We start from the raw sequence: 55,375 nt of genomic DNA, 5'->3' as shown, positions 1-55,375 counted from the left end.
AGCTGGGAGGCGAGCTGCCGGTGGTTCTTCACGTAGATCTTGTCGGTGAACGCCACGGTTGCGCCGGAATACGCCGGCTGGCAGTAAAAGGGCCGTGGTCGTCGGTCCGCCGCCCCGTCACCGATTCGGGCCGATCGCGGACGGCACCGCCTCGCACGGCCGTCCGGGAGTCGTAACGGTTATTTATCAAAGCGGGATAGATATCGACGCGTGTCCGGGTTAGGGTAGTGGACTATCCTTCAGCCTTGTGGAGGCTGAGACGCGGGTTCGATTCTCGCACCCGGACCTTGACATTTCTAACCCCGTAGCCGTGGTTCGGTTTTGGCTGGTTCTATAATAAGAGTGAAACAATGAACCAGGTCAAAGAGGCGGGGTTCGACGGTGGTAGAATAGTCCCCAAACCAACAGAATCGGAGCTTTCAGACCGTCAGCTCGAAGATTATACCGAACACCGTGTGCGGCAAATCTCTTGGATGCAGGACATAGGGAAGAATCCGGAGCAAGGCGAAGGCTACGCGCAAGATACGGTGAACGGCCGAGTGTACCGTTTAGACCAGTTCTATCGCTTCGTTTGGGAATACGAAGACCGGTACACGACTCAGATAACTCACGACCACGCCGACGCGTGGATGCGTGAACTTGCTGCGGGTGACACCTCACAAGAGAACAAGGCCAGCCATCTGAAAGCCATCAAGATGCTGTTCCGCTGGCGAGCGTGGGCGTTCAATGGTGAGGAGTGGGACCCGGAGATCAGCTTCAGTACCAATACCGGCCAGACCAACCCGAAAGACTTCCTCACCGAGGAGGAACGCCGGAAAGTCAGAGACGCCGCGCTTGAACACGGAAGCGTTCCGAACTACGGCAACATCACGCCTGAAGAACGAGACCGCTGGAAAGCCCATCTCGCTCAACGGTTCGAGAAGCCAAAACAGGAGGTGGGCCCGAGCGACTTCGAACGGGCCAACTCATGGAAGATTCCCAGTCTCATATGGACCGCTTTGGATGCCGGTCTACGTCCCGTCGAAGTGAAGCGAGCAACGGTCTACTGGGTCGACACTTCCAATATGTTACTCCGCATCCCGAAAGAGGACTCGTCGAAGAATCAGGATAACTGGGCGGTGTCGGTCACCGAACGGACATCCAACGCACTCGAACGCTGGCTTGCCGAACGCGAACAGTACGACAAGTACGACGAGAGCGATAGATTGTGGCTCAATCGTGCGGGAACGCCCTACCAGTCGTATTCGTTGAACCGCATCTTCAGAAACGTCTGTGAAACCGCTGAGATTCCCTCAGAAGGGAGAACGTTCTATGCGATCCGACACAGCTTGGGAACGTACATGACGCGCGAGGAGGGGCTGGGTGCGACACAGGCGCAGATGAGGCACAAGAGTCACACGTCGACGATGCGCTACGACCAAGCTCCAGTTGAAGACCGGCGTGACGCGCTGGACAGAATGGGGTAAGCGGAGACAGATTGACGAGAGGAGCCCGACTTCTCTCCTCTCGGTTCGGCGTCTCAGTTATCTTCATACCACGAACGGGTAGTGAATGGTTCTATCGAAGAACGGTCCGGAAGCGGTTCCAAGTTAGATTGCGGAACGGTATGGCTGGGGTCTGATTCGTGAGTCATTACTTCGGCATCAAGGACCTGCTGTTTTGCCGCCCAACCGAGAAGGTCAACGATGACAGTATCATTGAGTGAACCGGCTTGTTTGGTGATCTCACCGCCGCCGTCTGACAATCTTCCCGTGACAATCTCGTTGGGAGACACTTGGTACTCTTCCTCAGCACAATCAATCAAATACTCATCCAGATTCACCCGAGTGTGGATGTAATAGTCCGCTGTGACGCCATCCTCTTTTACGAGTAAACGTGGTTGCCGATGCGTGTATCCCTTCACATCAACCCCTGCTCGATGCCCGTTGAACCGTACTAAGAAATCGTAGCCAGAGTCTGGGCCTGATGTATCAGTATTAAGCGTCAAGTCGTAGTATTTGGCCGCAGCCAACTCAGCTAATGCTCCGATAAAATCACGCTCGATTGTGGAAGGGCCGCTGTAGCTCTCAGGGTCGGCGACTTCGCTATCTCGCTTTCCTCTGGTCCGGCCACACGCTATCCGAACCGCTTGCCGAACCTCACGGGGCACAAGCCTAACCGACTCCATAGATACACAAGCAACGCCTCCTGTTAAAAAATCAGAAGGTTTCTCTATGGTGTGGTCTCCTAACTCAAAACAAGGACGTAAGGCCGACAAATCGTTTGACTCTCGTTCGGAACAGCAGAGACTCACTGGGTGGTGTTTTGACCAGGCCATTGCGGCGTTCTCGTTTGTAGCTGTTGGCATTGTCGCGATGAATCATAATCCAGCCTCAATCTCCGTATCGTCGCATACAACGTACTCAGAAATATCAAAAAGTTGTCTTTACAATCGTTCAAAACAAATATCCATATGGGTATAACCCTATGGCTAAGGAGAACGACGAGGAGCGACAGCAACGGAAACAGATAGACATCCACGGCAACCCGGTAGACGACGGGGATGGCAAGGACGACGAGACGGTGCTTAACGAGAAGGGCGAGGAGATGCCGTGGTACGAGTGTAAGTCGGGAGCGAATAGATTTGAGTTGGTCTCATTATATCAAAAATCTATCAGAAGAAACGACGAAGAGGTAGCGGCGTATTGCGGCTGGGAACTCGTCCGCTCCGGGCACGCAGAGAAGTTCTGGGAAAGCACGATACTGTTCATCGTGGAGGACCTTAGGGCCAACTCGGAAGAAGCTCTCCTCCTCGACTACTACCACCGCCTGGCGAAGGAACGCTGGGACCCAGAGTCGTGGGAGGGACGGATCACAGCCATCCACGCGGCCCTGACAGCCGCAAGAGCCCCACCGAGCCGCGAGAGCACGCACGCCAACGATTGGTTCTCGAAGGTTAGTGACGAGCGTGAGGCGGCTTTCGAGGAAGGGCGAGAACCAGAAGCCGAGTTCCCGGTGACGGAGCAGCAGTTAGAACTGGGCGGTATGTACGATGTCGCTCTCGACAAACACACGTATTCCGGCCAGAATCGGGGACGTGACTGGCATCACTTCTTCGTCAGGGCCAGCCGGGTATCAGAACCCGGAGAACCCGAGCTATCCCGCAAGTGGCAACGTCGACGCCTGGAGATTGATCCCAAGCGGTCGTTCAGCGAGGAGGAGATCGAACACGCCCTCAAACCGGTTGACCCGGAGAACCGCTGGGAGGAGGACATCGTCAATCCGAACGAAGACCTCGACGACTTCGACGAGGAGGCGTGACTACCGATGGCCACCAGTGACGACGTCGAGACAGGCCAGCTCGGAGTCGACCAGAAACGTATCCTTGAAGAGCTCATCTTCAGCCAAGCCGAGTCTCTCGTCGACGGCGTCCGCGAACTTATCCAGAACGGCGTAGACGCGCCCGGCTCGGAGACGGTCACCGTGTCGATCACTCCGGAACGCACCGTAGTTGAGGACGACGGCGAGGGGATGGACCTCAGCGAAACGCAAATCCGCGAGTTCCTCACCCTACTCGGCAAATCAACGAAGCGGGACGACCCGACCGCAATCGGGATGTTCGGTATCGGATTCGGCCAAGCCCTCGCCAAAGGACGCGTTACCGCTCAGAGCGGGACGACTGTGGTCGAGTTCGACGCCAAGGAGTGGTTCCGCGAATACCGCCTCTACGACGTCGACGACGCGGTCGATGGCTTCCGTGTCGAGATTGACCACTACGACGACGAGGTTCCCGACTCCGACTCGACAACGTGGGACGACTACGTCGACGACCTCGGGGAACGCTTCCAGTTCATGGAGTTGGTTCACGACGCCGAAGTTATCGTCAACGGGGAACGCGTGAGCGACCGGGTTCCCGAGGATGAGATGTACGACGTCGACTACGTGTACGAGGATGACCTGGCCTACATCGCGCTCCGGGAGAAGGGCATCAGCGACTGGGTCAAGGTGTATTCGGCGGGGCTGAAAGTCAAGAGGGTCGACGGTCACGGCATCTCCGGATACGTAGTCACGAAGCAGAACCTCGACCTGAATACCGCTCGCAACGAGATACGCTCCGGCTGTGAAACCTGGGCCGCCGTTCGTGACACCCTCGACGACGCACGGGCCGTGGTGTATCGTGAGTACGAGCCCTCAGAGCTGACCGATGCGGGCCGCGCGGGAGTTGCGCGGCTAATCGGCAAAGGGTACGACGAGTTCGAGGATGCGCCTGTGCTCAAGGACGGTGATGGAGACTACGTCAGCTACGCGAACGTCCGCGACAGCGACGAGATGATCTGGTCGACCAAGGACAGCCCGTGGGCGGGCAAGCTCGCCACTCGCGGCGAGACAGTCATCCTTGAAGACGACCCAGCGGGCCGGGAAATCCAGAAAGCCGCCGACCGCTCCGAGGAGATCAAACTCCCGGACAGCAAGGACGAGAAGGCGACAGCCCGTGCTCTTGGGGTGTTCCGAGGGTATGAGCAACTCGACGACGATGAGGGTCAAGAGAAGGTGTCGACACAGAAGATGGCGATAGCCCGCGTCCTCGCGCACAAGATGGGATTGAATCGAGAGATACGTTACGGATTAGATGACCAGTGCCGGGCCTGGACGGACGGAGAAGACGCCATATGGCTCACAGACAGTGCTTGGAGCAAGTCCTACTGGGAAGGATGGGTGTTTCAGCTTTGGCGTGTGCTCGCCCACGAGGCCGCTCACAACGAGTCGAGTGAAGGCCAGCCCGACCACGGAGAGCAGTTCTGTCGAAACCTACGCGAGCGGATGGACAAGCACGAGCCTGCGTATTTAGAGCTGATTGAGGAGATCCGCGACGAGGGTGTCAACGCGACCGTGAGACAGTACTGTCACGTCCACGGGCTCGATGTATAACCCCCACCGTCGGCCGCCCCTAACAAGGGCTGTCCGATGCCTTTGGCGCTTCCCGTGCTACTTTCACTTGGGGACAGTTTCACAACTCGACGTATTTCGTCCCGAAGTAGCTGTTGGCACAGTCCGCTCCTGTCTGGGACCAGATTCAGTTCAGTTACGAATCGTCGGAAGACGACGAGTCAGAATCGTCGTCGTACCCTTTCTGAGATTCCGCATCAGGAGCGTCTTCAAGGGGGGAACCATCGAAGGCATCTCCTGACGAAGAATCACCAGTTGAATCGCTCTCGTCACTCATACGACATGCTTTGACCCTGTCCCATATAAAGTTCAGGCAAAGCTCGCGATAAGGATTCATTTGCTGAACTGGAGGTCTGACCTACGAATCAGAGGAAGAACCGGAGTCCGATTTGTCGGCATTTGCTGATACTGCGTCTCCGGCATCTTCAAACGGAGAGCCATCGAACTCGTCACCGTCCGGATTTGCTTCTGAATCATCATTATCGCTCATACGAAACTCATATGGGCAAGTAGAATCCCTGAGAGTAATAAAATAACGCCGAGAAGTGAGAGGATCATCGCACTGTACACTTCTTTTGAACGGCAATCAGTTACATCCGCAGCGTTGGCCCTCCAGCGGTCATATTTTCGCGCATAGACTGCGATATACTCTACTTCTGGATGGTCTCCGCTCCGAACCAGATCAACCGCTTTTTTTGATGGGCCAACGGTTAGATGAGCGTTTCGCTGTGTATAGAACCCCAGTCCAGTTGACGCAAAGAGAGCAAGACTACCCAGGCCAAGCAGGAGAACAGTCACGAGCTGAGGCTGAGATGGTATGTCTGTTCGCGTTAACACAGCGATGATAATCGTCCCGACAATACCGTTGAACTGAATCGCACGCCACCCCTTCTCCTTCTTGTCCTCAAACGATTCCAGTTCATGTTGATGGGCGGAGCGTACATCTTCCAGAACCCGACGGAAAGCTCCAACGTCGTAGTCGTTGGGATCGATCGAAGGTTCAGAATCCTCAGACTCAGTATCCGTTTTCTCTGGCTCTTCTGTTGAATCCATTTTAATAGATGCCTATGAGAACCTGTCACTAAACGGTATATGGTACGCTGACATTGGCTACTCGTTGCGGTCGGTCGGTTCTCTTGATTATAGGAGGACAGAATCCACAGATACGGTACTGTATATCTCCTATTGATAGGCCTGAAGGGCATCTAACCGCCCGAGTATGTCGTTACCTTTGTCTGTCGGTTATTATTGAAAGTCTGCTTAAGTTCACACTTTTATGGATTGAGTACGTAGGTTACGTACAGCCACATGCCGACTAAGGATGTTCGTCTTCGCGAGGACCACCACCGGTTCGTTCAAGATGAGGCTCTGTCTCTGAGCGGATTAGTCCAGAATGGGATTGACGAGGTGAAAAGCGGCGACCGTGAGCTTCCGACAGAAGCCGACCGCGAAACCGAGGGGCACGACCTTATCCGCACCTCGGTGAGTCTAACCGATGAGCACGACGATTTTGTCGGTTCGCGGGAGTTCGTATTCTCTGTATTCGTCCATCAGCTGATCGAGGAGCGAATCAAGCGAGAGCAACTGCTTCAACACATCCAGGACGGCGACATCTAATGATTCAGCAGAAAAATCCGTGCCGTTCCAGCGGCACGAATCACCGCACCCGATTGGTTACGGTAGATGGGTACGAGGGCTCCGTTCCACGGGTCTTTGCCCGTTTTGGACTTCGTGATCAGACAGTATGAAAGTTGTTATGCCACAAGTCCAATCCGGTCGCTCGTCCCCGTTGTTCCTCCCTTAGACGGTAAGCTAAGACAACGAAAGTATTGATGAGTGACCCAGAGACTCAGCATCAGCCCCAGAGTCAGTCGCCCCGCGCTACTGTAACTGGAGGCAACCTTAGGGAAAAAAGAGCGGTCAGCCCCAGAGAGCTACAGCGCACCGTCACAACAGAGGCTGAAGAGCTGTGGAAGCAGAATGAGCAGCTATTGTATTGGGCGCTTGAACAGAGACAGAATACGCTTGTACAGACGGTTCCTGGCGGCGGAAAGTCCCACTTCAAGGAGGTTATTGTTCCACAGCTGGCCGCAGGAACGGAGAATCGATTTGTACTCGCCACGACGGAGTATCGAAACCGTCAGGAGACATGTCGGCAAGTGCTTGAAACACTTGTCGACCAAGATCTGGTTGACGATGTTAATGTAGTCTATATCCCGGCACCGCGGGAGTGCTATGGGAATATACCTCAGCTCCAACCGTCTCAAGACGGGGGATGGAAAGTCACTACTCCTGATGATGATGAGACCGTATGTCAAACGTTCACGAAGAGAAATGGTGAGTATGTCGAGCCCGTTGCGGGAGAGATAGACGAAATCGTCCAGCGTGGCACGACAACGGGTGCGGTTCACAAGGCGGCTTCCAGCGATTGGGAACAGGTGTTTACTCTGCGCAACCCCAACTACGAAGACTCGCCACTCGTCTGTCAGCGACGGGGGATGGAGAAAGGGTACGACCCTGCTGACCCTCGTAGCGAACCAGCCTGTCGTCATCGTCGAATAATGAAACGGCGTTTACAAGAGATCGAAAATGGCGATGCCGATATTGTCATTTGCGGTGCTTCGCTTCTATACCAAGAAGATGTTGTCAGAGATGCAATCGTAATCGCAGACGAAGATGTCTCAAGTGAACTGGTTCGGAAGTATCCAGAAAGCTACCTTGAAAACGCCGTCGAGAACTATCTCACAGGTATCGAGCCAGGACCAAACACGTATCGTAGCTCTGTTCGCGCAGATGAGGAAGACCGTCAGAAGACGATTTCGTACATCTGCGAGAACCACGGACATCAATTTGACATCGATGACGAGGACGACCGAGAACCATTAGTGAACCGCCAGGCCCCCGTGAAATCGGAGATGTATCACTATGAGCGTGCAGAAGCACCACTACTAACTCTCGGATGGTTGGCTGGGGAGGAGACCGACGAAACAGAGCATCTTGTCTACGAATCAGAGAATCATCCATATACGGTCACCTTCGACCTGGAGCGCAACGACACCAATAACAACCACAAGATGGTTGCGATGACGAATCCGCCGTCAGCCCTCCAATACGCGAAGCAGGTTATCGCACTCGACGCGACCGGTTCCGAAGTATGGTGGGAACGCCTTACCGGAGTTGAGTTCGAATCGGTGAGTCCAAATCCGAGGGACGAGCGTGGCAAGGTTGTTTCCGAGGCGTTCAACATCGAGTTCCGCTCGCTGACTGAGAAGATGGTAGCACTCAGCCGACCTAACAACCTGTCAGCGCGTCAGTTTCTCGCTATCCTCCAAGCTATCGTGAATCATCATGACGCCGATGAGGTGAGTGTTGTCACCTCAAAAGCGATGCGACGCAAGGTCAAAAACAGCGAGTACGTCGACGACATCATGGAGTTAGCCTATGCTGATGAACTCCTGTATTTCGGCGGCTTACGGAGTGAGAGAACTTTCGAGGACAGCCGTCTTCACGTCGTAATCGGAGCTCCCCACCCCGGTGACGACGCGGTTCGACAGCGGATGGCTCTTCTCGACTACGATGATAGAATCGTCCAGAACAACTACTCGGTACGTGGCGAAGACCGGTACAAGGGTAATGCCCGCACTGTCTTGAACGACATCGTCCACAGTGAAGTGTACCAAGCCGCTCGGCGTGCAGCACGGAGCAACGCCCATGATGACACTGCGTACGTGTATCTCTACACGCGAATGTTCGATGAAGCTTTCATAAACGCGGATGACTCGTATCGCATCGACATCCTCGGTCAGGGTGAGCATCGGGACGGTGGAACTGAGGCGATCTTCACCGCACTGGATTCCGCCGATAAGCCCCTTGAAATGGCTGAAGTCGTCAGTCGTGTAAATCGCCGACTGAAAGACGGCGAGTCGTTGAGTAAGAACCGGATTCGAGAGAAGCTACAGGAGATGACTGAACTGTATAATGTCGAGGAACAAGAGTGGATTGGCCGGCGCAAGAGGTGGTGGTTAGAGACCGCGCCACGGCACGGTACGTTAGTCGCGAGAGAAAAACGTGAGAGGTCATAAGTGTTTCAGCAAACACGATAACGCCATATAGATATATTATGGAGAAGTCGTGTTCACCAAAGATATTATATAGTAGTTTTTGAGCAGATAGAAACTTCACCGCGATCATGCCAACAGCTGCGGTTAGAGAGCTTCTATGACCTTTTTACCGTTAGTTTCTGCTGCTAAAGTTGTAACTTTATCTATTCATCCCCTACTATTACTCAAGGGAATCCTATCTGAGGAGCCACGGCTTCGGGCAACGATTCCGGAGTAAAGGCCCGGTGTAGGAGCACCGGACTCGGTAGGCTTCCTGATGGAGCAAGAAGCCAATGTCGAATACGGACTCAAGAGTGGAAACGCTGTCGAACAGACACCCGGATGCGGAACAGGTTGGCCCGCATCTGGTGATTGACAAAACGGACTGGGTACCGGGTCAGCATCCCGACCCACATCGAGGACATCCAGAGCAGACGGGGTACCTTGAACACTTCTACCGGTGTACGCTGTGCGGCATAGAAGTCCTCCAGAAACGTGACCTTCCGGAGACGTGTGAGGAGGTGAGCCGGTAATGCGGATTCTGGATTGTAATGTGGATTGGATGGAAGACGTTGGCAACGACCCTCGACTACAGGTTGTCGTCGACGATATCCCGTCCCGAGACGAACTACGGTTCGAGCACGAGGACAGTATCTACTGCGGCATCAAGGACGGTTTCGCGTCCTACTACGCGTGGAGCGGAGACGGCAACGACGGCGGATTTTCGGGCCGGTGCTTCGAGATTACGACCATCGACGACGAGCAGGTGACGCTCAAGGGGCCGTGGAGTTCGCGGGCCGGGTGCGTCAACCAGCGGTCATTCGGTCCCGTCGTCGACGTCCGAATCGCGACGGATTCCTCGGCACTGGAGCGTGGCTACACGTTCAGGACGGGGTCGTTGACTCTCGAAGCTGCGAAACAGGCCATCGACCTCGTGGACGAGCCGTGTCACTTGGAGCGACAGCTCAAGTACTCGAACGACGAACCGGTATGGGTCCCTGTCCTTGACAAAGGGGGTAAGGCGTGATGACGAATTGTCGGGAACTCGGGTGTAACCGGGAGGCCACCCACACCGTCATCGTCAACGCGCCGGTTCGGGGATATGCCGAAGACCCCGCGTGTCAGGAGCACGCCGAGAAAGCGCGTGGTCGGGTTTACGTTCGAGACGTGCGCCAGCGGGGGGGTGAGGCCTGATGTCCTCGGTTCAGCCTGACATCGAACCACGCACCATTCGGGCCGCGACAGAGCACATGACTGTCATTGAGGAAGCCCAGTCGCTGTTCTCGGTCACGACGCAGAGTGGTTCCGAGTATACCGTTGACCTCCGCGAGCCAGCCTGTACGTGCCCCGATTTTGAACACCGTAGCGAGCAACTGGGCGAGCAGGGATGTAAGCACATACGTCGCGTCCGCATTGAGGTCGGACAAGTTGACGTCGACGCACTCGAAGAATCGCTCAGCGAGCAGGCCGACGACATCCAGCGGGATGCCGAGGAACTGAAGCAGGTCGCCGATGAGTTAGGTGAGACAGCCACTGAACTCGAAGACGCCGTGGCCCGGCTTCGGGAGGTAGCGGAACGATGAGTCAAGGGGTTGACCCCCAGGGTTCGAGTGGAGAAGACACCCCTCCGCAACCCGATGAGACGGAGGAAACGGTATACAGGGCACATCGTGACCCTACAGCCCCGGTGGGGAATCAGATTGAGGTCGCTGTCGACGGCGAGCCGATGGACTACCGATACGACCTACTCTCGGCCAGCCCGTCAGGATTCGAGTGGGGATACGGTGGGTCAGGGCCAGCACAGCTCTCCGTCGCACTCCTTGCGCACGCTCTCAACGACGAGGTGGCTGTCACCTACTACCAGCAGTTCAAGCGAGAGGTCGTTTCGCAACTCCCAGAACGAGGGTGGGAACTGACTGCTGACGACGTCCGGCGCTGGCACGCAGAGGTGACGGGTAATGCTCGGTAAGTACTTCGCCCTGATGCGCTGGTGGGTTCGGAAATGGTATCCCGTGTTCCGGTGGTTCGGGCGAGTTACTGACCAAGAAGAGTATGTCGAGCGAGCTATCGCCGTGACTGAGGATAACTTCGAGCGGATCCTGGAAGGTGATGACGAATGAGCCGTCCTGGCCCGGCGGCCGCGCTCAATGGTGTCGGTACAGGACATATCTGTGACCGCTGTAACAAGCGGATTCAGGATGGGGACCGCGCAGGTCTCTACGCCACGTGGTACGACGAAGGTGGATGGACGCCCAGGAGGACGTGGTGTCTCGACTGCTGTCCCGAAGAGGTCGACCCCACCACCGACGATGCTGACGAGGTGATACTACTCGGGGTATTCTTCGCGCACCGATTGGTGTCGATGACGGTTCAAGACCGGAGTCGCCCCGCCCCGCAGTAGTCCCTCTCCGTTATTCGCCGAGCGCGTCAAGCAACTGCTCACCATTCTCAGTCAGACAGTAGTACTTCGTATCGTCCTCAACCCGATCAACCTCAATCATACCGGCCTCGCGAAGTTCCTTGAGATGGACATAGACAGTTCCGCGATTAAGTCCCAGTTCATCTTGGAGCTCATACCCGTAACTGGGGGACTCGCGGAGGGTTAGGAGGATGTCGAGTTTCGCATCTCCAATCAGACTCACAGACGAAGGTGCGGAATCGTAGCGTATCAACGCCGTATTGGTAGAATCCAAGACACTTGGAAAAATCCAATACAGTCGGATACATCGCAGTCGATATGCGCGTCTTCGATTTCGCCTCCGATACTGAGCCTCCTGATACAGCAGAGCTGGAACGTCGTTCTGTTGAGAGCGAGTGGCAACTCGAATCATGGTTACTCGCCAATCCCGAGGTGATCCTTGACGAGCGGCTCCTCATCTTTGGGCGACAGTACGGTCTCGACTCTGGATTCCCAGACCTGCTTGCGCTTGACCGGTGGGGGAACGTCGTTGTCATCGAAATCAAGAAGGGACAGAGTGGAACCGGAAGCGCCAGTGAGGGGAGTATTCTCTCCCAACCGCAGGAGTACGCGCAGTCCCTCAGCGGCTACGGGTACAACAAGTTAGACGCTATCTACGACGAGCTAAAGACGAAAGTTTGGGACGGGGAATGGAACCTTGGTGATGCGGGCGTCATCGAGGAATCACTCGCGAAGGCCCACAAGACAGCGTTCGGGATCGAGGTCGACGAGTCCGCGTATAATCAACACCAGCGGATGGTAATCCTCGCGGAACAGATCACGCGACAGACCGAGTCGAACGCTCGTTATCTTCTCGAACAAGGGCTCAACGTACAGTGTGTAGCCGTCCAGTGGTTCGCCCAATCGGGAGGCGATGACCGTTCACTCGCCGAGGACTACGCCGTGTTAGGGTCATCCACCGTCGTCGACTACCCGCGGTCACGGGTACAGCCCGAGGACGACACCGTCGATTACTCCGACTTGCTCGTTCGTGTCCGTGACCACGCGTATCCTCAGCTGAAGGACGAGCTACGGTTGGAAGACCGCACGGACATCGCCAGCCGTTCGACGAAGCGGACGATTTTCTTCGGGTCGAATCACCCTGATCACCCGAAGCCGCTAAAGTACACGATGGACCCGCAAATCGAGGAAGAGGGGTTCGTCCACTACAAACTGGATCTCTGGCAACCGGACTCCGAGCAAGACACTGTACTTCGGGAGTTCTTACGAGACCAGACTGAGCAGTTAGAGGGCTACTCACTGACCGCGAACCACGCGACGGGGATGTCCGTCGTGGAGAGAAAACTCGAAGTCGGTGTCGGTGATGTCGAGATAGTCTCGCTGGCCCAAGAGCTGGTAGACCTGGTGAGTATCGTTCACTCCGCGGCGGTCGATGAGTTCCACGACCACGAAGCGTTCTGAGTTGCGGACGGCGACGACGGCCGACCCGAGAGGGTGAACCGGTCGGGGTGGTTGGTTGGGCTGTAGGACGGGTAGAAAGACACTGGGCGGCATCACGCCGTCACGGTGCGCTCCAGGTGGGATTGCGCACGGTCGGGCTGTCCGGCGTCAGGGCAACCGCGTCAGTCGGATCAGAGGTCGTGCGCCGGCCATCGGTTGGCCGTAACCGCCTTTTTCAGGACGTGTATGTACGTGCGCGCCCATATGTACGTGCGAACCTTCGGGGCTCAGAACCGGGTTACTATTTCGTCGCGACAATGCCAACAGAAACGGTAGACTCGATAACGGCCGGTACGGGTAACGACTTTCATACTCGCCTTTGTAGGTGGCACTATGGCAACGTTCGAGGGACCAGATTTTCAGGAACTTCAGCCCCAGGATGTAAGGGAATACTGGGAACACGAGGCTCACGAGTTCACTCCGTGGTTAGCTGATCAGGTACGAGCCGAGGATGCCTCTCACTTAGAGGACGTACTGGGCCTCGATCTGGAGGTTATTGAGACGGAGAAGAGCGTCGGGAAGTACAGTGTCGACATCTTAGCTGAAGTCGTTGAGGATGGACGTCGAGTCGTCATCGAGAATCAACTGAATCCATCTGATCACGATCACCTCGGGAAGTGTATCGCGTATGCCGCCGGGATCGACGCAGACATCATCGTTTGGCTGTCACCGCAGTTTAACGACGAACACAAGGACGCGTTCAACTGGCTGAATAAGAATAGTCGAGAGGGTATCGACCTCTTCGCCATCCGGTTAGAGGTTTGGAAGATTGGTGAATCACCACCAGCAGTTCGACTAAACCCGGTTGAGGATCCTTCCGAGTGGAAGGCGAAGGCGAAGCGTTCCGAGAGCGAAATATCCGACACGAGGAAGCTACAGGAGGAGTATTGGACGCAGTTTCGAGACCTAATCACTGAGCGTGATACTCCACTACGGGCGCGGAAGCCAAAACCACAACACTGGTACAATAATCCCATCGGCCGGTCTGGGTTTAATCTCCAGTTCACCGTAAACACCGTCGAAAACAACCTCTACTGTCAGCTCATCATTAAGGACGATTCAGAGGCGTACCAGGCGTTAGAAGAACAGCGTGACGAGATTGAAGTAGAAATGGCTGACGAGATCATCTGGAGCCCACCCGAAGAAGCCCAGCGCGATAGCAACCGCGCAAAGATCACGCTCCGCCGACCAGGCACACTTTCGCGTCAAGAGGAATGGGACGAGTACCACGAGTGGATGATCGACCGAGGAGAACGGTTCCACGATGTCTTCTACGATCGGATCCAACAGCTGTGAACTAACCTCTAAATCTCACTACAACGGAGTCCATGTGCCGATCGTCGGGACGTTGGTATTATTATGTACGGAGCCAACCCCTGAGTTATGGCTGAAAACGACCAGGCAACGCTACCTGGTACGGAACCGGATCTACTCACACTTCCTACCCTCGAAAAACATCTGTGGGCGGCGGCGGACAAACTTCGGGGAAGCATCGACTCGGCGGACTACAAGAACTACATCTTCGGGCTGCTGTTCCTCAAGCGGGCGAACGATCGCTTCGAGGAGGAGACTGAAGAGGTCGCTGAGGAGCTCGGAATCCCGATTGAGACCGCCAGAGACGACCGGGACCTCCATGAGGAGTTCTGGATCCCAGAACGCGCTCGATGGGATCACATCAAGGCTCAAGAGACAGACGTCGGCGCGGCGTTGAACAAGGCGCTTGCAGCGGTCGAAGACGAGAACGACCCTATCGCCGATCGCGTGCTCACCACAGTCGACTTCAACGACAAAGAGCGATTACCCGACTCACTGCTCTCCGATCTCGTCTCGCACTTCTCGAAGCACCGCTACCGGAACGAGGATCTCAAAGACCCCGACATCTTTGGCCGAGCCTACGAGTACCTGATTCGTGAGTTCGCAGACGACGCCGGCAAGAAGGGCGGTGAGTTCTATACACCCCGAGAGGTCGTTCGCCTCATCGTCAAGTGCGTGAATCCGGAGCCGGGTCACCGAGTTTACGATCCCTGTTGTGGCTCCGGTGGGATGCTCATCTACTCCGCCGAACACATCCGTGAGCAGGGCGGCGACATGACGGACATCTCGCTGTACGGCCAAGAGAAGAACCTGAACACATGGGCGATCGGCCAGATGAACGTCCTGCTCCACGAGCTGTACGACGCCAAGATCGAGAAGGGCGATACCATCACTGAGCCTAAGCGCGTCACGAAACACGACGAGCTGGAGGTGTTCGATCGAGTCATCGCGAACCCGATGTGGAACCAGAAGGAGTGGAACAAGGACTGGGTTGAGGACAACGAACCGTACAACCGCTTCCCGTACGGTCTTCCGCCGTCGAACCGTGGCGACTGGGCGTGGATTCAGCTTATGATTGCCTCGCTCAACGAGACCGGAAAGGCGGGCGTTGTGATGGACAACGGCGTGCTGTTCCGTTCGCGATCTGAGAAGAAGATCCGCAAGCCGATCCTGGAAGACGATCTCGTCGAGGCCGTGATTGCGCTCCCGGAGAACCTGTTCTACAACACCTCATCACCGGGCTGTATACTCATTCTGAACAAGGACAAGCCCGAGGAACGCGAGGGCAAGGTTCAGTTCATCTATGCCGAGGATCAGACGCTTCGAGAGTCGGGCGTGCAGATGTTTGAAGAGCTTTCGAACCAAAACCAGTTGACCGACGAGGGCGTCGAGTACCTTGCCGAGACGTTCCTGACTGGACGCGAGGAGGATCACCACAGTCGGTTGGTCGATCTGGAGGAGATCGAGGAGAACGACTGGAATCTGAACGTACCACGATACGTCGACACGACCGAACCCGAGGAACCGATCGACGTGAGTGCGAAGTTAGAGGAGTTGGACCGGCTGACCGAGGAACGCCAGAAGAGTGGTGAGGAACTACAGCAGTACATGGAGGAGTTAGAGTACCGATGAGCGAGGCGATTGAGCGTCCCGAACATAGAGAGGGATACAAAGAGGTCCAAATCGGTCCAAAAACACAGCACATCCCCGAAGATTGGGAGGTAATCCGTCTCGACAACGATGAATATGTCCAGAGAACTATGGGTGGTACTCCGGACACCAGCGTCGACGAATACTGGGGCGGAGATATTCCTTGGATGCGTTCCGGTGACATCCATCAACGGTACATCACCGATGTCGAGGGGCGAATCACTGAAGAGGGAAAAAGTGCATCGCGAGCAGAAGTTATACCAGAACATTCAGTCCTCATCGGACTAAATGGACAGGGAAAAACGAAGGGAACCGTCGCAACAAACGAAATCCAACTTACTGCGAACCAGTCTGTAGGTGCATACATAGTTAATCATGAGCAGCTCGACTACCGCTATCTATACTTCTCTCTGGACGCGAAATATCCCCGCCTTCGCGCTCTTGCAGGAGGAGGACGCTCAGGACTAAACCTAACTCTACTTGGACAGGTCAAAATACCCTATCCGCCGCTTCCCGAACAGCGCCGCATAGCCGACATCCTCTCGACGGTTGACGAGCAGATTCAGCAGACAGACGAGATTATCGAGATGACAAAAGACCTAAAACACGGCCTCCGACAAGACCTTGTTTTTGGTAAGGGCTTTGCAGATGATTACAAATCCGTTCGATTGGGGGCAAGAAATGTCGAAATACCGTCCGGCTGGGAGGTAGAAACCTTCTCTGACGTCGCTGCAGTCGAAAAAGGAAATACTCCAAAGACGAGCAATCCCGACTACTACGGTGGGGACAACGTGTGGGTAACACCAGACGATCTGTCAAATATGTATGACCGAGGAGAAAAGTACATTTCAGATTCAAGGAGGAAGATCACGGACGCTGGCCTTCAGAGCACATCAGTGAATATCGTGCCCTCACCGTCCGTAATGTTCACCAGCAGGTCCTATGGTATTGGGAAAACCGCGATTTGTACAGTCCCCGCAGCAACAAATCAGGGGATTATCGCCTTCCATCCAAGTGAACAGATTGGCGTTGAATATCTCTACTACTACCTCAATCAAATAATGGATTATATCATTGCTATTAGTGGTGTCAGCAACTTTCCGGAAGTAAGTCTAACTGACATACGGAATCTCCACGTACCGGTGCCATCGAAAGACGACCAGGAGCGCATCGAGTCCGTCCTGCAGTTGGTTGACGAAAGATTGGTGAAAGAACAAGATACCAAACGACGCCTTCAAGAGCTGAAACGCGGCCTCATGCAGGACCTGCTCACTGGAAAAGTTCGCGTCAACGCAGACTGACCCATGCCCAACGAGTACGCCGAGTCCGAAAGACCCGCTCTCGACGCACTCCAGCAACTCGGGTGGGAGATCGTTGATCAGCAACGATCCACCTGGATCGATCCCCGGGAGACGGAGTCCTCGGCTGTACTCGAACCCCGCCTGCGCAACGCAGTCGAGCGACTGAATCCCTGGCTTAACGAGAACAATCTGAACAAGGCTGTCCGCGAAATAACACAGGTAGCAGGGACGAGCACGATGGACGAAAACGAGCAGATCCACGAAAAGCTCGTCCGACACATCTCCGTCAAGCAAGACCGCGGCCACGGCAAGCAGCACCATACAGTCCAGTACATCGACTACGAGAACCCAGAGAACAACGACTTCTTCGCGCTCAACCAGTTCCGGGTCGCGGGGCCGGTCGAGGTCGTCAAGCCCGACGTGGTGCTGTTCGTCAACGGCATCCCGCTGGGCGTCGTCGAGTGCAAGAGCCCGCAGATACCCGAGCCGCGTTCGGAGGCGCTCGATCAGCTCACCCGCTACCAGAACAAACGGGACGGTGAGGCGGAGGGCGCAGAGGAGCTGTTCCGGTACAACCAGTTCTCGGTCGCTGTCTGGATGGAGGGCGCAGTAATGGGGACGTACGGAACACCGAAAGATCAGTACAAGCCCTGGCGGGACACCTACCCGCTGGAGGACGACGAACTGATCGAGCTATTCGATCTCGACGGCTACCTCCCGGATCAGTACCGGATGCTGTACGCACTGTTCGAGCCCTCACGCCTACTCGACCAGTTACGGCACTTTACGGTGTTCGAGAACCGACAGAGCGGCGCAATCAAGATGGTCGCTCGGTATCAGCAGTACCGAGCTGTTCGGAAGGCGCTCGAACGGATCGACAAGCGCGGACGGCGCGAGGCACAGGGCGGTGTCGTCTGGCACACCCAGGGCTCGGGCAAGTCGCTCACGATGCTGTTTCTCGCGCTGAAGCTGCGCCGGAACGAGGACGACCCGACACTCCTGTTAGTCACTGATCGACGGGCACTCAACGACCAGATCCATGCGACGTTCGAACGCTGTGGCTTCCCGAACCCGAAGAAAGCCGAGAGCATCGAGGATCTCCGCGATCGGCTTTCGTACGACGCGGGCGAGACGATTACGACGCTGATTCACAAGTTCCAGACCACGGACGACGAAGAGGACTTCCCGGTGCTCTCCCGGAACGAGAACGTCTACGTGATGGCCGACGAGGCCCACCGGACGCAGGACAAGGAGCTCGCGAACAATATGCGGACGGCGCTCCCGAACGCCTTTTACGTCGGGTTCACCGGGACGCCCATCGAGAAAGACGAGCGCAATACCCGCCGGACGTTCGGGAACTACATCGACACGTACACAATCGATCAGTCGCTGGAGGACGGCGCGACGGTCGAGATTCTGTACCAGGGCCGTCTCGCAGACATCCATCTCGAAGGCGAGACGCTTGACCGCCTGTTCGATCGCATCTTTTCGGACAAGACGGACGAAGAAAAGGCGGAGATCCAGAAGCGATACGCCCGCACGCAAGACCTCGCTGAGGCCCAGCCTCGAATCGACCGGGTCGCACTGGACATCATCGAACACTACGAGAACGACGTGCCTGAGCCGTTCAAGGGCATGGTCGTCACCACAAGCAAGGAAGCGGCGATCCGGTACAAAGAGACCCTCGACAACCTGAACGGCCCGGAGTCACGAGTCATTGTCTCCGAAGGGCATAACGACCCTGAACACATCAAGAAGTGGACGCCAAGCGACTCCGAGAAGAGCCAGTACAAAGAGTCGTTCGTCGATCCGAACGGCGAGGTTGAGTTGCTCATCGTCTGCGATATGCTCCTAACTGGGTTCGACGCGCCGGTGGCCCAGGTGATGTATCTCGACAAGCCGCTGCGGGAGCACAGCCTGCTGCAGGCGATCGCTCGCGTGAATCGGCCGTTCGAGGAGAAGACCCACGGCCTTATCATCGACTACTACGGCGTCTCGGACGAGTTGAAGGAGGCGCTGGCGATGTTCAGCTCGAAGGACGTCGAGCGGGCGATGGTGCCGGTCGAGGACAAACAACCTGATCTTGAGGCGGCCCACAGCAAGGCGGTCTCGTTTTTCCACGATCTCGATGACGTCGAACAGTGTGTTCAGTCGCTCGAACCAGACGACCGCCGAATCGAGTTCAAGAACGCGTTTAAGCGGTTCTCGCGACTGATGGACGTTGTCCTCCCAGATCCCATGGCGAACCCCTACCGGGAGGATCTTGAGCGTCTCAGCACGATCTATGGAAAGGCGAAGGAACGGTACCGCGATGAAACGATGAACCTCGAAGGGGCCGGGGCAAAGGTCCGCAAGTTGATCCAGGATCACATCACGTCGCGGGGGATCGAGGTCCTGAATGACGAGCCCGTCTCGATCATGGATGAGGTCGAGTACGACGCGAAGCTTGAAGACTTAGAAAGCGACGAAGCTCGGGCGAGTGAGATGCAAAATGCAATCAAGCACGAGCTCAACGTCCGGTTCGACGAAGATCCAGTGCAGTACGGTTCTCTCAGAGATCGGCTCGAAGAGCTCATTGAGAAGTACCGGGAAGGGCGATACAACGAGCGTGAGACCATCGAGGAGCTTCGGGCACTGATGGACGAGATTCGCTCCCGCGACACGCAGGCGCGGAACAAAGGGCTCCGGGACGAGACCGACCTTTCGTTTTACCACGCCGTTGAAGACGTACTGGGCGAGCACGATGCTGGTGAGGAAGACCTCATCGAGCTCACCGCGGATTTGGTTGGAACCGTTGAGGCGTTCGTGACGAAGGTAGAATGGAAGGAGAAGACGCAGTTGCAGAACCGGATGCGGAAGGAAGTGACGGGTGAGTTGTATCGCTCTGAGATCGACATCTCGGCTGATGAACGCAAAGAGCTGACCAACCGCGTCATCGAACTGGCCCGGAATCACTACCAATGAGTGAACGTCTACAGCGCCGACACCATATCGGCCAGACTGTCGTTCCCTACACAATCGATTGGTCTGAAAACCGGGAGACGATGGGACTGTCGATTGATTCGTCCTTGGAGCTGACCGTTACGGCCCCGATGACTGCGACTATAGCGGAAGTGGAAGAGGTACTTGAGTCTCGCCAGGAGTGGCTACTCGAGAAGCTCTACGGGCTCAAAGAGCAAGAAGGCCCGCCGTATCCGAAGGAGTACATGACCGGGGAGAAACTCCAGTACAGGGGACGACAGTATCCGTTAGAGGTCGTTGAGGCGGATGTTCCCGAGCCGAAGTTATCGTTCGACGAGCAGACGTTTACCCTACAGGTTCACCGCTTCGATGGAGACGTAGACGACGTGAGCGTTCGTCGAAAGCACCAAGCAGTCGTCGACTGGTTTATTCAGCGTGCGGAGGAAGAGCTCCCGGCTCGGGTGTCGCGTTTTGACTCCCGGTTAGGACTTGACGACGTACCAGTATGGGTCGGAGAGATCGATGGTCGGTGGGGTGAATACGACAGCGGTACCGTTCGCCTTAACTGGCGGTTGATCCGGGCCCCTGTCCGAATCCAAGATTACGTCATCGCTCATGAGTTGGCCCATTCAGTACACAATGAGCACTCTGATGCGTTCTGGAACACGGTTGGTGCTCTCATCCCGGACTACGAGGATCGCCGTGAATGGCTCCGGGTAAACGGAAACTCTCTGACCATCTGATTACTGCTCACTCAACTCCCGGCGAGAGAGTGATGATTCCGACACTGCGCGGCTCGTGCCAACAGCCGCTGAGGAAAACGCTACGCCGGCCAGAGCGCCGTCCGATTGCCGTTGGCTCAGAGCTCTGATGTCTCCCCTACAGCGTCGGTCAACCGGTCCAGAAACGCCGCTTCGTACTGCTCGCTGACGTGGTTGATATTCCATAGGCCTGAGTCACTAATCTCGCTACGGGGACTGTCACGCCCCAGCCAGTCGTTGCTCCGAGAGTCGAGGGAATCCTTTCGGTAGTTGCTGACGAGAGCGATAGCGTTGCGCTCGATGTAGGCACGGTCGCTTTGCGGGCTGGGTTCGTCGTCGACGTCTATCCACAAGAAGGGTAGGTCACGAAGGAACTCACTCACACGACGTTCGTGTTCTAACTCCGCGAGGCGGCGTTCGCGTCCCGCGCTCGATCCCTCGCCCCAGTGCGGATACTCGTCGTGAAGACCGTTGCGTTCGATCATCGCCTCTCCGACACGCTTCCGGAATACCGAACCTCGATGGTTGCCCCCATCCTCGTAGGTCCCGCGGTTCGCTCCACGGTGTGTCCGCAGTCGGTTCCACAAAGACGTGCCCGAACCCGTCGAGACGGCGTGTGTACCGATACGGGTGAGCCGGAGCTGATCAGTGGAGTTCCGCGTCTCACTCTCGGCGAAGAAGAAATACACGCCGCGATCTGGCCAGTTCATGAAACCTGTACAGTTCTTGAGTCGTTGCTTGCCACCGACGTTGTCTTCAAGACCGTCGAGGAGGTCGTAGAGTCTATCGAGATCCGAGCGGCGCGACATACTACTCCGTTCAGAGGTAGGGCACAAAATCGCCTGGGGTGCTCAGAGGTGTTCGTTGTACCACGCGAGTGTCTCTCCAAACTTGAGACCATCAGTTGGGATTTCGACGTCGACTGGCTTATCCTCCAGTAGCGGGATAAGTTCGGAGTAGTAGTCGCGCCCAGCGTGGAACACTAAGCGATTGCCATCACCGAGTAAGCCCTCCGCTTCGAGCTGACCGTAGACGGTTTTAGCCCACTCACGCTTCCGGGCGACCCGCGTACCGGACAGTGTGCCGTCATAGGGCTCGATAGGTGGGCCAGCGGGATCGAGCAGGTGATGTTTCGCGGAAAGGATGTACCAGCGGTCGTGATTTGCTTCGACGTACTCGCGCGCCTTCTGGAAGAATGTCGACGGCATATAGAGGTCGGCTGGTTCTGCGGCCTGCTCGCGTTTGCTCTTCGTACAGCTCAATAATCCGACTTCAGTCATCCTGTCAACCGAATAGCGTGACGCTGTTGAACATCGTTTTTGAGTCGGACCTCGACAGTTACATGTTCGTCAGATATTTCATTTGCTGATTCCGAGCGGGTAAATTGAAGATCAAGATTCATAGCTCCTCCATCCGGATTGAGAGGAACGAACGGTTCCCAAATGTGGTCATCAACTTTACGCGCACCATCAACAGTGAGACTAACCCCTTCGCTAGTATGGATCTCGACTTTGAGATCGCCGGGAGAAATTAAATTAGAGGTTGGGTTTTCGACCCGGAGTGGGAGAGAACTCCCGCTCTCGCCACTGGTGAATGTCGCCTGAATCTCGGGCACTCCGGATTTGATCACTGACATCTTTTTTCCCGTTCTCCAAGCGTACCAGACACTCGTAACCAGTAGTATTAGAATGTAAAGCCCCATGAAGATTGGCCCCTTAAAAAAGTCAGTAATTCTTTCAGCGATTTCCACAAGAAATACAGTATCTGGTAGGCTGACGAGAGAGAGGAGAAATACACTAATAGCGGCCAGAAAGCTGACCGCAAAAAAGAAAGGGAGAAATACAAAATCAAACCGTCTCATCCATAGATTGTCGTAGTATGGACGCAACGTCGAGACTCCGAGTTTTCCAGTAAGGAAAACGAAAGCCGCTAAACTTACTGCGAATAAGAGGTCAGAGTTTCCTATTATAATTTGACTGTCGCTCGTTACAAGAGAAATATAGGTGGAAAGAATGACTGTTGTAATTGCGAGCTGGAAGTTTTCTGCTCGTCGTAATTCGTCTTCTCCGGGACGTTCCTCCAGCTGAACCAAAATACTAGAGGCTTCTCTAGAAAATTGCTCGCGTATTTGCTGGAGAGAGGTTGGTAGCAAATCACTTCGAAAGGTTCCACCCCTAGAACTTAACTTTGGTCGGATAATCCAGTTTGGATAATGTCAACTTACACTACCCGCGCTATGAAGGTAATTGGAGATTATGTGATGCCCAACGTGACTTTGGAAGGCATGAATCAAATACATGCTGAATATACTGGGTCGGATGGAAATTTTACGCGATGGGAACAAGCTCAGAAAGAGTATGGAGATATGGATTGGGATGAAAATTCTTTCGAGGGATTTCTACGTATATGTCGTTCAGTCGTCGAAGGTGACATTGATGAAATCGCTGAAGCGTATTTAGATATTTTAGGGCCGGAGGAACTTGACCAGAGCACTATTGAACAGTCTCTTGGCGCAAACGAAGTGACTGAGGAAAGTCCTGGCCAGAGAGAGGGATTTCAATACAGAGCTCGAGATGATGGGACGATTGACGCGGCCTATTACTACTATTCGAGCGAAGTCGATATTACTGAAAACCTAGAAATAGAAGAACTCCCCAATCAAAAACGGATACCAATGCGGTTTAATGTAGATCGCCGATTGGTCGTGATCGAAACCACGCGACCTGCGAGCGTACAAAAAGCAAAAGCCAGCATCAACGAATATACTCTATTAGAAACGGCGACTACCGGGAATCTAAATCTTGTTGAAGATCAAGCTGAAGATATTGTCCGATCGTTTATCGATTCATTTGAACAAGACGATTCAGGTCGGCCGGAGGTCGATCAAAATGAGTGACGAAGAAGTGATTCTAAAAGAAGTCGTGGAAGTTCACATGTATAACCCACACACCAACGAAGACCGTCCCTTGAAGCGTGCTGATTTTGAAGGTATAACTGATATTTTTGAAGATGATCGTGTAGAAGAGCTCCGCGAGGAAGGATGGTTTACCCGTGGTATCGGTGCCAAAGTGGCGTATAAAAACAGAGTATACAAGATCACTGTCGCGGGTAACAGTCGTTTGGGCTATGTTAAGATTGAAGATGTCGCTGATTTAGAAACCGGTCGAGAACTACATGACATTATCAAAGATAAATTCCTAGAAAACTTTCGAATCTATTCTGAAGTACAATAAACAACTGATCCCACACGATTATGTCTCCTGAACTACGTTCAGCGTCTCTCAGCACACGCCTCTAGAAGATAGAACCTATCTCTCCCTAGAGTTCCATGGGCGGAAAATTTTGATAAAATCCGACAAAGCCCGAAGATTAAATATCGCAAAGATCTTGTTTTTGATATGGTAGATCGTACTGAATACTACGGTCAGAGTGACAAGGATATCTGGGAGACACCATCCGAATTAGTGGATGATCTGGAAGACGCCCTCAATGGAATAGATCTCGATCCGTGTGCTGGACCTGACACAAATATCGGAGACACAAACTACACTGTCAGTGATGATGGCCTTTCAATGGAGTGGCACGGAAGCGTGTTCGTGAATCCGCCATTCACTGAAAAGAGCGACTGGTTGGACAAAACCATTCAAGAAGTGAGTGCCGGCAACGCTAGCGTGGTGGTAGTTCTCACTCCAGATAGCACTGACGTCCAAAGCTGGTGGCATGGAAAAATCGCACCACACGCGTCGTATATCTGCTTCTTGGAGGGACGTCTCGCATATATCGATCCCGACACTGGCCACCAGCTTAATTCACCACCGTTTGGAACTGCGCTTTCAGTCTTTGGCGAACCATCTGATAATCTTGTTTCTACGCTTAATGACTGGGGACAGGTTGTCCAGACGGTCTAACTATGAGGTGTCGAAAAAGGATACCGCTGGCATAGAGCTACACTAACCAACAAAAAGCAATTTGCTCAGGGTATCAAGGAACAGCCCGAAACGGCTGTAGGTGAGAAAACCGGGAGCGACGCCAATAGATAGATGAGCCTTATCGACGAACTTCACCAGTTTCCGAAGGGGAACTGAATAGAGCAAGCATTCGTTGAAATCCTCTGAACCGGCATAGACTATCAGGTCTAACAGCCGGGTATTTTATACCACAGAGCCCTCTTAGTCTGGGGTAAGAGCCGGCCAAAACCGGACCTCGGAGAGAAAACAGGGGTTAGAAGGCCTGTACCGGCGAGAGCCTTGTGGAGGCTGAGACGCGGGTTCAATTCTCGCACCCGGACCTTTTCACGACGGCAGAACAAGCGACGTGAGCGACGCTCGGCATGGCTCTGACAATCCCGTGACCGAAGGGAGAAGCGGAACGTTCGAACGCCGAGATCGCCTCACACGAGGTGAGAGCCTCGGGTTTCGCCCCGCGTTCACGCTCGTCGGCCGTGAGAACGGGTGGCCAGCGACGAGTTATCACACGTCAGATAATTCTTATCAGTTCACAATTGCTGTTTGACACTATGTCGAGGTGTACCCACTGCGGGGAGCGGTCGTCCGGAGCGTACGAGCTGCGTTTCGAACATCAATCGCGGTCGAAGGAGATGGAGCTGCAGCTCTGTGACGGGTGTCTCGACCGCATTCGCGAGGGCGAGGACGCGACGCTACTTGAGTAGGTCTGGCGTCGACCGCTCGGGCGACGGCTCGGAGCGATCGTCGCCGCCCGCGTCAGCGTCGACTGCTTCGGCCGCGTCCGCGTCGGCCGTCGGGAGTTCGACGACGAACGCGGCCCCCCGCGGCTCGTTGTCCTCGACCCAGACCTCGCCCCCGAACTGCGCGGTCAGGATGGACACGAGGTAGAGGCCGATCCCCGACCCGGAGCTGTCGACTCCCTTCCGCCCCTTGCCGAAGATGTCGGAGCGGAGCTCGTCCGGGACGCCGGGACCGTCGTCGGCGATCCGGACGCGGACCCGCTCGTCGCGCACCTCGGTCTCGATCGTCACCGTCGGCGTCTCGGTGTCGTTGTGCTGGACGGCGTTGTTCAGGAGGTTTCGGAACACGGAGGACAGCATCTCGTTGGCGCGGACGGTGACGGACGGGACCTCGTCGACGACGCGGAACGTCGCCTCCGGATAGGAGTCACGCGCCGCCCGAACCTCGACGTCGAGAATCTCGCCGAGGTCGATCGGCTTCGTCTCGGGGGCGACGGCCTCCGAAAGCGAGTCGACGAAGTCGCGGGCGAGCTCCGTGATCTCGATGACGTGTCTCGACTTCCGCAGCACGCGTTCGAGCGCGTCTCGCCCGTCGTCGTCGACGTGGTCCCGGAGCGTCTCGGCCCACCCGTGGATCACCGCCATGTCGTTGCGGATGTCGTGGCGCACCACGCGGTTCAGGGCCTCGAGCTGCTCGGTTCGCTCCTCGAGCCGGAGCCGGTACGTCTCGCGGGCGGTCACGTCGTCCACCGTGAGCAGCTCGCCGCTCGTCACCCCGCGGGACGTGAACGCGTTCCGGGAGACCCGGTAGAACCGCTGCGCCTCGTCGGAGCCGACGCAGATCACCTCGTCCTCACCTCGGTCGACGGCGAGGTGCGGCAGGACCGCCTCGAGGGACTCGCCGATCGCGCCGCGGAGCTCCGGGAACAGGTTTCCAGCGGCGCGATTGAAGTCGCGGACGCGACCGGCCCGGTCCAAGAAGACCGCGGCCGCGTCGCTCTCGGCGGCGAACTGGATCGCCTCGAACCGCCGGAAGTAGACGAACAGCGTGCCGAGCGCGAACAGCGCCACGCCGGGGGGCTCGTACATCAGCGGGAGGAGCCGCGGGAACGAGGTACCGAAGACGGTGGCGACCGTCGGGACCCCAGTGGCGGCGGCGAGCGCGATCAGCGGCCGGCTGTCGGTGCCCGTGTAGTGGAACTGCTCGAGCAGCATGAAGAAGCCGACGGCGATGACGGCGTAGGAGAGCCCGAGCACCGCCCAGTAGAGGATCCCCTGTCGGATCGCCAGGTGCGGGAACGGATCGGTCGCCCACGATGTCGTGAAGTAGAGCCCGTGGAGCGGGTTCGTGACCTTCAGGAGGACCGTCGCGGCGAAGACGCCGACCGCGCCCCACCGGTACGGAGCGTGTCGCGGCGCTCGGCCGGTGTAGGCGGCACAGAAGTAGAGCCACGCCCCGACCGCGACCAGCGCGAACACGAACCCGACGATGTAGAACCCGACCTTCGCAGCCTCGCCGGGGACGACGAGGTACCCGACGTAGCCGCCCGCCCACAGCGTCACCGCGAGCAGCAGCGCGACGAACCCCTCCCGCGTCTCGGGGTGCCGTATCCGCAGCGCCCGTGGGACGGCCACGACGCACGCGACCGCCGACGCCGCGAACACGGAGACGTGGGCGAGAAATATCGGGTCCATGAGTCGAACGTGACGCACCTCGACGCGGCGTCGGATAACGGTTCGGACATCGTGATCGGCTCAGCCGAAGATCCGCAGGAGTCCGAGCGTCCACCGGGTCAGCTCGGAGCAGACGAAGAGGACGCCCTCGGACCGGGAGAGCCGCCGTCCCGACCACAGCGCCGCGACCATGAGTATCGTGAGGACCGTCAGCCAGACGAGGCTCTCGACGGCCGCCCCGCCAACCGAGAGCGGCCGGAGCAGCGCCGCGATCCCCAGGATGCCGAGCACGTTGAACACGTTGCTGCCGACGACGTTTCCGACGGACATCCCGACGTGACCCTGCCGCATGGCGACCAGCGAGACGGCGAGCTCCGGCGTCGACGTGCCCGCCGCGACGATCGTGCCGCCGATGGCCCAGTCCGAGACGCCGGCGCCCCGGGCCAGCGACGAGGCGGCCTCGACCATGTAGTGGCCGCTGACCAGCACCAGGGCCAACCCACCGACGAGCAGGAGCGCGTCGCGGGCGCGGTGCGAGAGGCCGGCCGGGATCGCGCCGGTGACTCGGGAGTCGGCGTACTCCGTCTCGATCGAGTGTGCGGCCTGCTCGTCTCGGATCAGATAGACGGTGTACGCGGCGAACAGTCCCACCAAGAGCGCCCCCTCAGCGGCGGTGACGGTCCGGTCGAACAGGACGGCGAACCCGACCAACGTCGAGAGGATCAACGCGATCCCGTCTCGGTGGACGAGCGACCGCTCGACCGGGATCACTCGCAACAGCGACACCACACCGAGGATGAACGCGAGGTTGTACGCGTTCGACCCGACGACGTTGCCCACGCCGATCTCGCCGAACCCCGCCAGCGCGGCGTCGACCGTCACGACCAGCTCGGGAGTCGACGTGCCCATCGCGACGATCGTCAGCCCGATCGTGAGCTCGCTGACGCTGAACCGCCGGGCGATCCGCACCGCAGAGTCGACGAGGGCGCGAGCGCCGATCCACAGGCCGACGACGGTGAGCGCGACGACCGCAAACTGTGCGGGAACCGATCCGGCCACCATGTGTCGGTTCATCGAGAATGAGCGCAATAAAGCCACCTCCCGGAGCCGCGGAGACGCGAGCCGACGCGGTAACGCACCGTGTACTTATGTGTCGGTCGGGCGTCGTGTGGTCCGTCATGTATCGACGGGAGACGCCCGACGGCGGGCCCCGAGACGCGCTGTGGCTCGCCGTCGGCACGACCGTGGTCTCGGAGACGGGCGCGACCCGCGACGGCGACGACCGCTCCGTTCGCGGCCGGAAGCGATGAGCGGAGAGTCGGAGGTGGCGTCGAGCGCGGACGACGCCGACGACCACGCCGACGACGCCGACAGCGACGCGAGTACCGCCGACACGATGCGAGAGCGCGCCGGCGAGAACCGGGTGAAGCTCTGGCTGCTGTTGCGCGCGGACCGGCTCCTCGTCGCGGGCGTCCTGACGCTCGCCGTGTTCGTCGCCTTCGTCGCCGTGGCGGTCGTCTTCTCGCCGTCCCTCGCCGAGAAGGTCGGGGCGAGCGACCCGATCGAGACGCTGTTCGCGTCGATGATCACGGTGATCGTCACGGGGGCGACGCTCGTCGTCACGATCGGTCAGGTCGTGCTCACCCAGGAGAACGGCCCGCTCGGTGACCAGCAGGAGCGGATGAACGACACGCTCGCGGTTCGGGACGCTATCGCGGACCTGACGGGCTCCCCGGCGCCCACGGATCCCGCCGCGTTCCTCGACGCGATCCTGGAGGCCGCGTCCAGCCGCGCACGGGACCTCCGCGGGTCGGTCCGCGAGCGCGGTGACGACGAATCCGACGAGACCGCGCTCTGGGAGGACGTCGACGACCTCACCGCGGCGGTTGTCGAGAACGCCGACAGCGTGCGCAACCAGCTCGACGGCGCGGAGTTCGGATCCTTCGACGTGGTGTTCGCCGCCCTCAACTTCGACTACGGCCCGAAGATCGGCCGAGCCGAGCGCCTCGTCGCCGACCACGACGACGCGCTTACCGACGACGAGCGGGACCTGCTCGAAGGGCTGACGGAGTCGTTGTCGCTGTTCGGCCCCGCTCGCGAGCACGTCAAGACGCTGTACTTCCAGTGGGAACTGATCGACCTCTCGCGGGGGATCCTCTACGCGGCGGTGCCGGCGCTGGTCGTCGCGGGCGCTATGCTCACGGTCGTCGACGCCGGCACGTTTCCGGGACGGACGCTCGGCGTCGACCACGTGACGCTCGTCGTCGGAGGCGCGTTCGCGGTCACGCTCCTCCCCTTCCTGCTTTTCGTCTCCTATGTGCTCCGGGTGCTCACCATCGCGAAGCGGACGCTCGCGATCGGTCCGCTGGTGTTGCGGGACTCGGAGTAGTCGAGTGCGCTCGCTCGGGGTGAAGAGCTGTCGCCCGCAACACTAACGACCGGTCTCATCTCCGGCGGCGTGCCGCGTCGACCGGGAAACCCTCGTGGCGGGCGGTCGCCTGCGCGGCGACGGGCGGGTCGCGTGGGCGACCGGATGTCACGCGCCTGGGTTCTCCGCGCGGTCATCGCTCCCATCGGGGAGTACTCGGGCGGGGACTGAGGGCGCGCAGCCGACGGTAGCCGGCGAGCGTATATAAGCAGCCGGACCGGCGGTCAGTCGTCTTGTTCGGTCCCGGCGACGACCACGCGCTCGCCGTCGTCCGTCTGCGGCTCCGAGACCGACACCGGGTCGATCCCGCGTCGGGCGGCGTCGAACTCCGAGAGGAGGTAGACGAGCCCCGCGAGCAACAGGACGCCGAACGGGAGCAGGGCCAGCGGCGTCACCCGGGTGACCCCCCACAGGACCAACAGGAGGACGACCACGGCGGCGACGGTGACCGCGTAGTAGATCTGCGTGCGGACGTGGTCAATGAGGTCGGCCCCGGTGAACGTCGCAGAGAGGACGGTCGTATCGGAGATGGGCGAGCTGTGGTCCCCGAAGATCGCGCCCGAGAAGATGACGCCGACCATCGCCGCCACGAGCGTGTGGCCCGCCGCCCCGCCGCCGCTGATCTCCCACGCGATCGGGATCGCGATCGGGGTGACGATTCCCATCGTCCCCCACGAGGTGCCCGTCGAGAACGCGATGAGACCGGCGACGACGAAGACGAGGGCGGGCAGGAACGCCGGAGAGACCGACCCCACCGCGGCGTTCGCGACGTAGTCGCCGGTGCCGAGCGCGTCGATCGCCTCGCCGATCCCCCACGCGAGCACGAGGATCGAGACCGCGGTGAGCATGATAGAGAACCCGTCGATGGTGTACTCGGTCGCGTCTCCGACGCCGAAGATGTCGTACGCCTTCCCGAGCGCGAAGCCGCTCGCGACCATCGCGAACGAGCCGATCATGAGCGCCACCTCGTAGGAGGCGTTGAGCGCGGCGTCCCACAGCCGCTCGCCGGCCGCGCCGATCTCCCCGGCGAGGAAGTCGCCGCCGAAGCCGACCGCCGAGAACTCTCCGGTCCACAGCGCGGTCCCGACCGTCACGGCGATGAGCACCGCCACGGGGACGAAGAAGTTGACGAGCCGCGGCGTCGACGCGGGCGGCTCGCCGAGCTCGCCGGCGACGTCCTGCATCGGAACCGCCTCGTCCCGGGTCACCTTGCCGGCCGTCCACGACCGGTGTTCGGCGGTCAGCATCTCGCCGTAGTCTCGGCCGGAGCCGACGATCAGGAGGACCATCACGATCGCTAAGATCGCGTACATGTTGAACGGGATCGACGAGACGAACACCTCGAAGGTGCCGGGGCGGTTGGCGGCGTCGACGCCGGCGGAGTCGTACCCCTCGGTGATGAGCGACAGCTGGAACGCGACCCACGAGGAGATCCCCAGCGTCGCTACCGGCGCGGCGGTGGAGTCGACGATGTACGAGAGCTTCTCGCGGGAGATCCGAAGGCGATCGGAGACGTCTTTCATCGCCGATCCGACGATGGCGGTGTTGGCGTAGTCGTCGAAGAAGAGGACGATCCCGAGCCCCCAGGCAACGAGCCCGGCCTGCCGCGGGCTGTCGAGGCGCTCGAGCGCCCAATCGCGGACCGCGGCGGTGCCGCCGAGGTTCCACACCATTGCGACGCCGGAGCCGAGCAGCAGGGTGAACACGAGGATCGTCGCCTGGAACTCGTCGGAGACGGCGGCGACGATCCACTCGAACGTCTGGACGATCCCGAGCCCGCCGGTGACGATGACGGCCCCCGACCAGATACCGAGAAACAGCGACAGCACCGCCTTGCGAGTGATCACCGCCAAGACGATCGCGAGCAGCGGCGGGGCGACTGACAGGGCACCGAAGTCGGTCATTGTCGTGTACTGTCCACGAGGAGACACATAAATGGCGCGTGCCGAGAGCGCGATGCGCACGGATCGGTGGCGACGACGCGCCGGTGCCGACCGGGGGTGACCGGCGGCGTCGACGCGTATCCGAACGCACTTACGTCCCTGTGACTGACCCACGCGCAATGTCTGTACGAGTCGGCATCCTCGGCGCCACCGGCGCCGTGGGTCAGCGGTTCATCCAGTTGCTCGACGACCACCCGACGTTCGACCTCGCCGCGGTCACCGCGAGCGCGGACAGCGCCGGGAAGACGTACCGCGAGGCCGCCAAGTGGCGCGTGGACACGCCCATCCCGGAGGGCGTCGCGGAGATGGAGGTCGCGGAGACGTCGCCCGTGGGGGTCGCGGACGCCGACGTCGACCTCCTGTTCTCGTCGCTCCCCTCGGGGGTCGCCGCCGAGGTCGAGCCCGAGTTCTTGGAGGAGGGATACGTCGTCTCCTCGAACTCCTCGAACGACCGGATGGCGGCGGACGTGCCGCTCACGATCCCCGAGATCAACCCCGACCACCTCGACCTCATCGAGGTCCAGCGCGACGAGCGGGGCTGGGACGGCGCCCTGGTGAAGAACCCGAACTGCTCGACGATCACGATGGTTCCCACCCTCGCCGCGATCGACCGGTTCGGCGTCGAGAGCGTCCGCGTCTCCACCCTGCAGGCGGTCTCCGGCGCGGGCTACTCCGGCGTCACCTCGATGGAGATCATCGACAACGCGATCCCGCACATCGGCGGGGAAGAGGAGAAGATGGAGACGGAGTCGCGAAAGCTCCTCGGCGAGTTCGACGGCGCCGCGGTCGCCCTCCACGGCGCCGACGTCGTCGCCTCCTGTAACCGGATCCCCACGCTCGACGGCCACCTGGAGAACGTCTTCGTCGAGTTCGCCGAGGACCCCTCGCCGGCCGACCTCCGCGAGGCGATGCGCTCGTTCGAGGGCGCAGGCGCGCTTCCGAGCTCGCCCGCCCGGCTCATCAAGGTGTTCGGCGAGGACGAGCCGGAGCGCCCCCAGCCCCGCCTGGACCGCACGTACGCGAACGGCATGGGCATCGTCGCCGGCGGCGTGCAGGCGACCGACGCCGGCGCGAAGTACAACTGCCTCGCGCACAACACGATCCGCGGCGCGGCGGGCGCCTCGCTGCTGAACGGCGAGCTGCTCGTCGAGGAAGGGTACGTCTGAGCGGACGCGACCGTCAGAGCCTTCTTCTCTCGGCGTTCTCTCCCGTCCGCCATGGCAGCGCAGACCCTCCACCGGTCCCTCCGTCGAGGTATCGCCCTCCTCCTGCTCCCGCTGTCCGGGGCGACGACGCTCCCCGAGTTCGTCGAGTCCGCGCTCCCCGGCGTCTCGGACGTCGTCGGCGTCGCGCTGTTCGTCGCTGCGGTAGCGTATCTCGTCGGCAGCCTCGGAAGAGAGGTCGCCGCCGCGGCCGACACCCCGCTGTAGTCGGTCGGCGCGGCGGGCGCGGGGCGACCCTACTTCCCCTCGAACTCGGGCTCGCCGTCGCCCATGAACGCCGTGATCCCCTCCATGAGGTCGTCGGTGTTCATCACGTGGCCGAACCCCATCGCCTCCACCTCGAGGCCGGCCTCGGCGTCGGTGCGACCGGCGTGCATCGCGCGCTTCGTGTACTTCTGGGCGATCGGCGGGCCGGCGGCGAGCTGTTCGGCCAGTTCCCGTGCCCGGGCGTCCAGCTCGTCGTCCGACACGACCTCGTTGAGGAAGCCGTACTCGGCCATCGCCTCGGCGTCGTAGCGCTCCGCGGTGAGGATGATCTCCTTCGCGCGCCCCTCGCCGACGATCCGGGCGAGTCGCTGGGTGCCGCCCCACCCCGGGAGCAGCCCGAGGTTCAGCTCCGGCTGGCCCAGCTCCGAGCGCTCGGAGGCGATTCTGAGGTCCGCGGCGGTCGCGAGCTCCATCCCGCCGCCGAGGCAGTAGCCGTCGATGGCGGCGACCACGGGCTTGTCGGACGCCTCCAACTTCCCGAACGTCTGCTGGCCCTCCCGAGAGAGCTCGACGGCGTCGATCGGGTCGGCGCCGCCGGCGGCCATGCTCTGGACGTCGGCGCCGGCCGAGAAGGCGCGGTCGCCGGCGCCGGAGAGCAGGATCGCCCGCACGTCGTCGCGGTCGTCGAGCCGGTCGATCGCGTCGCCGAACTCGTCGAGCAGCTCCCCGCTTATCGTGTTCATCCGGTGCGGGCGGTCGATCTCGACGTGCCCGACGCGGTCCTCCACGGCGACGTTGAGGGTGTCGTAGGCGGCGAGCGCGTCGCCGTCTGACTCTCCGTCACCCCCCTGGGCACCGCCGTGGAAGCCGCCCGCCGCGGCGGCCTCGCGCAGGTAGTCGGTCGCCTCGTAGCGCGCCTCCCCCGTCTCCTCGTGAAGCGCGTCGAGGACGTCGACGAGGGCGGCGAGCCCCTCGTCGTCGGCCAGCTTCGCGGGGCCGTCGGGGAAGCCGGCGCCGAGCATCACGGCGCGGTCGACGGCGGGCGCGTCCGCGACGTCGTTTCCGATCAGCCCGGCGACCTCGTTGGCCATCACGGCGAGCAGCCGGCGGCGGACGTCCGCGTCGATCGCGTCCGTTGGGATCTGTGCGCCGTCGCCGCCCTCGTAGTCGTAGAAGCCGGAGCCCGTCTTCTTGCCCAGCTCGTCGGCCTCCACCTTCTCGACGAGCAGCGGGCAGGGGCGGTACGCCTCGCCGAGCACCTCGTGTATGTACTCCAGCACGTGGTACCCCACGTCGATCCCGACCTGGTCGGCGAGCTCGAACGAGCCCATCGGGAGCCCCATGTCGAACTTCGTCGTCGAGTCGACCGTCTCGACCGTCGCGTCGCCGGACTCGACGATCCACGCCGCCTCGTTCATCAGCGGGACGAGGATTCGGTTGACGATGAAGCCGGGGCTGTCCTTGCGGACGCGCACCGGCGTCTTCCCCATCGACTCCGCGAGCCCCTCGATCAGTTCGAGCGTCTCCTCGGAGGTGTGTTTCCCGGAGATGACCTCGACGAGGTCCATCCGCACCGGCGGGTTGAAAAAGTGCATCCCACAGAAGCGCTCGGGACGGTCGGTGACCTCGGAGAGCTCGGTGATAGAGAGACTGGAGGTGTTGGTGACGAAGACGGCCTCCGCGGGCGCGTACTCGACGACCTCCTCGTACACGTCCTTCTTGATCGCCATCTTCTCGGGGACGACCTCGACCACCACGTCGGCGTCGGCGAGCGAGGCCTCGAGGTCGACGAAGGTCTCGATTCGGTCGAGCGCCGCCTCCGCCTCGTCGTCGCCGATGCGGTCCTTCTCGGCGAGCTTGCCGAGCGACCACTCGATCTGGTCGTAGCCGTCCCGGACGAACTCCTCTTCGATGTCCCGCAGCGCCACGTCGTAGCCGGCGAGCGCGGCCACCTCGGCGATGCCGTGCCCCATGTTCCCGGCGCCGAGGACCGTCACGCGCTGGACGTCTTCGAGTTGCATACACGTTCGGTCGGAACCGTCATGGTTGAACGTTTCCATCTTCCAAACGAGAAACTCAGTGTGAGTTTATCCCGAACGAATCCGGGAGCGGAAACGTACACGTGCCTCCGGATCCAACGTCGGAACGATGGACGACCGAGTCGCGGCGACACTGCGCGCGGACTCCCGGATGGCGACGCTGATCGATCGGTACGGGCGGCTCCCGATCGAGCCCGCGGACGACGAGTTCGCGCGGCTCTGCACCTCGATCGTGAACCAGCAGCTCTCTACCGCCTCCGCGGCGGCCATCCACAGGCGGTTCGTGGACGTCCTCGGCGGCGACCCGACCCCGAACCGCGTGCTCGAGGCCGACGAGGCGGCGCTGCGAGAGGCCGGGCTCAGCGGGACGAAGGTGGAGTACCTGCGCGAGGCCGCCGCGGCGTTCCGCGACGGCGACCGCGACCTGACCCGCGAGGGGCTGGCGGGGGCGAGCGACGGAGAGGTCGTCGCCGCGCTCACGGATATCCGCGGCGTCGGCGAGTGGACCGCGCGGATGTACCTGATCTTCGCGCTCGGCCGCGAGGACGTGCTCCCGCTCGGCGACCTCGCGGTGCGGAAGGGGATCGAGGGGGTGTACAACGACGGCGCGGAGCTGTCGCGGTCGGAGATGCGCGAGATCGCAGAGGTGTGGCGACCCTACCGGAGCTACGGGACGCGGTACATCTGGGCGGCGTACGAGTCGTGAGCCGCCCCGGACCCCCCGTCCCGGTCGGACCGAACGTTTCGGTCGAACCGGGACGTCGTCGCTGACTCCCAAACCGCCGGACAGGGCGGGGAGACGTCGAGGATGACCCCCAGCGGTCGGTGGCGGCACGGAGCACGCGTTTCGCGACGCGCAGACGCGTCGGAGCTGCGCCTCACTTTATCTATTGTCGCTGTCAACACCCGGGAACACGCGGCTCATGAGCTCACCCACTGACGCGATCCGGGTTCTCCACGTCGACGACGAGGCTGAGCTCGCAGAGCTGGCCGCGACTTTCCTCGAACGCGAAGACGACCGGCTCGACGTCGAGACCGCGGCGAGCGCGAGCGAGGGGCTGGATCGGATCGACGACGGCGACTTCGACTGCGTGGTCTCCGACTACGACATGCCCGGCCGAAACGGCATCGAGTTCCTCGAAGCCGTCCGCGAGTCGCGTCCGGACTTCCCCTTCATCCTCTATACCGGTAAGGGCAGCGAGGAGGTCGCCAGCGACGCGATCGTTTCCGGCGTCACGGACTACCTCCAGAAGGAGAGCGGGACCGGCCAGTACGCCGTCCTCGCGAACCGCATCACCAACGCGGTCGAGCAGTATCGGACGGGGCAGCGGGCCGCCGAACTCGACCGTGTCCGCACGCTCGCCAGCGACGTCAACCAGGCGATCGTGCGCGCGGACTCGCGGACGGCGGTCAAAGCCCGCGTCTGCGAGATCATCAGCGAGTCCGACCCCTATCTCTTCGCGTGGGTCGGCGGGATCGACCCAGAGACGGACCGGGTCGAACCGGAGGTGTCTGCGGGCGTGGAACGCGGATACCTCGACGAGATATCCGTCACGACCGACGCGAATCCCACCGGACGCGGACCGGTCGGCACGGCGATCCGCGAGCGACGGGTCGCCGTCTCACAGGACGTCGCCGAGGACCCCGACTTCGAGCCGTGGCGGTCGGCGGCGATCGAACGCGGGTTTCGGGCGGTGGCCGCCGTTCCACTCGAATATCAGGACACCCTCTACGGCGTGCTCGCCGTCTACGCCGACCGCCCGAACGCCTTCGATGCGAACGAGCGCGACCTCCTAGCCGAGCTCGGGGACGACGTCGCTCACGTCATCCATTCGTTCGAAGTGCGAGCGAGTCTCCGCGAGGAGCGCGACTTCATCGAGCAGGCGCTCGATTCGCTCACCGACGTCTTCTACGTCGTCGACCCCGACGGGAGGTTCCGCCGGTGGAACGATCACCTCGCCGAGACCAGCGGCTACGCGGACGAGGCCATCGCGGAGATGCGGGCGAGCGATCTCTTCCCCGAGGACGAGCGGGACCAGATCGACGAGGCGATCGATGAGGCGCTCGCCGTCGGCGGAACGACGGTCGAATCCGCGTTGCTGAAGGCGGACGGCAAACGCGTCCCCTACGAGCTCACCGCGTCGCGCTTGACCGACCGCGACGGCGATCTGATCGGACTGATCGGAATCGGTCGGGACCTCACCGAACGCAAGCGACGCGAACGGCAGTTGGCACGGCTCGTCGATAACCTTCCGGGAATGGTGTACCGATGTGTGAACGAACCCGGGTGGCCGATGCAAGACGTCAGGGGGGAGGTGACGGACCTGACGGGGTACCGCCCGTCCGAATTCGAGAACCGGTCAGACCTGTACGGCGAACGGGTCATCCATTCCGACGATCAAGCGGCGGTGTGGCGTTCGATACAGGACGCGATCAAGAGCCGCGAGACGTTCGAGATCACCTATCGGATCCGCACCAGGGACGGGGAGATCAAGTGGGTCTGGGAACGCGGCCGGGGAACGTACTCCGACGACGGCGACGTGGAGGTGCTGGAGGGGTTCATCACTGACGTCACCGAACGCGAACGGCACAGGCGAGTCATCGACACGCTACACGAAACCGCACAGTCGGTCATGCAGGCTGAGACGGCGGACCGGGCCGCGGAGATCTCGGTCGACATCGTTCAGAACGTCCTCGACATGCCGGCGTGCGCCATTCACTTCTACGACGGACGGGACGACGAACTGGTACCGGTCGCGTGGACGGCGCAGACCGAGGAGACCGTCGGCGAACCGCCGGTTTTCGCGTCCGGTGAGGGTCTCGCGGGGAAGGCGTTCGAGACGGGACAGCCGATGATCTACGACGACATCTCGACGGTCCCCGAACGGTACAACTCGGACACGTCCATTCGGAGCGAGATCCTCCTCCCGCTCGACGAGCACGGCGTGCTCCTCATCGGGTCGACCACGCCAGACGCGTTCGACGAGGTGGACGTCTCGCTCGCGGAGATCGTCGCCACGCACACGACGACCGCACTCGATCGCATCGAGCGCGAGCGGGAGCTCGAACGACAGAACGAGCAGTTAGAAGAGTTCGCCAGCATCGTCTCTCACGACCTGCGGAATCCGTTGAACGTGGCCGAGGGATACCTCGAACGGTCCCGATCGGAGTGTGACAGCAAGCATCTGGAAGCGGTGGCGAGAGCCCACGATCGGATCGGAGCGCTCATCGAGGACCTGTTGCAGGTAGCACACGAGAGCGTGGAGGAGATCGACTCGGAACCGGTCGAACTGGCCGGTCTCGTCGAGGACTCCTGGGAGAACGTGGACACCGCCGCGGCGACGCTCGACGTCGACGTCGAGTCCACGGTTCGGGCCGATCGGAGCCGTCTCGCACAGCTGCTGGAGAACCTGATTCGGAACAGCGTGGAACACGGCGGCGACGGCGCGAGTATCAGGATCGGCGATCTCGACACGGGGTTCTACGTCGCGGACGACGGCCCGGGAATCCCGGAGGACGAACGCGAGCGAATCTTCGAATCGGGATTCTCGACGCGCGAGGACGGAACCGGCTTCGGCCTCGCGATCGTCTCTGCGATCGTCGACGCGCACGGCGGTGACGTCCGGGTCACCCGGAGCGAGGCCGGCGGCGCACGCGTCGAGATCACCGGTCTCGAACGCGTCGAATAGCCACGCCGTGTCACACACGTCGCCTCTCCCGACTTCCCTGGGTTCCGACGCGACCCCGGCGTTCGATTCCGAGGCGAGACGCGATCCGACCGACCCACACCCGTCACGGCTCGCGGGCGTCTGCGTCGGTCGCTCGCAGGCCCGCGTCGGTCGCTCGCAGGCCCGCGTCGGTCGCGGCGTTCAGTTCGGGCCGCCGTCTCGTGCCGACCGCTACTCCTCTTCGAGGATCTCGTTGGCCTCGTCGCGCTCCGCTTCGTCGGTGTCGGCGCGCCGCCGGACGTCGACCCGGTAGTCGGTGAGGATGTCGCGCCCGAGGAGGAGCGGGTACTCCATGTGGCCGCGGTCCTCGACGCTGGCAGTGACGGTGTGCTGGTTCCCGCCGATGCCGATCACGAGGTCGACGACGGGGCGGGCCTTCCCGCCTTTGACGCTCCCCGACTTCACGCGCGTCATGCTCTTGATCGGGCCGGCGCCGATCTCCGCGGCGAGCTGGGTGTCGATGCTCGTGCGAGTCGCGCCCGTGTCCGACTTCGCGTGCGCCTGCGTCGATCCAGAGGTGCCGGTGACGACGACCTCCTCGATGTAGCCGATGACGGGCTGTTCGGTCGGGCTCGGCTTCGGGACCGGCGCACAGGCTGGACGCGAGTCGTCGAGGGTGGCGGCGATGCGCGCCACGTCGTCGTCGTCCACCTCGCCGCCGACCGTCTCGATCGCGAGTTTGGCGATGTGCGGGGCCGGGCTCGTGCCGGTCGCCTGGTAGAGCCCCTTGAACCCGGCCGTCGGGTTCACTTCGAGGACGTACCAGCCGTCGTACCCCTCGACGAGGTCGACGCCGGCGTAGTCCAGGTCCATCACGTCGGCCGCGTACAGCGCGGTCTCGGCGGCCTCGTCGGGCATGTCGTCGGTCGCGTCCTCGACCGCGCCGCCGAGGGCGACGTTGGTTCGCCAGTCGCCCTCGGGCGCGTAGCGGTACATCGAGCCGACGATCTCGTCACCGACGATGTACACGCGCAGGTCGCGGTGCTTCTCGTCGTCGCGGTCGATGAGCCGCTGGAGGAACGCCTGCCGGTTGCCGACCTTCGGGTTCACGCGCTCCGTGAGGTCGACCTTCCACGTGCCGCCGCCGTGGGTGCCGATGGCGGTCTTGTACACCCCGACCTCCCCGAAGCGCTCGCGCCCCTCGTTGAGCCGGTCGTTCGACAGCGCGAGCAGCGCGTCCGGCACCCGGATGTTCCAGTCGGCGAGCGTCGCCGCCGTCGCGAACTTGTGGATCGACGCGAGCACGGCGTTCGGCTCGTTCAACATCGGCCGGATGCGCTCGAACGTCGTCGCCAGCCCGAGCAGTTCCGCGGGCTGGTCGGTGTTCGAGAGCAGCAGCCGGTTCGCGATGACGTCGACGGCGGGCTCGACCGAGACGTCGCCGTCCTCGACGCTTATCGCGGCGTTCTCTTCGCGGAGCCACACCGGCTCGTGGCCGAGGTCCTCGACCGCGTTGCAGATCGCTTTCGTTTCCTTGCTGTTGTGTAGCGACAGCACTCCCACCCGTACCGCGTCCGAACTCATGGACGCACCTGCGCGTGCCGTCGTAAAAGTTCACCCGATCGATGAGCGGGACTCGACCCGACGCGGAACCGGTGTGCTGGCGGCGCCGGCCGCCGGGTCGCCATATATATACCCGCCCCCGTGCTCCCTCGTGACATGAGCGACGACCGGGTGTTCACGTACAACGGCGGCGCGGTGCCGCCCGGCGAGACGCAGAACATCCGCTACGGGATCAGCGAGACGTACCTCGGTGACCCGGTTCGGATCCCCGTGACGATCGTCAACGGCGAGCGCGACGGCCCCACGGTGTTCCTCACCGCGGCCGCCCACGGCGACGAGCTCAACGGGATCGAGGTCGTCCGCGAGGTCGCTCACGAGTGGGACCTCGCGGACCTCGCCGGGACGCTCGTCTGTCTCCCCGTGCTCAACGTCCCCGGCTTCATCGCCCAGCAGCGCTACCTCCCCGTCTACGACCGCGACCTGAACCGCTCGTTCCCCGGGAAGCCCGGGTCCACGAGCTCGAACCGGATGGCCCACCGGATCTACTCGAACTTCATCGCGCCCTGCGACTTCGGGCTCGACTTCCACACCTCCACCCGCGGTCGGACGAACATGCTCCACGTCCGCGCCGACATGACCGATCCCGGCGTCCACCGCCTCGCGTCGGCGTTCGGCTCGAACGTGATCATCGACAGCGACGGGCCGAGCGGGACCCTGCGGGGCGAGGCGACCGACGACGGGATCCCCACGATCACGATCGAGATGGGCGAGGCCCACCGGTTCCAGCGCCCGCTCATCGACGACGCCCTCGGCGGCGTGCGCTCGGTCTTCGCCGAGTACGGCCTGCTGGAGACCGACACGGTGCGCTGGCCCGGCTGGCGGACGGTGGTCGCGGGCGCGGGCGAGAAGACGTGGCTCCGTGCCGACTCTGGCGGCATCGTCGACACGCACTTCGAGAGCGGCTCGCTCGTCCGCGAGGGCGAGCGGATCGCCACGATCACCAACCCGTTCAAGGAGGACGCGGTCGCGGTCGATGCCCCCTTCACGGGGCTGCTCATCGGCCTCCTCGAGAACCCGGTCGTCTACCCCGGGAACCCGCTGTGTCACCTCGTCGAGATCGACGCGTCGACGCGCCGCGCGATCGAGACCGGCGACGCCCAGACGCCCGTGGGACAGTCGGGGGCGTCGAACTGAGACGGTCGCCGTCCCGGTCGTTATCGGCCGCCGATCCGGTCGCGGAATCCGAGCGCCACGGCGGCGAGCACGGCGAGGAAGCCGGCGAGGAACGCGACCGGCTGGAGGACGACCCGCTGAGCGACGACGGCTCCCGGCTCGCGTTCGACCGTCCGGGTCCAGAACTCGTAGCGCTCGCCCTCGTAGCTGACGATCAGCAACCCGTCCCCGAGTGACGGCTCGGCGGGATACGACAGCGAGTGGACGCGCTCGTTCGGGTCCTCGACGCCGAACCCGCCCTCGGCGTCGCGTGCGCGGTCGAACGCGTTGCGGGCCTCGGGCTCGAGGTCGGCGTAGTCCACCGTCTCGTCCGCCAGTTCGTCCCTGTCGACGCCGTCGCCCACCGGCGAGTCCGCGACTGCCGAGTTGCCGTCGACCGGCTGCACGGTGTGGGTGTACGCCGGGACGGGTTCGTCGACCGAAACGGGGAGATACAGCGGGTTCGCCATCAGGACGACGCCGACCGCCAGGAGGCCGGCGACCGCGAGCCGGAACTGTATCCGGTGGCGCATACGAGCCGTTCGATCGCGAGAGAGTTGAGCCTGTCCACCGCGGGGACTCGGTTCGTGCGGCGTGCGGCCGAGGGCCGGCCGCGCCCTCTCCGCCGCGGAAGGTACAAACCTCGCGGCGCCCAACGGTGACACATGACATCGCCGCTCGCGGACCGACCGGTCGAGCCGTCCGAGGAGGGAGACGAGCCGCTCACCGGCACGGAGTACGCCGGCTACCTCGAACAGCTCGGGGACGCGTGGGAGGTCGTCGACGACCACCACCTGGACGCGACCTACGAGTTCGACGACTTCGCGACCGCGCTGGCGTTCACGAACGACGTCGGCGAGCTCGCCGAGGAGGAGTGGCACCACCCGGACCTACACCTCTCGTGGGGCGAGGTCGGCGTCGAGATGTGGAGCCACGACATCGGGGGACTCCACGAGTCGGACTTCGTGATGGCCGCGCGGATGGACCGGATCTACGCCGAGTACGGCGACGACTGACCCCACGCCGGTCGGAGCGCGGTCTCCCACCGATCCGCCGACCGACCCGGACGCGACAACGGACGAGTTTAAAACCCTCCCAGCGAAAGTGATGGCAATGAGCGCGAACGTCTTCCTGGTCCCGATCGACCCGGAGAACTTCGACCGAACGGTTCGATCCGCGGTCGACCTCACCGAGTACGACGACCGCCCCGAGCCGCTCGCCGACGTCGACGAGGCCCGCCTCTGGGCCGTCGACGACGACAGCGGCAACGGCTCCACCTTCGAGCGGATGGCCGAGGGCGACCTCCTGCTGTTCTACCACGACGGAGAGTACCTCGCGACGGGCCGCGTCGGAACGGCCTTCGAGGACGAGGACCGGTGGGTCTCGGGCACGTTCTGGACCGCGTTCCCGACGACCCGCGTGTACACTGTCACCGACTTCGTCTCCGTCTCCGCGCCGAAGCGCGCCGTCAACGCGATCTTCGACTACTCCGCGTCGTACACCCCCGGCTTCATGCGCGTCGCCGACTCGCGGGTGAACGCCGACGTCTCCTCCATCGAGTCCGCGATCGAGCACTACACGAAGCGGAACGCCTGAGCGCGCCGTCGCTTCGCGACTACATTCTGCACCGCCTCCCCTCTCGCCTCCGAGTCGTTACACCGCCTCGAGCAGCGCCTCGTACGCCGCCTCGTAGCGCTCCGCGACCCGAGACGGGTCCCCGCGTTCGTCGCCGCCGAGGGCCGGCAGGCCGACCGTCACCACCGGCTCGATCATGTCGGTCACGGTCTCCGTGTGCTCCTCCATCGCCCCCTCGCGCGGGCTGCCCGAGGCGACCGCGCGTGCCTTCGCGTACCGGTCGCCCGCGTAGATCCGCGCGCGACCGGGGTCGACCACGGCGACCGCATCGGGCGCCACCGGCCCGTCGCGCGAGAGGGGGCCGGCCACGTCCGCGTACGACTCGACGACCACGGGGACCACCGTCGCCGCGATCCGCTCCGCGAGGCGGTCGAACGCCGGGAGGTAGTCGGCGGCCATCACGTCGTTGAACGCCGACACGTCGCCGACGCGGGCACCGCCCGCGACGAGCAGGACCGGCGCGTCGTCGGGTCGGCTCCCGCTCACGTGTCTCCGTCGCGATCGACGGCCCCGTCACGTTCGGCGCTGCGCGCATCGACCGCGTGCTCCGCGACCCCGTAGTATCCCGGGCCGTCCGCCTCCAGCGGCTCCGCGACGACGATGTCCTCGGCGTGGGTCATCACCCACGGGATCGCCCAGTCGATCAGGACGGCTTCGGTGTCGCCGTCGATCCGCGCATCCGGCTCCAACCCCTGCAGGAGCCGCGCGATCTCGGGAACGGTGTACATGAGGTCCGGCTCGAACAGCTCCGCGGGCTCGTAGAAGTCACACGGGTAGGTCGCGTCGAACGTCGACTTCGGTTCGGGCATGGCCGGCGGTACGCCGTCGGCGCCGTAAACGCTGCCGATACGTCGACCGGTCGCCCGCGGCCATCGGCTCGAGAGCGCACGCGGCCTCGCGGCTCACGGTGCGGAGCGGCCGAAAAAACGTCGGGATTCGACGCGCGTCGGGGCGCGTCCGGGGTTACTCGAACAGCTCGACGGCCTGCTCGTAGCGGGCGGACGGCTCCTCCCAGTCGACGACCTCGAAGAAGTTGTCGACGAACTCGCCGCGAGCCGGGCCGTAGTCGTGGTAGTAGGAGTGCTCCCAGACGTCCAGCGCGAGGATCGGGTGACCGCCCCAGATCGCGCCCTGGTCGTGCTTGTCGACCACGACGTTGCGGAGCTGGTTCGAGAACGTGTCGTACACGAGGAGCGCCCAGCCGGAGGCGCCGGAGGCCGCGGCCTCGAACTCGCCCTTCCAGGCCTCGTACGAGCCGAAGTCCTCCTCGATGCGGTCGGCGAGCGCGCCCTCGGGCTCGTCGCCGCCCTCGGCGGACATGTTCTGCCAGAACAGGTCGTGGAGGATGTGACCCGAGGAGTTGTGGGTCACGTTCCGGATCGCGCCCGCGGACGAGGAGAAGTCGCCCTCCTCGCGGTTGGCCTCGAGCGTCTCCTCGGCCGAGTTCCAGCCGTTCACGTAGCCCTGATGGTGGGTGTCGTGGTGCCATTCGAGCACCTGTTCGGAGATGTGCGGTTCCAGCGCGTCGTAGTCGTACGGAAGCGGATCGAGTTCGTAGCTCATCGTTGTATCACCTACCGCGAACATGTGCCGGAATCCTGTTAAAGATAATGCGTGTCGTGATACCACACGACACCTGACATGAGCGTTACCGGGTGCTACCGTCCGCGAGCGGTGGCTTCGCGGTTCAGGCCGCGTGACCGACTGCGCCGCCGCCAGACCGACTCGCTCGCTCGACCCGCACGCGTAACTGAAAGTGATTGCTCACAGCCCGCTCTCTGATTCGAACCCTCGCACGAATCACGCGCGGCGCGAACTGCGCCGCGCGCTCACGGTGGGACTGGGATTCGAACCGATTCGAGACGGTCGCCCTCGCTCCGCTCGGGCGCTGCGACTCGCAGGCTTCGAATCCTCGCACGAATCGCGCGCGGCGCGAACTGCGCCGCGCGCTCACGGTGGGACTGGGATTCGAACCCAGGAAGCCGTGAGGCTACCGGTTTTCAAGACCGGCGCAATGGGCCACTCTGCCATCCCACCACGTCCGGACGCTCGGTTCCGTTCGACTAAGTGGTGTCGGTGTCGACCGCCCTCCGTTCGAGGAACGCAGACCGCACCAGTCTCCGATCAGTCGAACGCGGCGACGAGCGTTCCCTCCTCGATCGGGTCGCGGCGTTCCGATTCGAACTCCTCGTGACCGGGTTCGAGCGGACGGTCGAACTCGACCCGCGCTGCACCCGTCTCGTCGACCGCGTACGAGACGGCGGTGAAGTCGATATCGGCCTCCCACACCACCCCGTCGTCCACGCCCGCGGTGGCACCGCCGGCGTACCGCAGGTAGACGACGAGTACGTCGCCGGAGCCGTCGAGGACGTCGGTCCGATCGGTGCGATAGTCGACCCGCAGAACGTGACCCGAACCGCTCCGCTCACAGAGCACGTCGTGGCTCACGTACGCCTCCTCGAACGACGGGATCCACTCGACGACGTCGCCCTCGGTGAACTCGGTCGGCGGGTCCGGGTACGGGACCGTCGCCGCGGTCTCCTCCTCGCGCGTCTCGTCGCCGACCGTGACCTCGACCGTCTCGCTCTCGACCTCGCACTCGGGGCGGTCGACGTCCCCGTCGAACGAGTCGGCGACGCCGCGAGCGTCGCCGTCGGCGGTACCGGTGGGGAATCGGTCGGCGCAGCCGGCGAGACCGCCGAGGGACGCGGCGACGGCGCGAAGCGCGGATCGTCGTCTCATACCCAGCGTGAGGCTCGGAGCCGCGATATACCTTCCAGTGGGACAAACGGCCGTTTCAGTCTCGCACCACCCTCGCGTCCCCGTCCTCGACGACCACGTCCAGCCCGTGCTCGTGGACGAACGCGGCGGTGTAGTCGGGGACGACGCGCTGGGCGGCGAACCGCGCGCGCAACACCGGGACCGCGTCGAGCAGGTCGTCGCCGTCGACCATCGACGGTGAGGACTCCAGGAACTCCACGTCGAGGTCGGCGTCGCGACCGCGCGTCGCCAAGGTGGGGAGGCTCGGGGCCTCGAACGCGCCCTCGAAGTCGATCGGCGCGGTGAAGCCCGCGTAGTAGGTGCGTCCGCGGGTGGAGGGGCCGAGCACGACCGCGTTCGTCCGGAGCTTCATCGCGGCCGAGTCGATCACGGTGCGCGAGAGCAGCGGCGCCTGCGGGGTGACGACGGCGACGGAGTCGGCGCCCTCCTCGCGGAGCAGGTGCGTGACGGTGTTGCCTGCGCGCGCGCCGAACGACGACCCGACCTGCCGCTCGAAGCGGGCGTCCTCGGTGCCGCCGAGGGTGTCGGCGACGAGCGCGCGCAGCTCGGCCTCGGGGCTCGCGTCGGTGCGGTGTTCGGCCGGGAGGTCCTCGTCGACCGGGTAGTTGACGAGGAGTTCGCCCCCGGAGCGGTCGACCGCGAGCACGGCGTCGCGGAACAGCGCCTCGTACAGGTCCGCGGCCTCGGCTGTCGAGAGGGGCGTCGACTCCGCGAGTCCGGTCGCGACGAGCCCCTCGCGGGGCGGGTGCGCCATGACGACGACGACGGTCATAGCGGACCGAGTCGCCCGCGCGCCTTCAACTCGCCGCTTCGGGTCGGATCCGGCGGCCGGTTCAGGAGAAGTCGCGCCGCATCGCGATCTCGAACCACGGACAGAGCCGGAGCTGGCGGTACAGCGCCGGATTCTCGTGGAGGTGCTCGTAGTCGACCCACAGCATGCCGCCGATCTCCGCCTCGTCGGGGTCGAGCGAGGTGTCGTCGAGGGTCACCTTCAGCACCGAGCAGACCTCCCACTCGACGCCCTCGTTGGGGTAGTAGCGTTTGTACTCGAACTTGTCCGTCACCCGGAGGTCGTCGTACTGGTCCGGCGTGATCCCCAGCTCCTCGTCGAGGCGCTGTGCGGTCGCCTCCTCCTGCGTCTGCCCCTCGACCGGGTGGGAGGCGACGGTGCCGTCCCAGTGACCGTCCCACAGGCGCTTCGTCGGCGCGCGCTGGGCCAGCAGGATCCGGCCCTCGGTGTCGTACACGAGGCAGGTGAACGCCCGGTGGCGGATCCCGTCGCCGGTGTGGGCGTCGAGCCGGTTCACCGTCCCCTGCTCGGTGTCCTCGGGGTCGACGGCGATCACGTCCTGGAGCGCGTTCTCGTGGTCCGCGTCGTCGCCGGGTTCCCCGGAGGGGTCGTCGGGGACGGCCGCGTCCTCTGAGCTCATGGCCGGTAGGTCGATCACCAGGGCTAATAAGCGTTCGATACGTCGTCGGCCGGGCGGCACCCCTCGCCGTCGGGTCGGCGGCGGCCGCGCTTCGACGCGCTTAACCGCGTCCCGCGGCTACGTCGCGCGGATGAGTGACCCGGCGCTCGACGTCGTCGAGTTCGTGCTGACGACGCACCTCTACACGGAGAACCGCGACCTCGACGAGAACGACCTTCCCCCGCGCTTCCGCCAGGTGTTCTGGTCGGACGCCGCCGCCGAGGACGCACCCGGGGGCGTCGAGCGACCGCTCAAGGCGACGAGCGAGACGACTCGGACTGCCACCGGCGTCGAGCACCCGTGGGACGCCGTCTCCGACCTCCTGTTCACCCAGCGCACCGAGTTCTCCGGCGAGATCTCCCTGACGCAGCCGGCGATGGCGCTGGAGTGGTACCGCGACCGCGCCGACGCCGACCGGATCGCAGAGAACCCGACGATCGTCGCCGCGCTCGAGCTCGCCGAGGACCTCGACGCGCCCGTGACCCACGAGGAGGCGCGCGACAGCGTTCGGCCGATCCAGGCCGACCGCGTCTGGATCGACGCCCTGTTAGAGCAGTACTTCGACGAGGACGAGGACGGCGAGATGCTCGATCTCGTCAACGTCCGCGCGCCGGAGGAGATCGAGACGACGCTCGCGGACCTCGTGCTCACCGGCGACCAAGAGGAGGAGATCCAGAAGATCGTGAAGGCGATCGAGCACCGCGAGTACCTCGCGCGGATCGGGCTTCGAGAGATCGGGAAGCTGCTGTTCGTCGGTCCGCCGGGAACCGGGAAGACGACCGTGTCGCGGGCGCTCGCACACGAGCTCGGCATCCCGCTCGTCGAGGTGAAGATGTCGATGATCACGAGCCAGTACCTCGGCGAGACGGCGAAGAACGTCGAGAAGACGTTCGAGGTCGCCAAGCGGCTCTCCCCGTGTATCCTCTTCATCGACGAGTTCGACTCGGTCGCAAAGACCCGCCGATCCGACGAGCACGCCGCCCTCAAGCGCGCGGTGAACACCCTCCTCAAGTCGATCGACGAGGTGTCGCTCGTGCGCGACGAGGTGCTCCTCATCGGCGCGACGAACCACCCCGATCAGCTCGACGCGGCCGCGTGGCGCCGCTTCGACGAGATCGTCAACTTCCCCAAGCCCGACCGCGACATGCGAGCGGACATCCTCCGGGTCGTCACCCGCGAGATGAAGATCGCCGAGTTCGACCCCGAGGAGGTCGCCGACCGCACGAGCGGGCTCACGGGCTCGGACCTCCGGATGGTGCTCCGGGAGGCAGTCCTCGGCGCGCTCACGGAGGACCGGATGACGATCACGCAGGAGGACGTGATGGAGGCCGTCGAGGACTTCGAGGAGCGCGACAACCTCAAGAACATGGACATGATCGACGGCGAGGGCGCGGAGGTGCTCGGCGAGACGGACTCGGGCGAACAGGACCACACCCACGATGGCGACTCGTCCAACGGCGACGCCGCCCACGACCACGGCGCGCACAGCCACTCGCACGATTAGGTCGACTCCGGCGTGACGCGCGGCGGAGCCCCGATCGGGGGTGAAACCGCGTCAGCGGTGATCCAGAGACGGTCACTTACGCGAATGTGTCGACGACCCTTCCGGTGTCCTCGCCGGTGGTGTAGTAGTAGCCGTCTTCCTCCGAGAGCGTCCCCCAGTCCGCCCAGCTCCCCTCGTAGTTTCGGACGTCCTCGAAGCCGAGCTGGTCGAGGACGAACCAGCCGACCGACGCGCGGATGGCGGTCTGACAGTAGGCGACGGTGGTCTCGTCGGCCGAGAGGCCGGCGTCGTCGATCCACAGCGTCTCCAGCTCCTCGGGCGACCGGAGCCGACCCGCCTCGTCGTCGATGCTCTGGACGAAGTTGAGGTTGGTCGCGCCGGCGACGTGGCCGAACCGGTCGAGGTCGCCGCGCTCGTCGACGCCCCAGTACTCCTCGGGCGTGCGCATGTCGAGGATCGGGATCGCGGCCCCCTCCTCGTCGACGTTGTCGGCGACGAACTCCCGGGTCGCGACGACGTCGAGATCCAGGTCGGCCTCGTAGCTCGCCTCCCGCGCCTCCGGCGCCTCCGAGACGGTCTCGCCGCCGGCGGCGTCCCAGACGGTGAATCCCCCGTCGAGCAGGCTGACCCGCCCCTCGTGTCCGAGCGCGTTGAGCGTGTAGATCGCGTACGTCTCCCAGAGGTCAGACTCGGCGCCGTACACCACCACGTCGTCGTCGGGCTCGATCCCGGCCTGCGCGAGGGTCCACGCGATCACGTCGGGGGAGGCCTCGAAGCCGTCGTCGGTCTCCTCGGCGTAGCTGTCGAGCATCTCGGAGTCGGGGAAGTGGTACGCGCCGGGTATCCGCGCGTCGTCGAACGCGTCCGCGTCGCGGACGTCCAGCAGGTGCACGTCGTCGAGGTTCTCCTCGAGCCACTGACTGTCGACCACGCCGTCGAACTCCTCCGCCGCGGGCGTCGTGTACGCCTCCGGGGGCTCGTCGTCCGTCTCGCCGAGGCAGCCGGCCGTCGCCGCGAGCGCCGCGCCGGCCGAGGCCAACACCGATCGTCTGGAGGTCCGCATCTGTCGGTCATTCATCCGGGGGAACGTAGACGCGTGGCCGCGATAACCCTGTTACTGGCGGACCCTTTTACCGTCGGCTCCGACGAGAGCCGGGTCGGCGTCGCGGTCACCGGCCAGATTTGCGACCCCGACGACCGTGTACCCGAAGCCGCGGTCGACGATCCGGGGATCGAAGCCGGCGTCGGCGAGCGCGGTCGCGAGCTCGCGCGGCGACCGGAACCGCGAGGCCATCCCGATCGCGTGCTCCGCCGCGACGAGGAGGCGCCCGAGCGGATGTCCGGGATCGAACTCTCGGATCACCAGGACGCCGCCCGGCGCGAGCACCCGCGCCGCCTCCCGGATCGCGGCGCCCTGATCGGGGAGGTGGTGGAGCGCGTCGACGACCGTGACCGCGTCGACCGTCGCGTCCCGGAAGGGGAGTCGGCCCGCGTCGCCGGCGACCGCCGGGAGGTCTCGGCCCTCGCGGGCGCGGCGGAGCATTCCGAGGGACGCGTCGACGACCGTGATATCGGGACCGGTCAGCGCGGCGGCCGCCCGACCGGACCCGCCGCCGACGTCGAGCAAGCGGTCGATCGGTCGCGCCGCGTGGTCGAGACCGGAAGCCAGCGCCTCCCCGCTCGCCGGCAGCATGACGCGATCGTACAGGGGCGCCGTCCGGTCGAAAAAGCGGACGTCTCCGATGCCGTGCATGGTCGCTCTCGGCGGCGGACCCACTTAACCGACCCTGCCGCCGCCCCGTCCGCATTTGTGTCCGCGACGCGTACGCGACCCATGGAGTACGCGCTCGTGGGCGAACCCGGAGACGGGGCGACGCTCCGACTCGACTATCGGGCGTTCGCCTACGCCGGAAAGTTCGTCGTGGGTGCGCCCGGGAAGACCGCCCTCCGGACGCCCGACGGCTCCCCGGCGGTGCCGGACTGGGAGCCGGACGAGCCGCTTCCGCCGACGGTCGAAGCGGACGAGTTCGACGACGACGTGGTCGCCGCGGTGTCGTTCTCGCCGGACCGGACCGACCCCACCTGTTGTCGGCTCCGGTACGTCACCGTCCACGTCGCCCGCCGAGGCGAGGGACTCGGCCCGCGGCTCGTGCGTCGGACCGTCTCGCGGGTCACGGCCGACGGCTACGACCGGGTGCGGATCGCCGTGAACAACCCGTTCGCCTACGCGGCGCTCCACAAGTGCGGCTTCGCGTACACCGGCGAGCGGACCGGAATCGCCGAGCTAGAGCTGGAGCGACCGGCGGCGACGCCGGCCGCAGAGAGCGGTCGGGACGGGGCCGACAGCGGGCGGTACCGCGCCGGACTCCGGGCGTTCCTCGGGGACGACCGCGCCCTCGACCCCCGCGAGCGACGCTTCATCGCGGAGCGGCTCGGAGACGGGTCGGAGTCGGGGTGACCGACGGCGTCAGTTCAGCGCCCAGATGCCGTAGTTGAGCGCGGTCGCGAAACAGACCCACGCGAGGTAGGGGACCAACAGGAGGGCGGCGCGGCGGTCGACGCGGTCGAAGGCGACGATCGTCGCGACGACGAGGGGGAGGAGCGCGACGAGCACGGCGAGCCCGAGGTCGGCGCGTTCGAGCCCCCAGAAGACGGGCGACCACGCGACGTTGACGGCGAGCTGGACGGCGAACAGGACGAGCGCGAGTCGGGCCTTCCGGCGAACCCCCTCCCCGTCGACGTCGCCGACCGATTCTCGACCGCGGAGATACACGAGCGCCGCGGCCGCACCGAGCATCGCGTACAGCACCGGCCAGACGACGCCGAACGCCCAGTTCGGCGGGTAGTACGCCGGCAGCGACAGCTCGGCGAACCACGCGCTTCGTGGCGCGGTGAAGGGCACACCGGTCGCCCCTATCAGGTTGACGGCGACCGCGGCGGCGACGACGAGGAGGGCGTCCCGACGCTCCGGAAGCCGGCCGCGCACGGAGGGTGACATGACCGGTCGTACGCGGTCGCGCGGCTTAACTCACCGCGTCGGTCTCACCTCACACGGTGCGCCGTCGGCCCGCGCGTTCAGATCGCGTCGTAGTCCTCTCGGAACGTCTCCAGCGTCGCGGCGAGCACGCCGATGACGATGGGGCCGACGAACAGCCCGGTGAACCCCACCGAGTAGATCCCCCCGAACACGCCGAGGAGGATGACCGCGGGATTCAGGTGCGCCTGCTGGTCGATGACGAGCGGCCGGGCGTAGTTGTCCACCATCGCGATGACGAACACGCCGTACAGCGCGAGGAAGATCCCCGCGGTGACTTGGTCGACGACGACGAGGTACGCCGCGGCCGGTCCCCAGACGAAGAACGCCCCGATAAGCGGCAGCAGCGCGAGGACGGCGCAGACGAACGTCCAGAAGACGACGTTCGGGATACCGGCCGCCCAGAGCCCGACGCCCGCGACGAGCGCCTGCAACAGCGCCACGACGATGTGTCCGATCACCACGCCGCGGGTCATCGCGTTGACGCGGTCGACGAGGTCCGAGGTGACCTCCGACGGGAGGGGGCTCGTGTCGCGTATCCACCCCACGAACGCCGGTCCGTCGAGCAGCGTGTAGTAGACGAGGAACAGCGCCAGCGAGAGGCCGACCGACGCGCGAAGCGCGGTGGTGACGATCCCGCCGACGCCGCCGAACAGCGTCTCGACGAGGAGCTGTCCGGCCATCGACAGCACCTCGCCGACGTCGAACTCCTGTCCGGTGAGCACCTCGATTTCGGCCTCGATGGCGCCCACGTCGATGTCCGTGTTTCCGCGAGCGATCTCGGTCAGGTCGCGGACGAACACCCAGGAGATGTACGCGACCGGGAGGATGACGGCGACGATGGACGCGACGATGAGCGCGATGCCGGACAGCATGCGGCCCACCCCACGCGACACCGACTCCCGAACGTGACCCGCCAGCGCGCCCTGAATCCCCTTCGAGAGTCGCACGTGGAACGGGTACAGGACGTACGCCAGGATCGCCGAGGCGATGACGTACTCGATGAACGGCAGGACGACGAAGAGCGTGAGCAGCGCGACCGACCCGATGAGCAGCAGAAGGAACGACTGGCCGCGGTTCATGTCCGTTCACTCTATCCGATGACGTATAAACGTAGGCCGCGCGGTCAGTTCACCCGCTCGCGGGGGAGCGTCACCGAGGTCAGCCCGCGGAAGTCGAGGTCAGCCCGCGGAAGTCGAGGTCAGCCCGCGGAAGTCGAGGTCAGCCCGCGGAAGTCGAGGTCAGACCGCGAGAGTCGAAGTCGGACCGCGAGAGCCGAGTCGGGGCGAGTTACGCGCTCGCCTCGTCCTCGTCGAGGCCGGGTGCGACCGACGGGTCGACGTCGTCCGGCTCCTCCGTCTCGCCGCCGACGACCGTCTCGCCGTCGTCCGTCTCGACGTACACGTCGTCGGCGAAGCCGGCGAGCGCGTTCTCGTACTCGGCGGCTTCGAGCTTCTCTGGAGTCTCGGGCGCGTCGGCGACGCCCTCGGCCGGTCGGAACGCTCCGAGCGGGTCGTCGATCGTGATCCCGTGCTCGGCGAAGAACTCCTCGTAGCGCCGGTAGTGATCCTCCAGTTCGTCGGCCGGGATCTCCATCATCTCCGTCCAGCCGTGGTTGAAGAAGTCGAAGTTGGCCTGTACGTGGGTGATCTCGCGGGCCTCGGCCTCCGCGAAGCCCGCCTCGAGGGCGGCGACGTAGGCGTCCATCGTCGCGTCGAAGAAGTCATCGAGGTGCTCGCGGCGCTCCTCGCGGCGCTCTTCGGCGGCCTTGTTGAGGAAGATGCTCGTGTGCAGGTCGACCAGCTTGTCGTTCGCGACGTCCCCGACCACCGGCGTCGTCAGCGCTTTCTTGGCGGCCCAGTGACGAATGTTCTGCCGGATCTTCATATCCGCCGTTGGGCCGGGACGGCCTTGAATCTGTGGCGTCTCGTCTCTCGACACCTCCGCTGTGTCGGTCTATCACGGTCCTCAACGCGGATGACAACCCACATTAACCCTGCATCCGAACGGCCTCACATGAGCGATTCGTACGTGATCGTCGGGGACGGTATCGCGGGCGCGTCCGCGGCCGAGACGCTCCGCGAGGAAGCGCCCGAGGCCGAGATCACGGTTCTCACCGACGAGGGAGAGTCCCTCTACAACCGGATCCTGATCAAAGAGTACGCGAAGGGGAAGCTCCCGGAGGCGCCCATCTCGATCCACCAGGAGGAGTGGTACGAGGACCACGACGTCGACCTCCGACTCAACACCGTCGTCGTCGACCTCGACGTCGAGAACGACGCGGTCCACACTCACGAGGGCGAGACGTTCGAGTACGACTACCTGCTGTTGGCGATCGGCGGCACTCCCCAGCAGCTCCCGGTCGAGAACGCCGACGCCGACGGAATCCACCACTTCTGGACGTTCCAGGACGCCCGCCGGATCAAAGAGAGCGTCGAGAGCGCCGAGCGGGCGGTCATCGTCGGCGCCGGGCTGCTCGGCATCGACTTCGCGGCCATCTGCGGCGCGCAGGGCGTCGAGGCGAAGTACCTGATGCGCGGCGACGCCTGGTGGCGCTACGCCCTCTCGACCGAGGGCGCGGAGATCATGCACGAGGCGATGCGCGAGCGCGGCGTCGAGCCCGTCTTCGACTCCGGAGTCGATCACTTCGAGGTCGACGACGACGGCCACGTCGTGGCGGCGGTCGACCCGAACGGCGAGCGCTACGAGTGCGACTTCGCCGGCGTCGCCATCGGCCTCAACTTCAACACCGAGCTCGTCGAGGGGACGCCGATCGAGACCGAGAACGGCATCGCCGTCGACGAGTACATGCGCACCAGCGTCGACAACGTGTTCGCGGCCGGCGACATCACGACGTTCGACGACCTGATCCTCGGCGAGCGGGCGAAGAACGGCTCGTGGGGGTCGGCGAAAGAGCAGGGAACGGTCGCCGCCCGCAACATGATCGACTACGGCAGCCAGGAGTTCCGGTGGGTCTCCTCGTACTCGATCACGCACTTCGACTTCCCGTTCCTCTCCTTCGGCCACCCGACGCTCGGCGACGAATCGGTTGAGGCGACCACCGCCGAGGGCGAGTGGCGCCGCGTCGCCCTGAAGGACGGCAAGGTGGCCGGCGGCGTGCCCATCCGCGACCTCTCGCCGCAGTCCGCGTTCAAACGGCTGATGCGCGAGGGTCGCGACGTGAGCGGCCAGACGGACCGCCTCATGGAGCCCGGCTTCGCGGTCGACGACTTAGCGGCCCCGACCGAGCAGTAGCCCGCCGACCGCTCGTTCGAGGCTCGCCCCCGTCTCTCCGGCGCGACCGTCCCCCGTGTCGGTTGCCGGACGACGGTTCCCGTAGCTTTTCACTGTGTGCGTG

The 55,375-nt window shown here is 62.7% G+C and carries 55 protein-coding genes, 2 tRNA genes and 1 pseudogene (1 of these 58 cut by a window edge); 32 read left to right on the top strand and 26 right to left on the bottom strand.

The window, feature by feature from the left end:
- Positions 1 to 56 carry the 5' end (the start) of a DUF5814 domain-containing protein gene (locus tag U4E84_RS03295; RefSeq protein WP_322530674.1) on the bottom strand. 400 nt of this gene lie to the left of the window's left edge, so only the first 56 of its 456 coding nucleotides appear in the window; its start codon is at positions 54 to 56; the stop codon falls past the left edge of the window.
- 157 nt (positions 57 to 213) lie between these two features.
- Here U4E84_RS03295 and U4E84_RS03290 point away from each other — a divergent pair.
- A tRNA-His gene (locus tag U4E84_RS03290) sits at positions 214 to 286 on the top strand.
- 64 nt (positions 287 to 350) lie between these two features.
- Entirely contained in the window at positions 351 to 1,466 is a 1,116-nt protein-coding gene (locus tag U4E84_RS03285; protein WP_322530673.1) for a site-specific integrase, read from the top strand.
- Positions 1,467 to 1,519: 53 nt separating this feature from the next.
- Here U4E84_RS03285 and U4E84_RS03280 read toward each other — a convergent pair whose 3' ends face one another.
- The gene (locus U4E84_RS03280) at positions 1,520 to 2,347 is read right to left on the bottom strand and encodes a hypothetical protein (protein ID WP_322530672.1); all 828 of its coding nucleotides are present in this window, start codon (positions 2,345 to 2,347) and stop codon (positions 1,520 to 1,522) included.
- Positions 2,348 to 2,466: 119 nt separating this feature from the next.
- Here U4E84_RS03280 and U4E84_RS03275 point away from each other — a divergent pair, with 119 nt between their 5' ends.
- Both U4E84_RS03275 and U4E84_RS03270 read left to right on the top strand, forming a co-directional pair.
- On the top strand, positions 2,467 to 3,300 hold the full coding sequence (locus U4E84_RS03275) for a hypothetical protein (RefSeq protein WP_322530671.1): 834 nt from the start codon (positions 2,467 to 2,469) through the stop codon (positions 3,298 to 3,300).
- 6 nt (positions 3,301 to 3,306) lie between these two features.
- Entirely contained in the window at positions 3,307 to 4,908 is a 1,602-nt protein-coding gene (locus tag U4E84_RS03270) for an ATP-binding protein (protein ID WP_322530670.1), read from the top strand.
- A 154-nt stretch (positions 4,909 to 5,062) separates the two neighbouring features.
- On the opposite strand, the gene U4E84_RS03265 is transcribed toward U4E84_RS03270, so the two are convergent.
- A complete protein-coding gene (locus U4E84_RS03265; RefSeq protein WP_322530669.1) occupies positions 5,063 to 5,203 on the bottom strand; it encodes a hypothetical protein in 141 nt (46 codons plus the stop codon).
- Positions 5,204 to 5,412: 209 nt separating this feature from the next.
- Entirely contained in the window at positions 5,413 to 5,979 is a 567-nt protein-coding gene (locus tag U4E84_RS03260; RefSeq protein ID WP_322530668.1) for a hypothetical protein, read from the bottom strand.
- 255 nt (positions 5,980 to 6,234) lie between these two features.
- Between U4E84_RS03260 and U4E84_RS03255 the strand changes: the two genes are divergently transcribed.
- The 6 genes from U4E84_RS03255 to U4E84_RS03230 all read left to right on the top strand — a co-directional run bounded on the left by U4E84_RS03255 (position 6,235) and on the right by U4E84_RS03230 (position 11,146).
- Positions 6,235 to 6,543 carry a hypothetical protein gene (locus tag U4E84_RS03255; RefSeq protein WP_322530667.1) on the top strand — a complete coding sequence of 103 codons (309 nt, stop codon included), beginning with the start codon at positions 6,235 to 6,237 and terminating at the stop codon, positions 6,541 to 6,543.
- 215 nt (positions 6,544 to 6,758) lie between these two features.
- Positions 6,759 to 9,008 (top strand): hypothetical protein, encoded by a 2,250-nt coding sequence (locus U4E84_RS03250; protein WP_322530666.1) that lies wholly within the window; start codon positions 6,759 to 6,761, stop codon positions 9,006 to 9,008.
- A 580-nt stretch (positions 9,009 to 9,588) separates the two neighbouring features.
- The gene (locus tag U4E84_RS03245) at positions 9,589 to 10,053 is read left to right on the top strand and encodes a hypothetical protein (RefSeq protein WP_322530665.1); all 465 of its coding nucleotides are present in this window, start codon (positions 9,589 to 9,591) and stop codon (positions 10,051 to 10,053) included.
- A gap of 223 nt (positions 10,054 to 10,276) precedes the next feature.
- On the top strand, positions 10,277 to 10,609 hold the full coding sequence (locus tag U4E84_RS03240; RefSeq protein ID WP_322530664.1) for an SWIM zinc finger family protein: 333 nt from the start codon (positions 10,277 to 10,279) through the stop codon (positions 10,607 to 10,609).
- Complete coding sequence (locus U4E84_RS03235; protein ID WP_322530663.1) at positions 10,606 to 10,995, top strand: DUF6166 domain-containing protein; 390 nt, start codon at positions 10,606 to 10,608, stop codon at positions 10,993 to 10,995. Before U4E84_RS03240 ends, U4E84_RS03235 begins: the two co-directional genes overlap by 4 nt.
- Positions 10,985 to 11,146 (top strand): hypothetical protein, encoded by a 162-nt coding sequence (locus tag U4E84_RS03230; RefSeq protein ID WP_322530662.1) that lies wholly within the window; start codon positions 10,985 to 10,987, stop codon positions 11,144 to 11,146. Before U4E84_RS03235 ends, U4E84_RS03230 begins: the two co-directional genes overlap by 11 nt.
- Positions 11,147 to 11,437: 291 nt before the next feature.
- Here U4E84_RS03230 and U4E84_RS03225 read toward each other — a convergent pair whose 3' ends face one another.
- Positions 11,438 to 11,668: a helix-turn-helix transcriptional regulator gene (locus tag U4E84_RS03225; RefSeq protein WP_322530661.1), complete on the bottom strand. Its 231-nt coding sequence runs from the start codon at positions 11,666 to 11,668 to the stop codon at positions 11,438 to 11,440.
- 95 nt (positions 11,669 to 11,763) lie between these two features.
- Between U4E84_RS03225 and U4E84_RS03220 the strand changes: the two genes are divergently transcribed.
- The 6 genes from U4E84_RS03220 (at position 11,764) to U4E84_RS03195 (ending at position 20,914) form a co-directional block, all read left to right on the top strand.
- Positions 11,764 to 12,906, top strand: coding sequence for a hypothetical protein (locus U4E84_RS03220; protein WP_322530660.1), 1,143 nt, complete (start codon positions 11,764 to 11,766; stop codon positions 12,904 to 12,906).
- Positions 12,907 to 13,278: 372 nt separating this feature from the next.
- Positions 13,279 to 14,241 carry a DUF4268 domain-containing protein gene (locus tag U4E84_RS03215; protein WP_322530659.1) on the top strand — a complete coding sequence of 321 codons (963 nt, stop codon included), beginning with the start codon at positions 13,279 to 13,281 and terminating at the stop codon, positions 14,239 to 14,241.
- 87 nt (positions 14,242 to 14,328) lie between these two features.
- Positions 14,329 to 15,891, top strand: coding sequence for a class I SAM-dependent DNA methyltransferase (locus tag U4E84_RS03210; RefSeq protein ID WP_322530658.1), 1,563 nt, complete (start codon positions 14,329 to 14,331; stop codon positions 15,889 to 15,891).
- Positions 15,888 to 17,210 (top strand): restriction endonuclease subunit S, encoded by a 1,323-nt coding sequence (locus tag U4E84_RS03205; RefSeq protein ID WP_322530657.1) that lies wholly within the window; start codon positions 15,888 to 15,890, stop codon positions 17,208 to 17,210. The genes U4E84_RS03210 and U4E84_RS03205 overlap by 4 nt, the downstream gene beginning before the upstream one ends.
- Before the next feature lie 3 nt (positions 17,211 to 17,213).
- Entirely contained in the window at positions 17,214 to 20,174 is a 2,961-nt protein-coding gene (locus U4E84_RS03200) for a type I restriction endonuclease subunit R (protein WP_322530656.1), read from the top strand.
- Positions 20,171 to 20,914, top strand: a complete 744-nt coding sequence (locus U4E84_RS03195) for a SprT family zinc-dependent metalloprotease (RefSeq protein WP_322530655.1) — start codon at positions 20,171 to 20,173, stop codon at positions 20,912 to 20,914. Before U4E84_RS03200 ends, U4E84_RS03195 begins: the two co-directional genes overlap by 4 nt.
- A 116-nt stretch (positions 20,915 to 21,030) precedes the next feature.
- Here U4E84_RS03195 and U4E84_RS03190 read toward each other — a convergent pair whose 3' ends face one another.
- From U4E84_RS03190 to U4E84_RS03180, 3 genes are read right to left on the bottom strand one after another with little or no spacing between them, the layout of a single operon-like run.
- On the bottom strand, positions 21,031 to 21,741 hold the full coding sequence (locus U4E84_RS03190; protein WP_322530654.1) for a hypothetical protein: 711 nt from the start codon (positions 21,739 to 21,741) through the stop codon (positions 21,031 to 21,033).
- Between the two features lie 42 nt (positions 21,742 to 21,783).
- Positions 21,784 to 22,212: a DUF6884 domain-containing protein gene (locus U4E84_RS03185; RefSeq protein WP_322530653.1), complete on the bottom strand. Its 429-nt coding sequence runs from the start codon at positions 22,210 to 22,212 to the stop codon at positions 21,784 to 21,786.
- The gene (locus U4E84_RS03180) at positions 22,209 to 23,084 is read right to left on the bottom strand and encodes a hypothetical protein (RefSeq protein ID WP_322530652.1); all 876 of its coding nucleotides are present in this window, start codon (positions 23,082 to 23,084) and stop codon (positions 22,209 to 22,211) included. The genes U4E84_RS03185 and U4E84_RS03180 overlap by 4 nt, the downstream gene beginning before the upstream one ends.
- 60 nt (positions 23,085 to 23,144) lie before the next feature.
- Between U4E84_RS03180 and U4E84_RS03175 the strand changes: the two genes are divergently transcribed.
- The 4 genes from U4E84_RS03175 to U4E84_RS03160 all read left to right on the top strand — a co-directional run bounded on the left by U4E84_RS03175 (position 23,145) and on the right by U4E84_RS03160 (position 25,601).
- Entirely contained in the window at positions 23,145 to 23,828 is a 684-nt protein-coding gene (locus tag U4E84_RS03175; protein ID WP_322530651.1) for a hypothetical protein, read from the top strand.
- The gene (locus U4E84_RS03170) at positions 23,821 to 24,165 is read left to right on the top strand and encodes a hypothetical protein (protein WP_322530650.1); all 345 of its coding nucleotides are present in this window, start codon (positions 23,821 to 23,823) and stop codon (positions 24,163 to 24,165) included. Before U4E84_RS03175 ends, U4E84_RS03170 begins: the two co-directional genes overlap by 8 nt.
- Positions 24,166 to 24,330: 165 nt before the next feature.
- Positions 24,331 to 24,840, top strand: coding sequence for a DNA N-6-adenine-methyltransferase (locus tag U4E84_RS03165; RefSeq protein WP_322530649.1), 510 nt, complete (start codon positions 24,331 to 24,333; stop codon positions 24,838 to 24,840).
- Between the two features lie 608 nt (positions 24,841 to 25,448).
- Positions 25,449 to 25,601, top strand: a complete 153-nt coding sequence (locus U4E84_RS03160) for a hypothetical protein (RefSeq protein WP_322530648.1) — start codon at positions 25,449 to 25,451, stop codon at positions 25,599 to 25,601.
- On the opposite strand, the gene U4E84_RS03155 is transcribed toward U4E84_RS03160, so the two are convergent.
- Positions 25,590 to 27,332, bottom strand: coding sequence for a histidine kinase N-terminal 7TM domain-containing protein (locus U4E84_RS03155; protein ID WP_322530647.1), 1,743 nt, complete (start codon positions 27,330 to 27,332; stop codon positions 25,590 to 25,592). The two genes, U4E84_RS03160 and U4E84_RS03155, sit on opposite strands and share 12 nt — an antisense overlap.
- 60 nt (positions 27,333 to 27,392) lie before the next feature.
- Positions 27,393 to 28,373, bottom strand: coding sequence for a calcium/sodium antiporter (locus U4E84_RS03150; protein ID WP_322530646.1), 981 nt, complete (start codon positions 28,371 to 28,373; stop codon positions 27,393 to 27,395).
- A gap of 116 nt (positions 28,374 to 28,489) precedes the next feature.
- Here U4E84_RS03150 and U4E84_RS03145 point away from each other — a divergent pair, with 116 nt between their 5' ends.
- Together U4E84_RS03145 and U4E84_RS03140 are read left to right on the top strand one after the other, a co-directional pair.
- Complete coding sequence (locus U4E84_RS03145; RefSeq protein ID WP_322530645.1) at positions 28,490 to 28,621, top strand: hypothetical protein; 132 nt, start codon at positions 28,490 to 28,492, stop codon at positions 28,619 to 28,621.
- The gene (locus tag U4E84_RS03140) at positions 28,618 to 29,700 is read left to right on the top strand and encodes a hypothetical protein (protein WP_322530644.1); all 1,083 of its coding nucleotides are present in this window, start codon (positions 28,618 to 28,620) and stop codon (positions 29,698 to 29,700) included. Before U4E84_RS03145 ends, U4E84_RS03140 begins: the two co-directional genes overlap by 4 nt.
- 263 nt (positions 29,701 to 29,963) lie before the next feature.
- Here the strand turns inward: U4E84_RS03140 and U4E84_RS03135 are convergent, their stop codons facing one another.
- Positions 29,964 to 31,643 (bottom strand): Na+/H+ antiporter NhaC family protein, encoded by a 1,680-nt coding sequence (locus U4E84_RS03135; RefSeq protein WP_322530643.1) that lies wholly within the window; start codon positions 31,641 to 31,643, stop codon positions 29,964 to 29,966.
- A gap of 158 nt (positions 31,644 to 31,801) precedes the next feature.
- Here U4E84_RS03135 and asd point away from each other — a divergent pair, with 158 nt between their 5' ends.
- Positions 31,802 to 32,848 (top strand): aspartate-semialdehyde dehydrogenase, encoded by a 1,047-nt coding sequence (gene asd / locus U4E84_RS03130; protein ID WP_322530642.1) that lies wholly within the window; start codon positions 31,802 to 31,804, stop codon positions 32,846 to 32,848.
- 51 nt (positions 32,849 to 32,899) lie between these two features.
- On the top strand, positions 32,900 to 33,112 hold the full coding sequence (locus tag U4E84_RS03125; protein WP_322530641.1) for a hypothetical protein: 213 nt from the start codon (positions 32,900 to 32,902) through the stop codon (positions 33,110 to 33,112).
- 29 nt (positions 33,113 to 33,141) lie between these two features.
- Here U4E84_RS03125 and U4E84_RS03120 read toward each other — a convergent pair whose 3' ends face one another.
- Positions 33,142 to 35,133, bottom strand: a complete 1,992-nt coding sequence (locus U4E84_RS03120; protein WP_322530640.1) for a 3-hydroxyacyl-CoA dehydrogenase NAD-binding domain-containing protein — start codon at positions 35,131 to 35,133, stop codon at positions 33,142 to 33,144.
- 127 nt (positions 35,134 to 35,260) lie between these two features.
- Between U4E84_RS03120 and U4E84_RS03115 the strand changes: the two genes are divergently transcribed.
- Positions 35,261 to 35,857 (top strand): DNA-3-methyladenine glycosylase 2 family protein, encoded by a 597-nt coding sequence (locus tag U4E84_RS03115; protein ID WP_322530639.1) that lies wholly within the window; start codon positions 35,261 to 35,263, stop codon positions 35,855 to 35,857.
- Between the two features lie 217 nt (positions 35,858 to 36,074).
- Positions 36,075 to 38,840 (top strand): GAF domain-containing protein, encoded by a 2,766-nt coding sequence (locus tag U4E84_RS03110; RefSeq protein WP_322530638.1) that lies wholly within the window; start codon positions 36,075 to 36,077, stop codon positions 38,838 to 38,840.
- A gap of 210 nt (positions 38,841 to 39,050) precedes the next feature.
- On the opposite strand, the gene U4E84_RS03105 is transcribed toward U4E84_RS03110, so the two are convergent.
- On the bottom strand, positions 39,051 to 40,403 hold the full coding sequence (locus U4E84_RS03105) for a RimK/LysX family protein (protein WP_322530637.1): 1,353 nt from the start codon (positions 40,401 to 40,403) through the stop codon (positions 39,051 to 39,053).
- Positions 40,404 to 40,538: 135 nt separating this feature from the next.
- Between U4E84_RS03105 and U4E84_RS03100 the strand changes: the two genes are divergently transcribed.
- The gene (locus U4E84_RS03100; protein WP_322530636.1) at positions 40,539 to 41,576 is read left to right on the top strand and encodes a succinylglutamate desuccinylase/aspartoacylase family protein; all 1,038 of its coding nucleotides are present in this window, start codon (positions 40,539 to 40,541) and stop codon (positions 41,574 to 41,576) included.
- Between the two features lie 20 nt (positions 41,577 to 41,596).
- Here the strand turns inward: U4E84_RS03100 and U4E84_RS03095 are convergent, their stop codons facing one another.
- The gene (locus U4E84_RS03095) at positions 41,597 to 42,115 is read right to left on the bottom strand and encodes a hypothetical protein (protein ID WP_322530693.1); all 519 of its coding nucleotides are present in this window, start codon (positions 42,113 to 42,115) and stop codon (positions 41,597 to 41,599) included.
- 144 nt (positions 42,116 to 42,259) lie between these two features.
- Between U4E84_RS03095 and U4E84_RS03090 the strand changes: the two genes are divergently transcribed.
- Complete coding sequence (locus U4E84_RS03090) at positions 42,260 to 42,610, top strand: 4a-hydroxytetrahydrobiopterin dehydratase (protein ID WP_322530635.1); 351 nt, start codon at positions 42,260 to 42,262, stop codon at positions 42,608 to 42,610.
- A gap of 97 nt (positions 42,611 to 42,707) precedes the next feature.
- Positions 42,708 to 43,190 carry a hypothetical protein gene (locus U4E84_RS03085; RefSeq protein WP_322530634.1) on the top strand — a complete coding sequence of 161 codons (483 nt, stop codon included), beginning with the start codon at positions 42,708 to 42,710 and terminating at the stop codon, positions 43,188 to 43,190.
- Positions 43,191 to 43,247: 57 nt separating this feature from the next.
- Here the strand turns inward: U4E84_RS03085 and U4E84_RS03080 are convergent.
- The 7 genes and pseudogenes from U4E84_RS03080 to U4E84_RS03050 all read right to left on the bottom strand — a co-directional run.
- Positions 43,248 to 43,661: pseudogene (locus tag U4E84_RS03080) on the bottom strand (ATPase); the annotation flags it as partial.
- Between the two features lie 50 nt (positions 43,662 to 43,711).
- Positions 43,712 to 44,038, bottom strand: a complete 327-nt coding sequence (locus tag U4E84_RS03075) for a DUF5827 family protein (protein WP_322530633.1) — start codon at positions 44,036 to 44,038, stop codon at positions 43,712 to 43,714.
- Between the two features lie 154 nt (positions 44,039 to 44,192).
- A complete protein-coding gene (gene sod, locus U4E84_RS03070; protein ID WP_322530632.1) occupies positions 44,193 to 44,792 on the bottom strand; it encodes a superoxide dismutase in 600 nt (199 codons plus the stop codon).
- A 390-nt stretch (positions 44,793 to 45,182) separates the two neighbouring features.
- Positions 45,183 to 45,266, bottom strand: a tRNA-Ser gene (locus tag U4E84_RS03065).
- Positions 45,267 to 45,353: 87 nt separating this feature from the next.
- Positions 45,354 to 45,971, bottom strand: coding sequence for a hypothetical protein (locus tag U4E84_RS03060; protein WP_322530631.1), 618 nt, complete (start codon positions 45,969 to 45,971; stop codon positions 45,354 to 45,356).
- Between the two features lie 55 nt (positions 45,972 to 46,026).
- The gene (locus U4E84_RS03055) at positions 46,027 to 46,782 is read right to left on the bottom strand and encodes a DUF2064 domain-containing protein (RefSeq protein WP_322530630.1); all 756 of its coding nucleotides are present in this window, start codon (positions 46,780 to 46,782) and stop codon (positions 46,027 to 46,029) included.
- A 61-nt stretch (positions 46,783 to 46,843) separates the two neighbouring features.
- Complete coding sequence (locus tag U4E84_RS03050) at positions 46,844 to 47,440, bottom strand: NUDIX domain-containing protein (RefSeq protein ID WP_322530629.1); 597 nt, start codon at positions 47,438 to 47,440, stop codon at positions 46,844 to 46,846.
- A gap of 130 nt (positions 47,441 to 47,570) precedes the next feature.
- On the opposite strand from U4E84_RS03050, the gene U4E84_RS03045 reads away from it, so the two are divergent.
- Positions 47,571 to 48,983, top strand: a complete 1,413-nt coding sequence (locus tag U4E84_RS03045) for an ATP-binding protein (RefSeq protein WP_322530628.1) — start codon at positions 47,571 to 47,573, stop codon at positions 48,981 to 48,983.
- 76 nt (positions 48,984 to 49,059) lie between these two features.
- Here U4E84_RS03045 and U4E84_RS03040 read toward each other — a convergent pair whose 3' ends face one another.
- Both U4E84_RS03040 and U4E84_RS03035 read right to left on the bottom strand, forming a co-directional pair.
- Entirely contained in the window at positions 49,060 to 50,061 is a 1,002-nt protein-coding gene (locus tag U4E84_RS03040; RefSeq protein WP_322530627.1) for a rhodanese-like domain-containing protein, read from the bottom strand.
- A 36-nt stretch (positions 50,062 to 50,097) separates the two neighbouring features.
- The gene (locus U4E84_RS03035; protein WP_322530626.1) at positions 50,098 to 50,736 is read right to left on the bottom strand and encodes a class I SAM-dependent methyltransferase; all 639 of its coding nucleotides are present in this window, start codon (positions 50,734 to 50,736) and stop codon (positions 50,098 to 50,100) included.
- Between the two features lie 81 nt (positions 50,737 to 50,817).
- On the opposite strand from U4E84_RS03035, the gene U4E84_RS03030 reads away from it, so the two are divergent.
- Positions 50,818 to 51,441 (top strand): GNAT family N-acetyltransferase, encoded by a 624-nt coding sequence (locus U4E84_RS03030; protein ID WP_322530625.1) that lies wholly within the window; start codon positions 50,818 to 50,820, stop codon positions 51,439 to 51,441.
- A 9-nt stretch (positions 51,442 to 51,450) separates the two neighbouring features.
- Here the strand turns inward: U4E84_RS03030 and U4E84_RS03025 are convergent, their stop codons facing one another.
- From U4E84_RS03025 to U4E84_RS03015, 3 genes are all read right to left on the bottom strand, one after another.
- Positions 51,451 to 51,981, bottom strand: coding sequence for a TspO/MBR family protein (locus tag U4E84_RS03025; RefSeq protein ID WP_322530624.1), 531 nt, complete (start codon positions 51,979 to 51,981; stop codon positions 51,451 to 51,453).
- A gap of 77 nt (positions 51,982 to 52,058) precedes the next feature.
- Positions 52,059 to 53,099, bottom strand: a complete 1,041-nt coding sequence (locus U4E84_RS03020) for an AI-2E family transporter (protein ID WP_322530623.1) — start codon at positions 53,097 to 53,099, stop codon at positions 52,059 to 52,061.
- A gap of 208 nt (positions 53,100 to 53,307) precedes the next feature.
- Positions 53,308 to 53,904 carry a DUF6149 family protein gene (locus U4E84_RS03015; RefSeq protein WP_322530622.1) on the bottom strand — a complete coding sequence of 199 codons (597 nt, stop codon included), beginning with the start codon at positions 53,902 to 53,904 and terminating at the stop codon, positions 53,308 to 53,310.
- A 129-nt stretch (positions 53,905 to 54,033) separates the two neighbouring features.
- On the opposite strand from U4E84_RS03015, the gene U4E84_RS03010 reads away from it, so the two are divergent.
- The gene (locus U4E84_RS03010) at positions 54,034 to 55,272 is read left to right on the top strand and encodes an FAD/NAD(P)-binding oxidoreductase (protein ID WP_322530621.1); all 1,239 of its coding nucleotides are present in this window, start codon (positions 54,034 to 54,036) and stop codon (positions 55,270 to 55,272) included.
- The last annotated feature ends 103 nt before the right edge of the window (positions 55,273 to 55,375 follow it).

The organism is Halorubrum sp. AD140, from assembly GCF_034497445.1.
In the GTDB taxonomy this organism is placed as follows: Archaea; Halobacteriota; Halobacteria; order Halobacteriales; family Haloferacaceae; genus Halorubrum.
This window is presented reverse-complemented; position numbering and strand designations above follow the sequence as displayed.

Bases quoted from the DNA above. Each gene is read 5' to 3' on its own strand.
- U4E84_RS03285 (WP_322530673.1), top strand. From the start codon at position 351: ATGAACCAGGTCAAAGAGGCGGGGTTCGACGGTGGTAGAATAGTCCCC.
- U4E84_RS03280 (WP_322530672.1), bottom strand. From the start codon at position 2,347: ATGCCAACAGCTACAAACGAGAACGCCGCAATGGCCTGGTCAAAACAC.
- U4E84_RS03275 (WP_322530671.1), top strand. From the start codon at position 2,467: ATGGCTAAGGAGAACGACGAGGAGCGACAGCAACGGAAACAGATAGAC.
- U4E84_RS03270 (WP_322530670.1), top strand. From the start codon at position 3,307: ATGGCCACCAGTGACGACGTCGAGACAGGCCAGCTCGGAGTCGACCAG.
- U4E84_RS03265 (WP_322530669.1), bottom strand. From the start codon at position 5,203: ATGAGTGACGAGAGCGATTCAACTGGTGATTCTTCGTCAGGAGATGCC.
- U4E84_RS03260 (WP_322530668.1), bottom strand. From the start codon at position 5,979: ATGGATTCAACAGAAGAGCCAGAGAAAACGGATACTGAGTCTGAGGAT.
- U4E84_RS03255 (WP_322530667.1), top strand. From the start codon at position 6,235: ATGCCGACTAAGGATGTTCGTCTTCGCGAGGACCACCACCGGTTCGTT.
- U4E84_RS03250 (WP_322530666.1), top strand. From the start codon at position 6,759: ATGAGTGACCCAGAGACTCAGCATCAGCCCCAGAGTCAGTCGCCCCGC.
- U4E84_RS03245 (WP_322530665.1), top strand. From the start codon at position 9,589: ATGGAAGACGTTGGCAACGACCCTCGACTACAGGTTGTCGTCGACGAT.
- U4E84_RS03240 (WP_322530664.1), top strand. From the start codon at position 10,277: ATGACTGTCATTGAGGAAGCCCAGTCGCTGTTCTCGGTCACGACGCAG.
- U4E84_RS03235 (WP_322530663.1), top strand. From the start codon at position 10,606: ATGAGTCAAGGGGTTGACCCCCAGGGTTCGAGTGGAGAAGACACCCCT.
- U4E84_RS03230 (WP_322530662.1), top strand. From the start codon at position 10,985: ATGCTCGGTAAGTACTTCGCCCTGATGCGCTGGTGGGTTCGGAAATGG.
- U4E84_RS03220 (WP_322530660.1), top strand. From the start codon at position 11,764: ATGCGCGTCTTCGATTTCGCCTCCGATACTGAGCCTCCTGATACAGCA.
- U4E84_RS03215 (WP_322530659.1), top strand. From the start codon at position 13,279: ATGGCAACGTTCGAGGGACCAGATTTTCAGGAACTTCAGCCCCAGGAT.
- U4E84_RS03210 (WP_322530658.1), top strand. From the start codon at position 14,329: ATGGCTGAAAACGACCAGGCAACGCTACCTGGTACGGAACCGGATCTA.
- U4E84_RS03205 (WP_322530657.1), top strand. From the start codon at position 15,888: ATGAGCGAGGCGATTGAGCGTCCCGAACATAGAGAGGGATACAAAGAG.
- U4E84_RS03200 (WP_322530656.1), top strand. From the start codon at position 17,214: ATGCCCAACGAGTACGCCGAGTCCGAAAGACCCGCTCTCGACGCACTC.
- U4E84_RS03195 (WP_322530655.1), top strand. From the start codon at position 20,171: ATGAGTGAACGTCTACAGCGCCGACACCATATCGGCCAGACTGTCGTT.
- U4E84_RS03190 (WP_322530654.1), bottom strand. From the start codon at position 21,741: ATGTCGCGCCGCTCGGATCTCGATAGACTCTACGACCTCCTCGACGGT.
- U4E84_RS03185 (WP_322530653.1), bottom strand. From the start codon at position 22,212: ATGACTGAAGTCGGATTATTGAGCTGTACGAAGAGCAAACGCGAGCAG.
- U4E84_RS03175 (WP_322530651.1), top strand. From the start codon at position 23,145: ATGTCAACTTACACTACCCGCGCTATGAAGGTAATTGGAGATTATGTG.
- U4E84_RS03170 (WP_322530650.1), top strand. From the start codon at position 23,821: ATGAGTGACGAAGAAGTGATTCTAAAAGAAGTCGTGGAAGTTCACATG.
- U4E84_RS03165 (WP_322530649.1), top strand. From the start codon at position 24,331: ATGGTAGATCGTACTGAATACTACGGTCAGAGTGACAAGGATATCTGG.
- U4E84_RS03160 (WP_322530648.1), top strand. From the start codon at position 25,449: ATGTCGAGGTGTACCCACTGCGGGGAGCGGTCGTCCGGAGCGTACGAG.
- U4E84_RS03155 (WP_322530647.1), bottom strand. From the start codon at position 27,332: ATGGACCCGATATTTCTCGCCCACGTCTCCGTGTTCGCGGCGTCGGCG.
- U4E84_RS03150 (WP_322530646.1), bottom strand. From the start codon at position 28,373: ATGGTGGCCGGATCGGTTCCCGCACAGTTTGCGGTCGTCGCGCTCACC.
- U4E84_RS03145 (WP_322530645.1), top strand. From the start codon at position 28,490: ATGTATCGACGGGAGACGCCCGACGGCGGGCCCCGAGACGCGCTGTGG.
- U4E84_RS03140 (WP_322530644.1), top strand. From the start codon at position 28,618: ATGAGCGGAGAGTCGGAGGTGGCGTCGAGCGCGGACGACGCCGACGAC.
- U4E84_RS03135 (WP_322530643.1), bottom strand. From the start codon at position 31,643: ATGACCGACTTCGGTGCCCTGTCAGTCGCCCCGCCGCTGCTCGCGATC.
- asd (WP_322530642.1), top strand. From the start codon at position 31,802: ATGTCTGTACGAGTCGGCATCCTCGGCGCCACCGGCGCCGTGGGTCAG.
- U4E84_RS03125 (WP_322530641.1), top strand. From the start codon at position 32,900: ATGGCAGCGCAGACCCTCCACCGGTCCCTCCGTCGAGGTATCGCCCTC.
- U4E84_RS03120 (WP_322530640.1), bottom strand. From the start codon at position 35,133: ATGCAACTCGAAGACGTCCAGCGCGTGACGGTCCTCGGCGCCGGGAAC.
- U4E84_RS03115 (WP_322530639.1), top strand. From the start codon at position 35,261: ATGGACGACCGAGTCGCGGCGACACTGCGCGCGGACTCCCGGATGGCG.
- U4E84_RS03110 (WP_322530638.1), top strand. From the start codon at position 36,075: ATGAGCTCACCCACTGACGCGATCCGGGTTCTCCACGTCGACGACGAG.
- U4E84_RS03105 (WP_322530637.1), bottom strand. From the start codon at position 40,403: ATGAGTTCGGACGCGGTACGGGTGGGAGTGCTGTCGCTACACAACAGC.
- U4E84_RS03100 (WP_322530636.1), top strand. From the start codon at position 40,539: ATGAGCGACGACCGGGTGTTCACGTACAACGGCGGCGCGGTGCCGCCC.
- U4E84_RS03090 (WP_322530635.1), top strand. From the start codon at position 42,260: ATGACATCGCCGCTCGCGGACCGACCGGTCGAGCCGTCCGAGGAGGGA.
- U4E84_RS03085 (WP_322530634.1), top strand. From the start codon at position 42,708: ATGAGCGCGAACGTCTTCCTGGTCCCGATCGACCCGGAGAACTTCGAC.
- U4E84_RS03075 (WP_322530633.1), bottom strand. From the start codon at position 44,038: ATGCCCGAACCGAAGTCGACGTTCGACGCGACCTACCCGTGTGACTTC.
- sod (WP_322530632.1), bottom strand. From the start codon at position 44,792: ATGAGCTACGAACTCGATCCGCTTCCGTACGACTACGACGCGCTGGAA.
- U4E84_RS03060 (WP_322530631.1), bottom strand. From the start codon at position 45,971: ATGAGACGACGATCCGCGCTTCGCGCCGTCGCCGCGTCCCTCGGCGGT.
- U4E84_RS03055 (WP_322530630.1), bottom strand. From the start codon at position 46,782: ATGACCGTCGTCGTCGTCATGGCGCACCCGCCCCGCGAGGGGCTCGTC.
- U4E84_RS03050 (WP_322530629.1), bottom strand. From the start codon at position 47,440: ATGAGCTCAGAGGACGCGGCCGTCCCCGACGACCCCTCCGGGGAACCC.
- U4E84_RS03045 (WP_322530628.1), top strand. From the start codon at position 47,571: ATGAGTGACCCGGCGCTCGACGTCGTCGAGTTCGTGCTGACGACGCAC.
- U4E84_RS03040 (WP_322530627.1), bottom strand. From the start codon at position 50,061: ATGAATGACCGACAGATGCGGACCTCCAGACGATCGGTGTTGGCCTCG.
- U4E84_RS03035 (WP_322530626.1), bottom strand. From the start codon at position 50,736: ATGCACGGCATCGGAGACGTCCGCTTTTTCGACCGGACGGCGCCCCTG.
- U4E84_RS03030 (WP_322530625.1), top strand. From the start codon at position 50,818: ATGGAGTACGCGCTCGTGGGCGAACCCGGAGACGGGGCGACGCTCCGA.
- U4E84_RS03025 (WP_322530624.1), bottom strand. From the start codon at position 51,981: ATGTCACCCTCCGTGCGCGGCCGGCTTCCGGAGCGTCGGGACGCCCTC.
- U4E84_RS03020 (WP_322530623.1), bottom strand. From the start codon at position 53,099: ATGAACCGCGGCCAGTCGTTCCTTCTGCTGCTCATCGGGTCGGTCGCG.
- U4E84_RS03015 (WP_322530622.1), bottom strand. From the start codon at position 53,904: ATGAAGATCCGGCAGAACATTCGTCACTGGGCCGCCAAGAAAGCGCTG.
- U4E84_RS03010 (WP_322530621.1), top strand. From the start codon at position 54,034: ATGAGCGATTCGTACGTGATCGTCGGGGACGGTATCGCGGGCGCGTCC.